The 57,671-nt window shown below is 42.1% G+C and carries 56 protein-coding genes and 1 riboswitch (2 of these 57 cut by a window edge); of the genes, 49 read left to right on the top strand and 7 right to left on the bottom strand.

Annotation, left to right across the window (positions count from 1 at the left end):
• The 12 genes from LFUMFP_RS06150 to holA form a co-directional block, all read left to right on the top strand.
• On the top strand, positions 1 to 191 hold the 3' portion of the coding sequence (locus tag LFUMFP_RS06150) for a DUF1507 family protein (protein WP_025082390.1). The gene continues 88 nt to the left of window position 1, outside the view; only the last 191 of its 279 coding nucleotides appear in the window; its start codon lies beyond the left edge, outside the window; it ends in the stop codon at positions 189 to 191.
• 22 nt (positions 192 to 213) lie between these two features.
• Positions 214 to 1,407 (top strand): FtsW/RodA/SpoVE family cell cycle protein, encoded by a 1,194-nt coding sequence (locus LFUMFP_RS06145; RefSeq protein WP_106483268.1) that lies wholly within the window; start codon positions 214 to 216, stop codon positions 1,405 to 1,407.
• On the top strand, positions 1,408 to 2,481 hold the full coding sequence (locus tag LFUMFP_RS06140; RefSeq protein ID WP_081779510.1) for a CAP-associated domain-containing protein: 1,074 nt from the start codon (positions 1,408 to 1,410) through the stop codon (positions 2,479 to 2,481). It abuts the gene before it with no gap.
• Between the two features lie 6 nt (positions 2,482 to 2,487).
• Entirely contained in the window at positions 2,488 to 2,901 is a 414-nt protein-coding gene (locus LFUMFP_RS06135) for a YlbF/YmcA family competence regulator (protein ID WP_025082388.1), read from the top strand.
• Between the two features lie 19 nt (positions 2,902 to 2,920).
• Positions 2,921 to 3,217: a YlbG family protein gene (locus LFUMFP_RS06130; RefSeq protein ID WP_025082387.1), complete on the top strand. Its 297-nt coding sequence runs from the start codon at positions 2,921 to 2,923 to the stop codon at positions 3,215 to 3,217.
• Positions 3,217 to 3,771 carry a 16S rRNA (guanine(966)-N(2))-methyltransferase RsmD gene (rsmD, locus tag LFUMFP_RS06125; RefSeq protein ID WP_106483267.1) on the top strand — a complete coding sequence of 185 codons (555 nt, stop codon included), beginning with the start codon at positions 3,217 to 3,219 and terminating at the stop codon, positions 3,769 to 3,771. The genes LFUMFP_RS06130 and rsmD overlap by 1 nt, the downstream gene beginning before the upstream one ends.
• A 12-nt stretch (positions 3,772 to 3,783) precedes the next feature.
• Positions 3,784 to 4,278, top strand: coding sequence for a pantetheine-phosphate adenylyltransferase (gene coaD, locus LFUMFP_RS06120; RefSeq protein WP_106483266.1), 495 nt, complete (start codon positions 3,784 to 3,786; stop codon positions 4,276 to 4,278).
• Position 4,279: 1 nt separating this feature from the next.
• On the top strand, positions 4,280 to 5,320 hold the full coding sequence (locus LFUMFP_RS06115; RefSeq protein ID WP_106483265.1) for a SepM family pheromone-processing serine protease: 1,041 nt from the start codon (positions 4,280 to 4,282) through the stop codon (positions 5,318 to 5,320).
• Positions 5,321 to 5,397: 77 nt separating this feature from the next.
• Positions 5,398 to 6,093 (top strand): helix-hairpin-helix domain-containing protein, encoded by a 696-nt coding sequence (locus LFUMFP_RS06110; RefSeq protein ID WP_106483264.1) that lies wholly within the window; start codon positions 5,398 to 5,400, stop codon positions 6,091 to 6,093.
• 57 nt (positions 6,094 to 6,150) lie between these two features.
• The gene (locus tag LFUMFP_RS06105; RefSeq protein WP_035438757.1) at positions 6,151 to 6,642 is read left to right on the top strand and encodes a ComE operon protein 2; all 492 of its coding nucleotides are present in this window, start codon (positions 6,151 to 6,153) and stop codon (positions 6,640 to 6,642) included.
• Between the two features lie 116 nt (positions 6,643 to 6,758).
• Positions 6,759 to 8,918 carry a DNA internalization-related competence protein ComEC/Rec2 gene (locus LFUMFP_RS06100; RefSeq protein ID WP_233210627.1) on the top strand — a complete coding sequence of 720 codons (2,160 nt, stop codon included), beginning with the start codon at positions 6,759 to 6,761 and terminating at the stop codon, positions 8,916 to 8,918.
• Positions 8,908 to 9,936 (top strand): DNA polymerase III subunit delta, encoded by a 1,029-nt coding sequence (gene holA, locus LFUMFP_RS06095; protein WP_106483598.1) that lies wholly within the window; start codon positions 8,908 to 8,910, stop codon positions 9,934 to 9,936. Before LFUMFP_RS06100 ends, holA begins: the two co-directional genes overlap by 11 nt.
• 59 nt (positions 9,937 to 9,995) lie before the next feature.
• Here holA and rpsT read toward each other — a convergent pair whose 3' ends face one another.
• Positions 9,996 to 10,250 (bottom strand): 30S ribosomal protein S20, encoded by a 255-nt coding sequence (rpsT, locus tag LFUMFP_RS06090; protein WP_025082379.1) that lies wholly within the window; start codon positions 10,248 to 10,250, stop codon positions 9,996 to 9,998.
• Positions 10,251 to 10,528: 278 nt separating this feature from the next.
• Here rpsT and rpsO point away from each other — a divergent pair, with 278 nt between their 5' ends.
• The 8 genes from rpsO to LFUMFP_RS06050 all read left to right on the top strand — a co-directional run bounded on the left by rpsO (position 10,529) and on the right by LFUMFP_RS06050 (position 19,153).
• Positions 10,529 to 10,798: a 30S ribosomal protein S15 gene (rpsO, locus tag LFUMFP_RS06085; protein ID WP_025082378.1), complete on the top strand. Its 270-nt coding sequence runs from the start codon at positions 10,529 to 10,531 to the stop codon at positions 10,796 to 10,798.
• A 218-nt stretch (positions 10,799 to 11,016) separates the two neighbouring features.
• Positions 11,017 to 12,750: a ribonuclease J gene (locus LFUMFP_RS06080; RefSeq protein WP_025082377.1), complete on the top strand. Its 1,734-nt coding sequence runs from the start codon at positions 11,017 to 11,019 to the stop codon at positions 12,748 to 12,750.
• Positions 12,751 to 12,811: 61 nt separating this feature from the next.
• Complete coding sequence (locus LFUMFP_RS06075; protein ID WP_025082376.1) at positions 12,812 to 13,765, top strand: tetratricopeptide repeat protein; 954 nt, start codon at positions 12,812 to 12,814, stop codon at positions 13,763 to 13,765.
• A gap of 219 nt (positions 13,766 to 13,984) precedes the next feature.
• The gene (gene tuf / locus LFUMFP_RS06070; RefSeq protein ID WP_025082375.1) at positions 13,985 to 15,175 is read left to right on the top strand and encodes an elongation factor Tu; all 1,191 of its coding nucleotides are present in this window, start codon (positions 13,985 to 13,987) and stop codon (positions 15,173 to 15,175) included.
• Positions 15,176 to 15,360: 185 nt separating this feature from the next.
• The gene (gene tig, locus LFUMFP_RS06065; protein WP_025082374.1) at positions 15,361 to 16,656 is read left to right on the top strand and encodes a trigger factor; all 1,296 of its coding nucleotides are present in this window, start codon (positions 15,361 to 15,363) and stop codon (positions 16,654 to 16,656) included.
• Positions 16,657 to 16,859: 203 nt separating this feature from the next.
• Positions 16,860 to 18,113, top strand: coding sequence for an ATP-dependent Clp protease ATP-binding subunit ClpX (gene clpX / locus LFUMFP_RS06060; RefSeq protein ID WP_106483262.1), 1,254 nt, complete (start codon positions 16,860 to 16,862; stop codon positions 18,111 to 18,113).
• A 147-nt stretch (positions 18,114 to 18,260) separates the two neighbouring features.
• Positions 18,261 to 18,860 (top strand): ribosome biogenesis GTP-binding protein YihA/YsxC, encoded by a 600-nt coding sequence (yihA, locus tag LFUMFP_RS06055; RefSeq protein WP_025082372.1) that lies wholly within the window; start codon positions 18,261 to 18,263, stop codon positions 18,858 to 18,860.
• The gene (locus LFUMFP_RS06050) at positions 18,860 to 19,153 is read left to right on the top strand and encodes a nucleoside triphosphate pyrophosphohydrolase family protein (protein ID WP_025082371.1); all 294 of its coding nucleotides are present in this window, start codon (positions 18,860 to 18,862) and stop codon (positions 19,151 to 19,153) included. Before yihA ends, LFUMFP_RS06050 begins: the two co-directional genes overlap by 1 nt.
• Before the next feature lie 35 nt (positions 19,154 to 19,188).
• On the opposite strand, the gene LFUMFP_RS09885 is transcribed toward LFUMFP_RS06050, so the two are convergent.
• On the bottom strand, positions 19,189 to 19,341 hold the full coding sequence (locus tag LFUMFP_RS09885; protein WP_169788637.1) for an SPJ_0845 family protein: 153 nt from the start codon (positions 19,339 to 19,341) through the stop codon (positions 19,189 to 19,191).
• A gap of 196 nt (positions 19,342 to 19,537) precedes the next feature.
• Between LFUMFP_RS09885 and LFUMFP_RS06045 the strand changes: the two genes are divergently transcribed.
• From LFUMFP_RS06045 to LFUMFP_RS06030, 4 genes are all read left to right on the top strand, one after another.
• Entirely contained in the window at positions 19,538 to 20,941 is a 1,404-nt protein-coding gene (locus LFUMFP_RS06045) for an ABC transporter substrate-binding protein/permease (protein ID WP_408609871.1), read from the top strand.
• Entirely contained in the window at positions 20,934 to 21,665 is a 732-nt protein-coding gene (locus LFUMFP_RS06040; protein ID WP_025082369.1) for an amino acid ABC transporter ATP-binding protein, read from the top strand. The genes LFUMFP_RS06045 and LFUMFP_RS06040 overlap by 8 nt, the downstream gene beginning before the upstream one ends.
• Positions 21,666 to 21,744: 79 nt before the next feature.
• A complete protein-coding gene (uvrC, locus tag LFUMFP_RS06035; protein WP_056950751.1) occupies positions 21,745 to 23,526 on the top strand; it encodes an excinuclease ABC subunit UvrC in 1,782 nt (593 codons plus the stop codon).
• 250 nt (positions 23,527 to 23,776) lie between these two features.
• Positions 23,777 to 24,613, top strand: a complete 837-nt coding sequence (locus LFUMFP_RS06030; RefSeq protein WP_025082368.1) for a YitT family protein — start codon at positions 23,777 to 23,779, stop codon at positions 24,611 to 24,613.
• Between the two features lie 50 nt (positions 24,614 to 24,663).
• On the opposite strand, the gene LFUMFP_RS06025 is transcribed toward LFUMFP_RS06030, so the two are convergent.
• Genes LFUMFP_RS06025 through LFUMFP_RS06015 form a run of 3 tightly spaced genes read right to left on the bottom strand, consistent with a single transcriptional unit; the run spans position 24,664 to position 28,279 of the window.
• A complete protein-coding gene (locus LFUMFP_RS06025; protein WP_106483261.1) occupies positions 24,664 to 26,586 on the bottom strand; it encodes a PTS fructose transporter subunit IIABC in 1,923 nt (640 codons plus the stop codon).
• A gap of 23 nt (positions 26,587 to 26,609) precedes the next feature.
• The gene (gene pfkB, locus LFUMFP_RS06020; protein ID WP_025082366.1) at positions 26,610 to 27,527 is read right to left on the bottom strand and encodes a 1-phosphofructokinase; all 918 of its coding nucleotides are present in this window, start codon (positions 27,525 to 27,527) and stop codon (positions 26,610 to 26,612) included.
• Positions 27,524 to 28,279 (bottom strand): DeoR/GlpR family DNA-binding transcription regulator, encoded by a 756-nt coding sequence (locus LFUMFP_RS06015; protein ID WP_106483260.1) that lies wholly within the window; start codon positions 28,277 to 28,279, stop codon positions 27,524 to 27,526. The genes pfkB and LFUMFP_RS06015 overlap by 4 nt, the downstream gene beginning before the upstream one ends.
• Before the next feature lie 252 nt (positions 28,280 to 28,531).
• On the opposite strand from LFUMFP_RS06015, the gene LFUMFP_RS06010 reads away from it, so the two are divergent.
• From LFUMFP_RS06010 to LFUMFP_RS05965, 10 genes are all read left to right on the top strand, one after another.
• Positions 28,532 to 29,626, top strand: a complete 1,095-nt coding sequence (locus LFUMFP_RS06010) for a DUF871 domain-containing protein (RefSeq protein ID WP_025082364.1) — start codon at positions 28,532 to 28,534, stop codon at positions 29,624 to 29,626.
• A gap of 123 nt (positions 29,627 to 29,749) precedes the next feature.
• Positions 29,750 to 31,042 carry a GTPase ObgE gene (gene obgE / locus LFUMFP_RS06005; RefSeq protein ID WP_025082363.1) on the top strand — a complete coding sequence of 431 codons (1,293 nt, stop codon included), beginning with the start codon at positions 29,750 to 29,752 and terminating at the stop codon, positions 31,040 to 31,042.
• Between the two features lie 267 nt (positions 31,043 to 31,309).
• Positions 31,310 to 33,223 carry an acyltransferase family protein gene (locus tag LFUMFP_RS06000; protein ID WP_025082362.1) on the top strand — a complete coding sequence of 638 codons (1,914 nt, stop codon included), beginning with the start codon at positions 31,310 to 31,312 and terminating at the stop codon, positions 33,221 to 33,223.
• A gap of 35 nt (positions 33,224 to 33,258) precedes the next feature.
• Entirely contained in the window at positions 33,259 to 34,200 is a 942-nt protein-coding gene (gene rnz, locus LFUMFP_RS05995; protein WP_025082361.1) for a ribonuclease Z, read from the top strand.
• Positions 34,201 to 34,202: 2 nt separating this feature from the next.
• Positions 34,203 to 35,012 carry an SDR family NAD(P)-dependent oxidoreductase gene (locus LFUMFP_RS05990; RefSeq protein ID WP_056950748.1) on the top strand — a complete coding sequence of 270 codons (810 nt, stop codon included), beginning with the start codon at positions 34,203 to 34,205 and terminating at the stop codon, positions 35,010 to 35,012.
• A gap of 11 nt (positions 35,013 to 35,023) precedes the next feature.
• On the top strand, positions 35,024 to 35,428 hold the full coding sequence (locus LFUMFP_RS05985; RefSeq protein WP_106483259.1) for a LapA family protein: 405 nt from the start codon (positions 35,024 to 35,026) through the stop codon (positions 35,426 to 35,428).
• A 178-nt stretch (positions 35,429 to 35,606) separates the two neighbouring features.
• Complete coding sequence (clpB, locus tag LFUMFP_RS05980; RefSeq protein WP_035438752.1) at positions 35,607 to 38,189, top strand: ATP-dependent chaperone ClpB; 2,583 nt, start codon at positions 35,607 to 35,609, stop codon at positions 38,187 to 38,189.
• Between the two features lie 274 nt (positions 38,190 to 38,463).
• Positions 38,464 to 38,646, top strand: a complete 183-nt coding sequence (gene rpmF, locus LFUMFP_RS05975) for a 50S ribosomal protein L32 (RefSeq protein ID WP_004270395.1) — start codon at positions 38,464 to 38,466, stop codon at positions 38,644 to 38,646.
• Positions 38,647 to 38,915: 269 nt separating this feature from the next.
• Entirely contained in the window at positions 38,916 to 40,451 is a 1,536-nt protein-coding gene (yjeM, locus tag LFUMFP_RS05970) for a glutamate/gamma-aminobutyrate family transporter YjeM (protein ID WP_106483597.1), read from the top strand.
• 132 nt (positions 40,452 to 40,583) lie between these two features.
• Positions 40,584 to 41,456, top strand: a complete 873-nt coding sequence (locus LFUMFP_RS05965) for a hypothetical protein (RefSeq protein WP_106483258.1) — start codon at positions 40,584 to 40,586, stop codon at positions 41,454 to 41,456.
• A gap of 72 nt (positions 41,457 to 41,528) precedes the next feature.
• On the opposite strand, the gene LFUMFP_RS05960 is transcribed toward LFUMFP_RS05965, so the two are convergent.
• Entirely contained in the window at positions 41,529 to 41,702 is a 174-nt protein-coding gene (locus LFUMFP_RS05960; RefSeq protein ID WP_025082358.1) for a YjzD family protein, read from the bottom strand.
• 125 nt (positions 41,703 to 41,827) lie between these two features.
• Here LFUMFP_RS05960 and dnaE point away from each other — a divergent pair, with 125 nt between their 5' ends.
• The 12 genes from dnaE (at position 41,828) to LFUMFP_RS05900 (ending at position 54,519) form a co-directional block, all read left to right on the top strand.
• Positions 41,828 to 45,172: a DNA polymerase III subunit alpha gene (gene dnaE / locus LFUMFP_RS05955; RefSeq protein ID WP_106483257.1), complete on the top strand. Its 3,345-nt coding sequence runs from the start codon at positions 41,828 to 41,830 to the stop codon at positions 45,170 to 45,172.
• A 127-nt stretch (positions 45,173 to 45,299) separates the two neighbouring features.
• Entirely contained in the window at positions 45,300 to 46,259 is a 960-nt protein-coding gene (gene pfkA, locus LFUMFP_RS05950) for a 6-phosphofructokinase (RefSeq protein ID WP_025082356.1), read from the top strand.
• A 77-nt stretch (positions 46,260 to 46,336) separates the two neighbouring features.
• Positions 46,337 to 48,097, top strand: coding sequence for a pyruvate kinase (gene pyk / locus LFUMFP_RS05945; RefSeq protein ID WP_025082355.1), 1,761 nt, complete (start codon positions 46,337 to 46,339; stop codon positions 48,095 to 48,097).
• A 158-nt stretch (positions 48,098 to 48,255) separates the two neighbouring features.
• A complete protein-coding gene (locus LFUMFP_RS05940; RefSeq protein ID WP_106483256.1) occupies positions 48,256 to 48,717 on the top strand; it encodes a DUF441 domain-containing protein in 462 nt (153 codons plus the stop codon).
• A 20-nt stretch (positions 48,718 to 48,737) separates the two neighbouring features.
• Positions 48,738 to 49,622, top strand: a complete 885-nt coding sequence (locus LFUMFP_RS05935; protein WP_025082353.1) for a CvfB family protein — start codon at positions 48,738 to 48,740, stop codon at positions 49,620 to 49,622.
• Between the two features lie 35 nt (positions 49,623 to 49,657).
• Positions 49,658 to 50,176 carry a Fur family transcriptional regulator gene (locus LFUMFP_RS05930; RefSeq protein ID WP_025082352.1) on the top strand — a complete coding sequence of 173 codons (519 nt, stop codon included), beginning with the start codon at positions 49,658 to 49,660 and terminating at the stop codon, positions 50,174 to 50,176.
• A gap of 13 nt (positions 50,177 to 50,189) precedes the next feature.
• The gene (xerD, locus tag LFUMFP_RS05925; protein ID WP_025082351.1) at positions 50,190 to 51,074 is read left to right on the top strand and encodes a site-specific tyrosine recombinase XerD; all 885 of its coding nucleotides are present in this window, start codon (positions 50,190 to 50,192) and stop codon (positions 51,072 to 51,074) included.
• A gap of 73 nt (positions 51,075 to 51,147) precedes the next feature.
• Positions 51,148 to 51,516 carry a hypothetical protein gene (locus LFUMFP_RS05920; protein ID WP_025082350.1) on the top strand — a complete coding sequence of 123 codons (369 nt, stop codon included), beginning with the start codon at positions 51,148 to 51,150 and terminating at the stop codon, positions 51,514 to 51,516.
• Positions 51,517 to 51,523: 7 nt separating this feature from the next.
• On the top strand, positions 51,524 to 52,282 hold the full coding sequence (locus tag LFUMFP_RS05915) for a segregation and condensation protein A (protein WP_025082349.1): 759 nt from the start codon (positions 51,524 to 51,526) through the stop codon (positions 52,280 to 52,282).
• Positions 52,266 to 52,889: an SMC-Scp complex subunit ScpB gene (gene scpB, locus LFUMFP_RS05910; protein WP_025082348.1), complete on the top strand. Its 624-nt coding sequence runs from the start codon at positions 52,266 to 52,268 to the stop codon at positions 52,887 to 52,889. Before LFUMFP_RS05915 ends, scpB begins: the two co-directional genes overlap by 17 nt.
• Positions 52,890 to 53,639 (top strand): pseudouridine synthase, encoded by a 750-nt coding sequence (locus LFUMFP_RS05905; protein WP_106483255.1) that lies wholly within the window; start codon positions 52,890 to 52,892, stop codon positions 53,637 to 53,639. It abuts the gene before it with no gap.
• A gap of 55 nt (positions 53,640 to 53,694) precedes the next feature.
• A riboswitch (FMN riboswitch) is annotated at positions 53,695 to 53,820 on the top strand.
• A gap of 123 nt (positions 53,821 to 53,943) precedes the next feature.
• Positions 53,944 to 54,519, top strand: a complete 576-nt coding sequence (locus LFUMFP_RS05900; RefSeq protein WP_025082347.1) for an ECF transporter S component — start codon at positions 53,944 to 53,946, stop codon at positions 54,517 to 54,519.
• A 57-nt stretch (positions 54,520 to 54,576) separates the two neighbouring features.
• Here LFUMFP_RS05900 and LFUMFP_RS05895 read toward each other — a convergent pair whose 3' ends face one another.
• Entirely contained in the window at positions 54,577 to 54,807 is a 231-nt protein-coding gene (locus tag LFUMFP_RS05895; RefSeq protein WP_106483254.1) for a ferredoxin, read from the bottom strand.
• A gap of 33 nt (positions 54,808 to 54,840) precedes the next feature.
• On the opposite strand from LFUMFP_RS05895, the gene LFUMFP_RS05890 reads away from it, so the two are divergent.
• From LFUMFP_RS05890 to LFUMFP_RS05880, 3 genes are all read left to right on the top strand, one after another.
• Positions 54,841 to 55,863 (top strand): helix-turn-helix domain-containing protein, encoded by a 1,023-nt coding sequence (locus LFUMFP_RS05890; protein ID WP_106483253.1) that lies wholly within the window; start codon positions 54,841 to 54,843, stop codon positions 55,861 to 55,863.
• The gene (locus tag LFUMFP_RS05885) at positions 55,863 to 57,299 is read left to right on the top strand and encodes a RecQ family ATP-dependent DNA helicase (RefSeq protein ID WP_106483252.1); all 1,437 of its coding nucleotides are present in this window, start codon (positions 55,863 to 55,865) and stop codon (positions 57,297 to 57,299) included. The genes LFUMFP_RS05890 and LFUMFP_RS05885 overlap by 1 nt, the downstream gene beginning before the upstream one ends.
• A gap of 68 nt (positions 57,300 to 57,367) precedes the next feature.
• Positions 57,368 to 57,671, top strand: the start of a protein-coding gene (locus LFUMFP_RS05880; RefSeq protein ID WP_025082343.1) for a LysM peptidoglycan-binding domain-containing protein. Its footprint extends 356 nt past the window's final position; only the first 304 of its 660 coding nucleotides appear in the window; it begins with the start codon at positions 57,368 to 57,370; its stop codon lies beyond the right edge, outside the window.

The following is a 57,671-nucleotide window of genomic DNA, read 5'->3' as shown; positions in this document are numbered from 1 at the left end:
TTTGTTTGAGCCAATGTCCAATTGTCGAAGAAATTATTGACACGCAGATGTTTGGTTTTTCCAAGGAAGTTGATTTTGCCAAACGTGTTCAATTAATTACGGCAGATGAAGGCAATGATTTGGTGAGTAATCTTGAAGAACAGGTCAATCAGATTTATAACCAAATTTATCAAGCGCAAACGCTCAATTAATTAGTAGAAATTAGGTGTAACTGTGTGGCGAAAGTTTCAAAAAAGTAAAATTCAATATCTCGATTATTGGTTATTAATGCCGTATATCATTTTATGCGCCATTGGGGCCTTGATGGTTTATTCGGCCAGTTCAGATTTAATGTCGATCAATGGCTTGAAACCGGACGCCTATTTTACCAAACAATTAATCTATATCGCAATCGGGTTCATCCTATTATTGTTCACGTTTTTCTTACGATTATCAGTATTACGTAGTTCTAAACTATTAATGTGGAGTACGATTGTGGTTTTTCTAGCACTACTGTATCTTTTCGGGTTAAGTCACTTTCGACCAAGCGCAGCGGTTAATGGGGCGACAGCCTGGATTCCAATCGGGCCCTTCACGATTCAACCGTCTGAATTTGCGAAACTATTGATTGTTTTGTACCTTGCGAGCATGTTATCGCGTAAGGAAAAGGATTTGGAAGAAAAATTTTGGGATAACGTCAAGTTATTTTTACAACCGGTCGGTTTAGTCGCGGCGATTCTGGTGTTGGTCTTTTTACAACCCGATTTAGGGGGCGCTAGTATTCTAGGCATGGTGACCTTAGTCATGTTTTTTGGGACTGGGATTCCATTTAAATATGGTGCGATTGCGATTAGTGGGATTGCAGCAGTCGTCACGAGTGCTTTAACGATTCTAGGGCATTTTAATTTATCAAATAATATTTCATCGTATAAGTTAAACCGATTATTGGCCTTTTTACACCCGTTTAAGTTAGAAAACATGGGTGGCAGTCAGCTGGTTAATTCGTATTACGCGATTAACAATGGCGGTTGGTTTGGCTTAGGACTGGGGAACAGTATCCAAAAACGTGGGTATTTACCGGAACCGTATACCGATTTTATTTTATCAATCATTACTGAAGAAATCGGCGTATTGGGGGCCTTGGTGATCTTAGGACTATTAAGTGTGATGATTATCCGGATATTTATGCTGGGGATTCACGCGACTAAGATGTATCATACGTTAATTTGTTATGGCGTTGGCACGATTATTTTCGTTCAAACCTTCTTTAACGTCGGTGGGCTATTAGGAATCTTACCAATCACAGGGGTGACCTTGCCATTCATTAGTTATGGGGGCTCCAGCATGCTGGTGCTTGCAACCGGCTTGGGCATGGTATTGAATATTAGTGCCCAAGAAAAGCGGTTGGCGCACCAACGGTTACACTAAATGCAGTGGGTTAAAAAGAGTTGGCGGTGGTTGGTGGCGCTATGCATCTGGCTAGGGATTTTATTTGCTTGGCCGATCGTGTTCGATACGCAATCACCCGTGGTTAAACCGCCGGCATCGACTAAAACAAAACCGCGGTTAACGCATCCGCAAAATCAAATGTTGTCTACGGCTGGTCCGGCTAAATTGATTCAACGACCAGTCGCGGACTTAATAGAAAACTATGGGCAACCAATCAAGCAACTTGATAATGGGGCAGAGACGACCCGCTGGTTATTTCACGTCGATTCTCAGCAATATCTGGAAGCAACGATTGATCAACAAACCAATCGGGTTGAACAGCTCGTTTTATTGGGGCAAGATCAAAGTATCGCCCCGTTTAAATATCAGCAAACGCTTAATCAGGTGACACGCAAAATGACGTTAGCCGCTAATTTTGAAGTTAAACTGCACGAACAAACTTTTCAGATTGAGTTAAATGAACAACAACAAAAGCAATATCCACTGGTCGCGTTTAAGAATGGCACGTACGCCATTTTGGTGATGGCGGATGGTCACTTATCAACGGTCATTTATTTAGACGCTAATGCATTATTACAAACTGATTTATACCGGGTCATTTCAATGACCCCGATTCCTGTATCAGATAATAGCGTGACTGACGCAGCCCAGAACCAACAAGCCATCTTGCAACAATATGTTCAGATCCAACGCTTAAATCAACAGCAACCGTTGTTGACCGTTGAATCATTACCGGTTGATTCTGCTTTTATGCAACAGTTTAAAGCTAAACCGGCTCGGTGGTTAACAAAACAGGGACAGCAACGGTTTCGGCAGATTAAACAAGCAACGACGGATAACCGGTATTTGACCACGCGTGATTTTAAACGGGGATTGTGGCCAGCACTCGGTTTGACGCCAACGAGTCATCTTTTTATTTGGCCGAACCAACTCGGGACGAAGCAATTAGTGTTGAACCGACAAACCGCGCTACAATCTGTGATTAAACAGCCAGATTTGCAGCATATGCGTTTGACAAACATTAACGGTCATACAATTTTAGTATTGGAGTAGGTCAACGTGATAATTGATGATAATTTATTAGCCATTGAAACCCAATTGGCGCAACTTTTTCAAACGATTCGCCAAGGGACCGTCTACCAATGCTATCAGACCACGAAACAAATAGTGGCAGATGATCCAGCATTACAACAACAGATCGCAGATTTCACGCGGTTACGTGATCGTTATGCGGCAATTGCTGATTACGGTGAGGCTGCGCCGGGTTTCATGCAGGTTCAAACGGCTGTGTTAAAAGCGAAACGGGCGTTGGACTTGCAACCTAAAATTCAGGCTTTTAAACAAGCTAAAACTGATTTAGAAAATTTATGGGGTCAGATTAGCATCACGATTGCTGACAGCATTTCGACCGATATTCAAGTCGCAGCGGGCAATCCTTTTTTTGAGATTGACCGGCGACCACATCAACGATAGTAGATAAAGGACTGATTAGATGACATTGACAGTAACGAAACGACAAGGCGTGGTTGTATGGCTGTATTCATTACGGCAAGTGAAACAATTAAGACGATACGGTCTTGTTTATTACACGTCTAAACGCATGAAATACGTGTATTTGTATGTCGACATTGACCAAGCTGAGATGGCTGTCGAAAAATTAAAGAAATTACATTATGTTAAACGGGTTAGTCTTTCACAACGGCCCAATATTGATATGGACTTTGGGGCCCGTGTGGGTAAACCAGAGGAAATGATCACTCAAAAAACAGATTCAGAGGAGTTAGATTAATGCGGATTATTGCAGGCGAATTTGGCGGACGGCGTTTAAAGGCCGTCCCAGGAATGCAAACACGACCAACCACGGACAAAGTGAAAGAAGCCATGTTTAGTATGCTCGGTCAATTTTTTGATGGGGGCCAAGCGTTAGATCTCTATGCTGGTAGTGGCGGATTGGCCATTGAAGCCGTTTCGCGTGGGATGGATCACGCCTTTTTAGTGGACCGTCAATACGCAGCGATTCAAATGATTCAAGATAACGTCGCTGTCACAAAGATGCCGGATTGTTTTACGATTTGGAAGATGCCGGCTGAAAAAGCGTTGGTCAAATTGGCAACTGATCAGCAAAAATTCGAGTTGGTTTTATTGGATCCACCTTATAAACAGCAACAGATGTTGGCACAATTACAACAATTCGTTGAACTCGATATCTTGCAACCGGGTGCGACGATTTTATGCGAAACGGATACGACGCTGGTTTATCCAGAAGAGATACCACATTATGAACTAAAACGGCAACAAAATTACGGCATTACCGAAGTTGCCATCTTTAAATTTATTGGTTAAGGAAGTGGCAAGATGTCTAAAATTGCTTTGTTTCCAGGAAGTTTCGATCCCTTTACGAAAGGGCATTTAGATACGGTTCAACGCGCTAGTCAGCTGTTTGATCAAGTCATTATCGCGGTGATGACTAACGCGGCGAAACAGCCTTTATTTGATAGTCCCACGAAAGTAGCATTAATCGCGGAAGTCACGACTGATTTACCCAACGTACAAGTCGTCGCGCAACCCAAAACGTTGACGGCCGATTTTGCGCGCCAAGTGGGTGCTCGTTATCTAATTCGGGGGATTCGCAATGCCAATGATTTCGAATACGAAAGAGACATTGCGGCGTTAAATCAAACCCAAGATGATCAGCTAGAAACGGTTTTACTGTTGGCCAAACAGGAATATGCGTTTATCTCTTCTAGTATGGTGAAAGAAATCGCCAGTTTTGGTGGTCAAGTTAGTCAATTAGTGCCACCAGCCGTCGAACGGGCTTTAAAACAAAAATTACAGGATAAGAGAGATTAAAATGCCAAAAAAGAAGCGGGGATTCAAACGATTTATCTGGCCGCTAGTGATTCTTCTACTACTAGCATTTTGCCTAGTGCCAACCCATTACTACATAGAAGGTGCTGGAACGGCCGAACCCACTAAACAATTTGTCACAGTTGCGGGGAAACATGACCAACAACGGGGTCGCTTTTTATTGACGACAGTGGGAATTCAAGGTCCAGCAACGGGGTTACAGTTATTATTATCTAAAACCCAACCCTTTACTGAAATTATGAGTCGTGCTGAATTAATGGACGATGAAGATTCTAAAGATTATGATCAGATTCAAAAATATTATATGGACAGCTCGATTAACAGTGCGGTTGAGGCGGCTTATAAGAAAGCTGAAAAACCATACACCACCAAGTATATGGGGGTGTATGTGATGTCTGTTTTAGAGCAATCGACTTTTAAAAAGCAGTTAGCAGTCGGCGATACCATTACGGCCATCAATCAAAAGCAATTTAAGAGCGCCAATGGTTTTGTTAAATACGTGCAAGGTTTAAAAGTGGGTCAAAAGGTGACAATTGCGTACCAGCATAACGGTCACGCTAAAAAGGCGACTCAGCGGTTAATGAAGCTGCCTAAAACGCATTATGCGGGTTTAGGAATTACGTTAACCGATCATTCAGAAATTGAGACCGAAACGCCGGTTAAGATCGATGCGGGTGAAATTGGTGGGCCGTCAGCGGGCTTGATGTTTACGCTACAAATTTATAGCCAGTTAACCAATCAATCATTATTAACCGGTCGCACGATTGCTGGGACGGGAACGATTGCTCCCGATGGCACAGTTGGACCAATTGGCGGGATTGATAAGAAAGTTCTAGTCGCCAGTCAAGAAGGGGCCACGGTGTTCTTCGCCCCAGATGATCCGGTCACTAAAGCCATTTTGAAAGTCGAACCGGACTATCAAAATAACTACGCAATTGCCAAAGCAGCTGCTAAAAAGATTAAAACTAAAATGAAAATCGTCCCAGTCAAAACGTTGGACGATGCCCTCAATTATTTAAAATAACCAGTAAAAGTTCGTTGATGATTAATCAGCGGACTTTTTTGATTGTTTCGGGTAATTATAGATAGGGAGGTGATGAGATGGGGCCGATTAATTGGCAACGTTGGCGTCAGTTTTGGTGGCTACCAATCGTGGGTTTAATCTTAATTGGGGGTGGTCTCTGGGGGCGACACCAACGGACAGCGCACCAACGCGTTGAGAACCAACAATTACTAAAAGGAGCATCATCAAAAAAGCAACCGTCTGCAAAACCTAAATCGCAAACTAACCAGTCAGAGCAACCGGTAAAAGGTGGCTTTATCGATTTAAAAGGGGCGGTGAACCATCCGGGCATTTATCCGATTAAGATTGGTCAAACACGGTTATTTGATGTGCTGAAGGCTGCGGGCGAGGTGACCGAAGCGGCTGAGACGAGTCAATTAAATCTAGCGCAGAAATTGACGGATCAATTAATCATTTATGTGCCACGCAAAGGGGAGGCGATTGAGGCCGCAGAATTAATCAAAAATCCTGAGACTAGCGGTGGCCAAGAAGTAACGACAGAACAACCGACAACGGCAACGAATGAATCGACCATCAGTGCCAAAATTAACTTAAACCAAGCTGACAGTGCTCAGTTACAAACGTTGAGTGGTATTGGGCCGAAGAAGGCTGAACAAATAATTGCGTATCGTGATGAACAAGGAAAATTTGAGAAGATTGAAGAATTACAAAAAGTTGGCGGGATTGGCCCGAAAACTTTTGAACAGTTACAGTCGCAAATTTGTGTTGAATAGGTCCGATTGACGTAAAATTTGCTATAATGAGAACTAATTATATTTTTAGGGGGAATGATGGTGTCAGATAAGCGAATGCCATGGAATCAATATTTTATGTTACAGTCGGTGCTATTATCGATGCGTAGTACGTGTCCACGTTTGTTCGTCGGCGCATTAGTGGTTCGTAATCGACGCATTATTGCGGGGGGCTATAATGGCTCCGTCGCTCATGAAGATCACTGTATCGATGTCGGCTGTTTAATGCGCGACGGCCACTGTTTACGGACGATTCATGCTGAAATGAATGCTCTGACACAATGTGCTAAATTTGGGGTCCAAACAGACGGCGCTGAGATTTACGTCACTCATTTTCCTTGTTTACAATGTACTAAATTAATTATTCAAGCGGGGATTAGCCAAATTCACTATCAAAAGGATTACCATAATGATCCGTATGCCTACGAGTTATTGGAAAAATCAGGTGTGGTGGTTGAACAGGTTAATTTATCCGTGGATGATGCCAATACATTAGTTAATTTTTTGGAGAACGAACAGACTTCTGAATGAGAAATAACTGGGTTTACCCAGTTATTTGTTTAGCTTTACTCAACGCGGTTTTGCTTGGTCAGTATCGCCTGATTAGTAGTTGCTTATTATTATTGTGGTTGGTCAGAATCAGTGTTTTGCGACAACCAATGATTATTGGGATGACGATTGGCTTATTAATCTGCGGCATTGTCCGTTTTGGAGGCCAACTGCAATCGGATTTAACACGCCGACCGCCAGATCAACAGGTTTTTAAGATTCAACCGGATGACATTCAAGTGGCGGGAGACCAGGTCCGTTTTTTGGCGACCAGTCAAATCGATCACCAAGTGGTTTCTGGATTTTATCGTTGTCAGAATCGTCAAGAACAACGACGTTGGCGCACGAATTGGCAGCCAATCATATTGACTGGTGACTTTGATTTTGAACCAGTTCAACGTGCGACCAATCGCAATGAATTTGATTACGCCCGTTTTTTAGCGCAACAAAAAGATTGCCATTATCAAATTCAGGTGTCACCGGAGCAGAATTTACAACTAATTGAGCCCCAAAATTGGCGTGACCGATTACATAGCGTTCGTCAAAAGTGTGCGCTTAGACTAGCACAATTACCGCCGACGTTAAGTTTTCACGCGCAAGCGCTATTGCTTGGTATTCGGGATCAACAAGGAACGCAGTATCAAGAGACGCTGGGTCGCTTGGGGGTCATTCATCTGCTCAGTTTATCTGGTTTACACGTTTTTTACTTACTGTCATTAGTGCGCGCGGGGGCGACTTATTGTCGAATTCCCCGCGAGATTATGAATCGATTGTTGCTGGTCAGTCTGCCATTCTATGCTGTGTTTACTGGTAACGGAACGAGTGTTAGTCGTGCGATTGGGTTAATGATGGTGCAACTGCTCTGTGAAGAGTGCCACTGGCGGCAATCGCGTTTAGATAGTTGGAGTCAGGTCTTAGGACTGAATTTGTTGTGGCAGCCGTATCTTTTGCAATCAATGGGGGGCCAACTCAGTTATTTGATGGCTTTTGCACTCATCTACTTGCAAGGTCAGTCTAATTTTAAGGTGTGTTATTGGCTGAATCTAATCAGCTTACCACTTGGTCTACGGTATACTTATCGCTGGCATTTGTTAACGATTTTGGTGAATGGCGCGATGGTCCCAATTTATTTACCGGTTGTATTGAGCTTAGTCGGTTTAGCACTTATCGGACAATTTGCTTGTCCACCACTAGTTGCTGGCTGCGACTGGGTCTTGCGGAGTCTTTACCAGTTGTTAGATTGGTTGGCCACGTTGCCGTATCTAACCGTGACGTTTGGTAAAATACCATTATTGCCACTATTAGGCGTACTGGTTTTGACGTTATTGCTAATGGTCACAGTAGCGCCAGCCGTCCGCCGTCGGTTACGTCGTGGGATAATCCTGTTGTACGGTCTCAGCTTTTTGGGGATTCATTTTAACCCAATCGGTCGGGTGATTGTCTTTGATATTGGCCAAGGGGATAGTATTCTGATTCAACAGCCGTTTAATCGCCACCACCTATTAATCGATACGGGTGGTCGGTTAAAATTGCCACAGGAAAAATGGCAGAAACGCTATCAAGTGAGTCGCGTCGAAAAAATGACGATTAATTATCTGTATAGTCAAGGCATCGACCATTTGGATGCGGTCGCGGTGACGCATCAAGATGCCGATCATATTGGTGATTTGGGTCAACTCCTGCAGAAAATCAAGGTCGATCGGGTGATTTGTGCGGCGGGGTTACCGGAAAATCAACAATTTCAACGGCAAATTAAGCCCTATTTGAATCAGATTCAATTAACGCCAACTTTGGCGGATCAGTCGTTTAAAATCGGTCGGCAAGTCTATTCTGTTTTAGCACCAGTTACTGCGGGTAATGGGACTAATGCGGATTCGTTAGTGATTACGACTAATTTACAAGGGACACAGTGGCTGTTTACGGGCGATCTGGAGCAAGCTGGTGAATTAGACCTATTAAGACGTTATCCGCAGCTTACGGTCGATTATTTAAAGGTGGGCCACCACGGGAGTCAAACAGCAACTGCACCAGCTTTTGTTCAACGGTTAAAACCAAAGGGCGCCTTGATTTCGGCTGGTCGACATAACCGTTATCAACATCCGCACGAAGTCACGCTTAAAACATTAAAACAAGCGAGAGTGCCTTATTGGGTGACCGCGCAGTCAGGGATGCTTGAATGGTGTTACGGACCCTTGCTGGATAGCGACAATAGTCAAATTAAAACAACGATAAAGGATTGGGTAAATGATGATAATTGAACAATTAAAAACAGCGATTCAACACCAACAATTGGCGCCACTCTACCTTGTTTTAGGGCAAGAAGAAGCGTTAATTGAAGAGGTACGTCAATTATTTAAACAAAGTTTACCGGCTGAAGAGCTCACGATGAATTTTGCGAGCTATGATTTAGCGGCTACCGAGGTCGCTGTAGCAATTGACGATGCGGGTTCGGCACCTTTTTTTGGTGAACGCCGCTTAGTCTTTTTGCAAAATCCGTATTTTTTAACGGGTGAAAAAACTAAAAATAAACTAGATCATGATTTAGCGAGCTTACAAACTTATTTTGAAACGCCACAACCGACAACCACATTGGTCGTTTTTGCGCCGTATCCTAAGTTGGATGAACGGAAAAAATTAGTCAAGCAGCTTAAAAAGAGCGCCACAATTGTTGATGTCCAAAAAGTTAAGGATCATCAAGCACAGCAGCTGGTGGGGCAGTATTTGAAAACGCAAAATGTGACGATCGAGGCACCGGCGATGCAACTGTTAGTCAGCAAAACCGGTGGCGATTATAGTCAGATGATGGCTGAATTGCCAAAATTAATTCTCTACGCCGCTCAAACACGCGAGATTACGGTGGCGGCGGTCAATACGTTAGTCGCCAGCAGTATTGAAAATAATGTTTTTGAATTGGTACCGTTAGTCTTACAGAAAAAAGTCGGTCCGGCTTTGACGATTTATCATGAATTAGTGCTGCAAAAAGAGGAACCTTTAAAGATTAATGCGATTCTTTTAGGGCAATTCCGGCTATTGCTGCAAGTTAAAATTCTATTCGAAAAAGGGTATAGTCAGGGCAATCTCGCCAGCGTTTTAAAAATCCATCCGTATCGGATTAAGTTGGCGATGCAACAAATTAAACATTTTTCGAAGCCGACATTGGCAGCTGCTTATCTTGGGTTAGAAGACATTGAAGTTAAAATCAAAACGGGGCAGGGGCAACCAGCCTTATTATTTGAACTCTTTATGTTACAGTTTGCTGCGCAAAAAACGGCCTAAAAAAATAGGCTACCGATAATCAGAAGATTGTCGGTAGCCTATTTGAATATTGGCAAAAATTATTTAGCCATCATTTTGTTTAAACGTGACTTGTCACGGCCAGCTTTGTTGGCGTGGATTAAGCCTTTAGTTTCAGCCATATCGATTGCGCGAGTAGCAGCTTTCAATAAGTCTGCAGCTTGGTCACTACCTTCTTCAGTAGCAACTTTGAATTTTTTGATTGCTGAACGCATTGTGCTTAATTGTGAAGCGTTTCTGTTGTTTGCTTTTTCAATTGTTTTAACACGTTTCATAGCAGATTTAATTTGTGGCATGGTTTCACCTCCGATGGGTTTCACTATCTTTATAAAAAAAGATTTTTAATTTCAACAGACGTTATTATACCAAACAAATGAGACTGATTGCAATACTAAGTTGTAAAGTATTTCAACTTGACTGCATAATTTTTTTGAGAATGATGGCTTGCTTTTATCGTTTTTTTTTAGTAAAGTGATGTAGTGCAATTCGCACGGAACCTGTTACATCGTTTAGCGACGTTCACCCGACGCTTTACGCTGTTTCGGGCTATCATAATTGAAGGGTGGAAATTAGCATGGCTATTTCACAAATTACTAAGAACGATGTTATCAAACAATATGCACGTCACGAAGGGGACACTGGTTCACCAGAAGTTCAAATCGCTGTTTTGACTGCAGAAATCAACGCCTTAAACGAACATTTATCTGTTCATAAGAAAGATCACCATTCATATGTTGGTCAAATGAAGAAGATTGGTCACCGTCGTAACCTTTTACGTTACCTACGTGATTCAGATGTTCAACGTTACCGTGAATTAATCAAGAGCCTTGGCTTACGTCGTTAATTTACTTAAGAAGTCGCCCAATCGGGTGGCTTTTTTTTTGCCTTTTTTAAAGTGTGGGCCTCATTGAGTGGGTCTTTAGTAATCAAAAGCTGTTTGTTTGTTTAAATTGTGATAAAATATGAATTAGAATTTAAAGCGGATGAGTTTTAAACGAAAAATTTAAAAAAATAGATGAATAGTTTGAAAGGCGTGCCTTTCAATTTCATAGAGGTGAAAGAATGAGTAACATTAAGATTATGCCGCTTGGCGGCGTCCGTGAAAACGGTAAAAATTTAAACGTGGTTGAAGTCAATGATGAGATTTATATTTTAGATTGTGGTTTGAAATACCCAGAAACTGAATTATTAGGGATTGATATTGTCATTCCGGATATGACTTATTTGGAAGAAAATGCAGAGCGGGTTGTCGGGATTTTCTTAACGCATGGTCATGTCGATGCAATTGGCGCCCTACCTTATTTCTTAAAAGAACACGATGTGCCCGTCTTTGGGTCAGAATTAACGATTGAACTAGCGAAGATTACGGTCAGCAGCGAACCTAAGTTGCGTCGTTTCCAGAATTTCCACGTGATTAATGCCAATACGGCGATTGATTTTGACAGTACGACGGTGTCATTCTTTAAGACGACCCATTCAATTCCCGGTTCACTCGGGATCGTTATTAAGACGGATGAAGGTCAAATCGTTTATACGGGTGATTTTAAATTCGATCAATCCGCACAACCGATGTATCAAACCGATTATGCGCGTTTAGCTGAAATCGGCAAGCAAGGGGTCTTAGCGTTGCTGAGCGATTCAGCTAATGCCGAATCACCTTATGCGATGGCTAGCGAACTTGATATTGAGGAATCCATTTTTGAAACCTTCAAATATCAAACGGGCCGGATTATTGTGGCGTCAGTCGCTTCAAACATTGTCCGGATTCAACAAGTCATCGATGCAGCTTATAAAACAGGGCGTAAAGTCGTTTTAACCGGTCGCGATTTAGAAAAAATTGTGCGGACGGCGATGAAACTCGAAATGATTATTTTGCCAGATGAAGCCATTTTAGTGCAACCGAAAGACCTAGAAACGTTGGCCCCCGAACAAACGGTGATTTTAGAAACCGGTCGAATGGGCGAACCGATTAAAGCCTTACAAAAGATGGCGACAAGTCATCATCGTTTAATTCACATTGAAGAGGGCGATTTGGTCTACTTAACGACGTCACCTTCACACGCCATGGAAACTATTTTGGCCAAGACTAAGGACATGATTTATCGTGCTGGCGGTGAAGTCAAAGCCGTTGGTGATGATTTACATGCGTCCGGTCATGCGAACAAGGGCGATTTACAATTGATGCTCAATTTATTACACCCACAATTTTTAATTCCAGTGCAAGGCGAATACCGTTTATTAGCGGCGCATGCCGATATTGCGCATGAAACAGGAATGGATTATAAGGACATCTTTATCGTCGGTAAGGGCGATATCTTGAGCTACGACAACGGTAAGATGCACGTTGGTGGTCAAGTAGACGCAACGGATATTATGATCGATGGTAGTGGTATTGGCGATATCGGTAATATCGTCTTGCGTGATCGTAAATTGCTATCAGAAGATGGGATTTTTATTGCGGTCGTCACCATTGATCGTAAAAATAAAAAAATCATTGCTGATCCTAAAGTGACTGCTCGCGGATTTGTCTACGTTAAAACCAGCAAAGATTTGATGGCTGAAAGTTCAGAAATCATTAAACAAGCGGTTCAGAATAATTTGGATAACAAAGAGTTTGACTGGAGTCATTTGAAACAGGATGTCCGGGAAAATTTAAGCCATTATTTGTATGAACAAACAAAACGGCGGCCCGTGATTTTACCAGTGATTATGGAAATCAATCAAAATCATCGTCGTCAAAAAAAGGACGTTAAAAAAGCGCCCGTAAAAGAAGTACCTGCTAAATCAGCGGAATAAACGTAAAAAGTCGAATATTAATTCGGCTTTTTTTCTAATAATAAAAGTGGGGAGTGAGTCGATGGGTGAGACAGTGGAACTGCCGGGTAATTATGAACGGCATATTCAACTCGGGAAGCAGGCGGCCAATCAACAAAATTGGGCGACTGCGATTGACCATTTTGAAGCCGCGTACGCTTTAGAACAACGTTTTAGTTTAAATATTTTATTGGCAAGTGTGTTGGTTGAAAATCGCCAGCTAGCGGCAGCTTTGCAATTAATGCAAGAGAAGGTCGCCGACTATTTGGCTGAACCAGATCTGATTGGCTTCTACATTGCCGTTTTATTGGCGAACAAGGAGTTTGTTGAGGCTAACGAGCTCTGGCAAGGGGTATGGCCCCAAATGCAACAGGACGCCAAACAACGCGTATTTTGGCAAACCGTAAAACGGAGCATTGAACGCGCGCAGAATCGGTACCGAGAACAACAGGTGCCGGCAATCGATAAAATCCAACAAAAACTTTATAGTATTGCGGGATTACCGTTGACGGAACAGATGCAACTGCTGAAATTGGCTAAACAGTTACCACAAGCCGAATATCTAAAGGGGATTCAACCGGTATTGGTTAATCCGTACGTGCATCCATTCGTGCGCAGTACTATTTTTGAAGAATTGGTCACGTTAAAAATAGCGCAGCCGATTGCTGTATTTTGGTTTGATCAGGTGAAGACCGCTATTCCCAATGAAATCCCGTTGATGGAGACGAGTCCGAAAATCCAGGCAGTTCAACAGGCGATTCAGCAAACGTTAGCGGATGATCCGATCTTTGCTGAACAGGTCTTGGTGACAAGTCAACTCTATTTAGCTTGCTTATACCCGTTTGAAAATGAGGTTCTGGTCGATTCAGATGAATGGACAACGCTTTTTTTACAAGAGTTGGGGTTAGTTCCAGAAAATCAGGCCACGATAGTTTCAGAAAATTCGCAAGCTTGGTTTTCGAAATTGCAAGAATTAGTGGCTAAACTAATGTTTTAAATGAGAAAATGCACCTTAAAATTAGAAATATCGCTTTTTTTAAGCGCTAAGTGTTTACAAACGTGCAAATAGCAGATATAATCATTTTTGAATTCTTTTTGTGTCAAAAAAACACTTTGTCTTTTGGCGCTCGAAGTATTATAATATTATGTAAAGGATTATCAGTATTGGAATTTATCCGCTGATTTTTTCTTGCGAAAATACAGGAGGTTCGTTTTAATGGCAGAAAAAGCACATTACGAAAGAACAAAACCCCATGTTAACATTGGTACTATTGGACATGTCGATCATGGGAAGACAACTTTAACAGCAGCTATCACAAAGATGTTAGCAGGTAAAGGCTTGGCAGAAGCTCAAGACTATGCAAACATCGATGCTGCACCAGAAGAAAGAGAACGTGGTATCACTATCAACACTGCCCACGTTGAATACGAAACAGAAAAACGTCATTATGCACATATTGACGCCCCAGGACATGCTGATTATGTTAAAAACATGATCACAGGTGCTGCACAAATGGATGGTGCTATCTTAGTTGTTGCCGCAACTGATGGTCCTATGCCACAAACACGTGAACATATCTTACTTGCTCGCCAAGTCGGTGTTGATTACATCATCGTCTTCTTGAACAAAACTGATTTAGTTGATGATGAAGAATTAACTGACTTAGTTGAAATGGAAGTTCGCGAATTATTAGACGAATATGACTTTGATGGTGATAACACACCTGTTATCCGTGGATCAGCACTTGGTGCTTTAAACGATAACCCTGATGATGTTAAAGCTGTTGAAGAATTAATGGATATCGTTGACGAATACGTACCAACTCCAGAACGTGAAACTGACAAGCCTTTCTTAATGCCTGTTGAAGATGTTTTCACTATCACTGGTCGTGGTACTGTTGCTTCTGGTCGTATCGATCGTGGTACAATCAACGTCGGCGACGAAGTTGAAATTGTCGGCTTGAAAGAAGAAGCTGCTAAGACAACTGTTACTGGTTTGGAAATGTTCCGTAAGACATTGGATCAAGGCCAAGCTGGCGATAACATCGGCGCATTGTTACGTGGTATCGACCGCGAAAACATCGAACGTGGCCAAGTTTTAGCTAAGCCAGGTTCAATCCAAACTCATAAAAACTTCAAAGGCGAAGTTTATATCTTGAGCAAGGATGAAGGTGGTCGTCATACACCATTCTTCTCAAACTATCGTCCTCAATTCTATTTCCATACAACTGACGTTACTGGTGTTATCGAATTACCAGAAGGCGTTGAAATGGTTATGCCTGGTGATAACGTTACATTTACTGTAGACTTAATTTCACCAGTTGCTATTGAAAAGGGTCTTAAGTTTACTGTCCGTGAAGGTGGCCGTACTGTCGGTGCCGGTGTCGTAAGCGAAATCCTTGACTAATATTTAATTAGTTAAATATTAAAACTCGAAGTCTAGTACTTCGGGTTTTTTTGTGTCTAAAATTCGAGATAAATTCACTAAAATAGGGATTTTATGAGGATAAATATTTACAATTCCAAGCAAATAGTTTATGCTAATTAAGTATGCAATTGATAAATTGTGAATATAACTGTCGGAGGAAAATTATGTCAGCAAAATGGGAAAAAAAGGGCACCAATGATGGTGTTCTAACCTTTGAAATTGATTTAGATAAAATTAGTGAAGGTTTGGACGTTGCGTTCAAACGTGTCCGTAAAAACATCAACACACCTGGTTTCCGTAAAGGTAAGATGCCTCGCCAAATCTTTAACAAGATGTATGGTGAAGAAGCCCTTTATGAAGATGCTTTAAACGCTGTTTTACCAGAAGCTTATGATGCTGCTGTTAAAGAAGCCGCAATTCAACCAGTTGATCAACCAGAAATTAATGTTGAAAAAATGGAAAAAGGCGCTGCTTGGGTGATTTCTGCTAAAGTAATCGTTAAACCAGAAGTTAAATTGGGCGATTACAAAGGTTTAGAAGTGCCAAAACAAAGCCGTCGGATTACAATCAAAGACGTTGAACAAGAACTTGAAACACGTCGCGAACGTCAAGCTGAATTAGTGCTTAAAGAAGACGCTGCTGCTGAAAATGGCGATACAGTTGTCATAGACTATGAAGGTTCAGTTGATGGTGAATTATTTGACGGTGGCAAAGCCGACAACTATTCATTAGAATTAGGCTCAAACTCATTCATCCCTGGTTTTGAAGATCAATTAGTTGGTCATAAAGCTGGTGAAGAAGTTGAAGTTAAAGTCACATTCCCTAAAGACTATCAAGCTGAAGAATTAGCTGATAAAGAAGCAATCTTTAAAGTGACAATGCACGAAGTTAAAGCAAAGGAATTACCTGAATTAGATGATGAATTTGCTAAAGACGTTGATGAAGATGTTGATTCATTAGACGAATTAAAAGAAAAAATTCGTGAAGAATTAAAACAACAAAAAAATGATGCTGCTGATACGGCCATCCAAGATGCTGCCGTTGCTGCTGCAACTGAAAATGCAACAATCGAAGATTTACCTCAAGCAATGTTGGACGAAGAAGTTAATACTCAACTACAACAATACTTAGGTAACATGCAACAACAAGGTATCCAACCTGAAATGTACTACCAAATCACTGGGACAACAGAAGATGATTTGAAGAAACAATTCGAAGGCGATGCTGACAAACACGTTAAAACAAATCTTGTTTTAGAAGCAATTGTGGCTGCTGAAAAAATCGAAGCAACTGACGAAGAAGTCGCTGCTGAAATTAAAGAATTAGCAACACAATATAAGATGGAAGAATCAGCTGTTCGTGGCGTTCTTTCAGACGATATGTTGAAACATGATATCGGTGTTAAAAAAGTAATTGACATGATTACTGATTCAGCTGTCGAAGTTAAAGACGCTAAATAATAACGATGTGAGCTTTAATCGGTTCTAAAAGCGGGTTCAAGGTGCTTACTTTGGACCCGCTTTTGCGTTATTTTAAGCAAAAGGCGTTATGCTGTGACTTCTGAATAAACTATGTTATAGTCTTAATTACGATTTCAAGTCGTTGTAGCTGACAGTTTTTTTAAACCTGCTATGATGAAGATAGGAAAGGGGATCATTTTACGATGTTAGATGATACAGAAACAACAACTGGCCCAGTCACTTGTTCGTTTTGTGGTAAATCACAAGACCAAGTTAAAAAGATTGTCGCTGGCCCTGGCGTTTACATTTGTAATGAATGTATTGATTTATGTAAAGAAATTATTGATGAAGAATTCAAAGATGAAGCCGTTAATGATTTATTAGAAGTGCCAAAACCAAGAGAAATTCTAGCGATCCTTAATGATTACGTTATTGGTCAAACTGAAGCGAAAAAAGCATTATCAGTGGCCGTTTATAACCATTACAAACGGGTTAACCAAATGACCGTTGCTGAAAAAGGCGATACTGAACTTCAAAAGAGTAATATCGCTTTAATCGGACCAACTGGTTCAGGTAAAACATTCTTAGCTCAGACCTTAGCGCGGATTTTAAACGTGCCATTCGCGATTGCGGATGCCACGACGTTAACTGAAGCGGGGTACGTGGGTGAAGATGTTGAAAATATCTTGTTGAAGTTATTGCAAAATGCTGACTTCGATGTCGATCGTGCTGAACGGGGCATTATTTATATCGATGAAATCGATAAGATTGCCAAGAAGAGTGAAAACGTCTCAATCACCCGTGATGTTTCAGGTGAAGGGGTTCAACAAGCACTCTTGAAGATTCTTGAAGGGACCATTGCGAGCGTTCCCCCTCAGGGTGGGCGTAAGCATCCACAACAAGAGTTAATTCAAATTGATACCACTAATATCTTATTCATCATTGGTGGGGCTTTTGACGGCATTGAAACCATTGTTAAGAACCGTCTAGGGGAAAAGACAATCGGTTTTGGTAGTAAAGCTGGCAAAGTCATCGATGAAAAACAAAGTTTAATGCAACAAATTGGCACGGAAGATTTAATGAAATTCGGGATTATTCCTGAATTCATCGGTCGAATCCCGATTACAGCTGCTTTGGAGAAATTAACGGAAGATGATTTGGTTCGAATTTTAACGGAACCTAAGAATGCACTCGTTAAACAATATGGTAAGCTGATGGCATTAGATGATGTTGAACTTGATTTCACGGAAAACGCCCTCCACGCGATTGCACATTTAGCGATTGAACGTGATACGGGTGCCCGTGGATTACGGTCAATCATTGAAGAAGTCATGATGGATATGATGTTTGATATCCCAAGTCGCGAGGACATCGCGAAGGTCTTAGTGACGAAAGAAGCCGTTGAAGGTACTGGTCAACCGCAACTTTTCTTAGCTGATGGTCAAGAAGCGTCATAAAATAATTCGATAAAGGTTGTTGGCGGGTTAAGCGTCAGCAACCTTTTTGATTTGTGACCCTAAACATGGATATTCAGAGAAGTCAACGGCGCAATAAAATTTTATTTATGCTAAACTAGCTATCGAAGCAAACAATCGGAGGTCATTATGAAAGTACAAGAAGTCGAAATGGTTATGAGTGCGGTCTCAGAGGCCCAATATCCAACTGATCAGTTACCTGAAATTGCCTTATCTGGTCGGTCAAACGTTGGTAAATCATCATTGATTAATAAATTAATCAATCGGAAAAGTTATGCGCGGACCTCAAGTAAACCCGGTAAAACGCAGACGTTGAATTTTTACAAAGTTGAAAGTCAACTCTACTTCGTCGACGTACCTGGTTACGGCTATGCGAAGGTTTCTAAGAAGCAACGGGAGAAGTTCGGTCAGATTATCGAAACTTACCTCACAACGCGTCAAAACGTGCGAGGATTGATTTCATTGATTGATGGTCGCCATGAACCCACCGAAGATGACGTCGCGATGTACGTCTTTGCTAAATATTATGATTTGCCCGTTTTGGTTGTTGCAACGAAGATGGATAAAATTTCTAAGAGCAAGTGGAATCGTCAAGAAAAAATTATTAAAGAAAAACTCGATTTTAACCCAGTTGATAAATTTGTTAGCTTTAGTGCGTTAACCGGTGCGGGTAAGGAACAAGTTTGGGAATGGATTGAACGTCAATGTGAAATTGGAGGTCAACAGTAATGGAATTTAATGAATATCAAAAACTAGCCAACCGAACGCTATACGGTAATGAACAGGTTCTGACGAATCTAGCGTTAGGGTTATCCAGTGAAAGTGGTGAGGTCGTCGATATTGTTAAGAAGTACACCTTCCAAGGTCACGAACTAGATGAAAAAATCTTAACTAAAAAGATTGGTGATGTTCTTTGGTATTTATCACAAATCGCCGAGTGGAACAATGTTGATTTCGAACAAGTCGCTCAAGATAACATTGAACAATTAAAAAAGCGTTACCCAGAACGGCACGCTAAATAAAATATTCGGTATTAAAAAAGTAGACCAAGTGAGGTCTACTTTTTTTGTGCGGTTTGATCGTCATCGGATTTACTTTTAGTTTCTGTTTCGTCTTCTTTTTTAACGACTGGTTGTTCTTTCTTAGGAACGGAAGCAAATTTATCGAATAGACCGGTTAAATCATTTTGGCGGTGGACTGTTAAACTCATTGAAATTCCTCTTTTCTCATTTGCATCTATCATACCAGATTATCATTAATTCGCAAATTTTAAACATTTATATAAATAAATGTTGCATAAATATTCATATTAATGTATTATAGGAAACATCGAAGGAGGAGTTAGGATGAATATTAAGAAGAAGTTAATGATATTAATGTTACCTTTAATGTTATTGTTGGGGGTAATGATTAGCAATAATCAACCAGTTTCAGCGGCAGGTCAGACCGTGAGCCAAGTTCAGGCCAAGAAAACGTTAGTCCTAGGAACGAGTCCTGATTATGCACCATATGAATTTTTAGTGAATAAAAACGGCAAAAATAAGACTGTCGGCATGGACATTCAAGTGGCCCAAAAGCTGGCCGATGATTTAAACGTCAAATTAGTCGTTAAATCCATGGATTTCGATGCATTGTTGGTCGGGCTTGAAACTGGGAAAGTCGACATGGTCATCTCGGCAATGTCACCAACGGATGAACGGTCAAAGAGTGTTGATTTCTCCGACGTGTACTATCTCGGTGGACAATCGATCTTAGTCAATAAGGCCGATGCGAAAATCTATAAATCTAAAAACAGTTTCATCGGTAAAAAAGTGGGGGTTCAAACGGGGAGTTTACAACAAACACTTGCTAAAAAACAAATTAAAAATGCCCAAATTACGGGTTTAACCAAGGTTCCAGATTTAGTACTCGCACTCAAGAGCCATAAAATTGAAGGGATTGTCGCCGAAACACCAGTGGCAACCGCTTATGCCAGTAATGATCCAGAATTGGTTAGAATTGATGGGAAATTCGATTTAGGGGCGGATATGCAAGGTTCTGCAATTGCTTTCCCTAAAAATTCGCCAACCTTAGTTTCAGCAGCTAATCAAAGTATTGCGCAAATCAAGAAACAAAAATTAATTCCGCAATATCTTAAAAATGCGGGTAAATTAATGAAAACAAACACGCATAATACGAGCATGTGGCATTATTGGTCTTATTTCGCTAAAGGGATTGGCTATACCTTATTCATTACGATTGTGTCAATCGCAATCGGGATTTTAATCGGTGTGATTCTCGCCTTTGCTCGGATTTCGAAGAATAAATTCATGCATGGTTTAGCGGTGATGTACATTGAATTCGTACGGGGCACACCATTGATGATTCAAATTATGTTTGTCTATTTCGGAATTGGCTTATGGATTAATATCCCAGCGTTATTAGCCGGTGTGATTGCCGTTTCCTTGAATAGTGCTGCGTACGTCGCTGAAATTATCCGTTCTGGGATTAATGCGATTGATCCAGGCCAAACGGAAGCGTCGAGAAGTTTAGGACTTTCACAACATGATACAATGCGGTATATTATCTTGCCACAAGCCTTGAAGAATATTTGGCCAGCATTAGGCAACGAATTTATTTCATTAATTAAGGAAAGTTCAATCGTTTCAATTATTGGGGTCACTGATTTAATCTATCAATTGAAAGTGGTTCAATCAGCGACGTATAAAGGGGTCGCACCGATTTTTGTTGCGATGCTGATCTATTTCGTCCTAACCTTTAGTCTTTCAAAATTATTGAATTATATCGAAAGGAAGATGCAACATGCTTAAAATCAATCAACTCGTTAAAAAATATGATGATAATTTAGTTCTAAACGGGGTTAGTGGCGACGTTGAAGCGGGCCAAGTAATCGTGGTGATTGGCCCCTCTGGTGGTGGTAAGAGTACGCTACTTCGGTGTTTGAACCGCTTAGAAGAACCAACTGGTGGTCAGATTCTATTTGAAGGCACCGACTTAATGACGTTGTCTGAAAAAGAATTGGATCAGATTAGAACCAAAATGGGCATGGTCTTCCAAAATTTCAATCTTTTTCCGAATTTAACGGTGATGGATAACTTACGATTGGCGCCCCAAAAGGTCAAAAAAGAAAGTGCTGCCGAAGCGACGAAACAGGCTGAAGCATTACTTGAACGGGTTGGCTTATCCGAAAAGGCGGATGCTTATGTCAATCAACTATCTGGTGGTCAAAAACAACGGATCGCAATTGCCCGCGCTTTGGCAATGTCGCCAGACGTTCTGTTATTTGATGAACCGACTTCAGCATTGGATCCCGAAATGGTCGGTGAAGTGTTGAAAGTCATGCAAGATTTAGCGCAAGAGGGCATGACGATGGTCGTGGTGACCCATGAAATGGGCTTCGCACGTGAAGTGGCTGATGAGGTCTGGTTCATGGCCGATAGCCAAATTGTTGAAAAAGGGACACCAGAAGAATTGTTTGATCACCCGCAAGAACCAAGAACCCAACAGTTCTTAGCACAAGTCCTAGCACAATAGTCGTTAAAGTTGCTTTTTAGCCGAAAACACGTAAAATGAAAGAACGAACACTTGTTTTGGATTAAGGAGTGGTGTGTTTTTGGCAAGTGAACATCTTGAACATAAATTAGCATTATTACCAGCTTTGCCCGGTTGTTATTTAATGAAGGATATCAACGCCCAAATTATCTATGTCGGGAAAGCTAAAAATTTAAAAAATCGGGTTCGGTCATACTTCAAGAGTAGTCATGAAGGGAAGACCGCCAAATTAGTTTCTGAAATCGTTGACTTTGAAACCATCATTACGTCGACGAATAAGGAAGCTTTTTTGCTGGAAATTACGTTAATTCAAAAACACCAGCCGTATTATAATATTAAACTAAAGCGGGGCACCGGTTATCCGTATATTAAGATTACCAATGAACGTGATCCGCAACTGTTGATTACGGGGGAAGTCAAGAAAGATGGTGGCTTTTATTTTGGCCCGTATCCCGATGTCTATGCTGCCCAAGAAACGTTGCGCTTCTTACAACGAGTTTATCCCTTGAGACGTTGTCAGGGGCATCAAGGCCGTCCTTGCCTGTACTACCACATGGGCCAGTGCCTAGGTGCTTGTTTTAAAGAAGTTCCGGAGAGTCTGTACGCAATGCAAATCAAAGCGATTAAACGCTTCTTAAACGGCCAGGTCGATCCGGTTAAAAAGAATTTAACGGCGAAGATGACAACGGCGGCTAGCGAGATGCAATTTGAACGGGCGGCTGAATTACGCGATCAACTGCATTACATCGAAGCGACGGTTGAAAAGCAAAAAATTATTTCGAACGATAATACGCCCCGCGATTTATTTGCGTTTTATGTCGATAAAGGTTGGATTTCGATTCAAATCTTCTTTATTCGGCAGGCGCGGTTAATTCGTCGTGAAAAACGCTTATTCCCGTGTGTTAGTACGCCGGAAGAAGAGCTAGCAACCTTTATCTTACAATGGTATAACCGTAAGAATAACGTTTTACCGCGTGAAATATTGGTGCCGACTGGCGTTGAAAAGGCGGTCTTATCTGATATTCTAAAGGTGCCCATTCGGACGCCGCAACGTGGTGAAAAAAAGGCGTTACTCGAATTAGCGCAGAAGAATAGTCGGTTAGTACTAGAAGAGAAGTTCCGATTACTTGAACTCGATAATCGGCAAACGATTGGCGCCCAGAACGAAATTATGGCAGCGCTAGGGTTACCGAATGGCCACGTGATTGAAGCGTTTGATCATTCCCATATCCAAGGGGCTGATCCGGTTTCGGCGCTGGTAACTTTTGTGGATGGTCGCGCTGAAAAGAAGTTATACCGTAAATATAAATTGACGGAAACGCCGGAGCGTGCCGGGGCCAATGAAGATGCCAATACGCGTGAAGTCATTCGCCGGCGTTATTCGCGGTTATTGAAGGAAGGTAAACCGCTGCCCGATTTAATTTTGATGGATGGTGGGATTGTTGAACTCAACGCCGCTAAAGACGTCTTGATCAACGAATTGGATTTAGCCATTCCGATTGCCGGAATGGTTAAGAATAATCATCATCGAACGGCCTCGTTGTTATACGGCGAAACGGCGGATCAATTGATTGATCTGGATCCGAAGAGCCAAGGTTTCTATTTATTGACCCGGATTCAAGATGAAGTCCATCGATTTGCGATTACTTTCCACCGTCAATTACGCGGTAAAAATTCGTTAAGTTCTAAGTTGGATGATATCCAAGGGGTCGGACCAAAAACCCGGACGAAGTTATTAAAACAATTTGGTTCCTTAAAACACATTAAAGCGGCGACGGTCGACGAGATTGAAGCGTTAGGCATTTCAAAGACGGTTGCACAAACGATTAAACTGTCACTATAAATGCAAAAAACAAGCTGTGACAGAACTTGATTATCAATTGAGTATCAAGTTGAAATAACTGATTATCCAGAACTAAGGATAATCAGTTATTTTGATTTGAACGGAAATTGATGAGTTCTGGCGCGCGTCGAAGAAGCATGTTCACTTAATATTAGAATACTAAGACTTATGTCACAGTTTCTTTTTGGGTTGTGATTGTCGTGCCAATTATGATAATCTAAAGGTAATTTAGGAGCGGGATGTGACGTTGATGAAAAAACAAGTGGTGAAGAATAGTTTGGGAATTATTCTAGGGGCGTTTATTTACGCTGTGGCAATTAATGATTTCTTAATTCCCCATCAAATTGGGGAAGGTGGCGTCACCGGGTTAACTGCGCTTGGCTACTATGCATTAGCGATTCCACCGGCTTTGACCAACTTTGTCTTGAACGGGATTTTGATTATCATTGGGATTCGTTTCTTAGATAAAATCACGATTGGCTATTCAGTCTGGGCGGTCTTTTGGATCTCCATCTTTTTGAAATTACCGCGGCTGATTCATTATCATACGACGCAGACCTTAATTCCAACAATCATCGGCGGGGTTTTAATGGGGATCGCGATGGCAATCATCATTGATTGTCAGGGCACCATTGCGGGCAGTACGATTCTCGCTAAAATCGTCAACCGTTATTTAGGTATTCCGACCGGTAGTGCGATGTTGTTCTTTGATTTGATTGTCGCGATTCCGTCCGGTTTCATTATTGGATTTCAGAATATGTTATTGACGATTATTGAATTGTATCTATCAGCGGTGATTTTAAATCAATTGTTAGCCCGATTTGGGGCCAAACGGGCGGTCACCATTATTTCAGAACAATACGCCCAAATTGCCGCGACGTTATCGAAAGAGTATCATCAAGGGATTACGGTGATTGAGGCCAAAGGTTATTACAGTCAAAATCAACGGCCGATGTTATACGTGATTTGCACGGCGAAACAACTGGCAACAATCGTGCCAACGATTTCGCAGATTGATGCACAGGCTTTAGTGGTGGTTGATGAGGTTCGCAGTGTGCAGGCCGAACAGTTACAACGACTATTATAGAAAGCAAAAAAAGAAGCATTCAGGCGAATGCTTCTTTTTTAGTTGGGCCATTAAATTTCTTTAGCAACTGGTCGCCAGAGGCCTAGGATTAAAGCACTGACGAAGGTCCCGATGAGAACGGCTAAGACGAATAATAAACCGTGATTAGCGAGCGGTGCGACGAAAATGCCACCATGGGGTGCTGGAACGGTAATGCCCCAGAGTTGGGTTAAACCACCGCCAATCGCTGAACCAATCACACTTGAGATAATGACGTGCAAGGGATCAGTTGCGGCGAATGGAATCGCGCCTTCAGTGATGAATGATAGTCCTAAGACATAGTTGGCAAAGGCTTGTTTGCGTTCGCTACCGGTAAATTTATTTTTGAATAATGTAGCAGCAACGGCAATGGCCAATGGTGGCACCATCCCACCAGCCATGACAGCGGCCATTAATGAACCGTCTTTAGTGGTCGTGAAGACCCCAATGGCAAAGGTATAAGCAGCTTTATTGAAAGGACCACCCATATCGACGGACATCATCCCACCGAGGAGGGCGCCTAACAGCAAGGCGTTACCGGCTCCTAAATGGGTTAGGAAAGTACTTAACCAGAGATTGATTTGTGCGAAGATTGGGTTGACCATGAAGAACATGATGAAGCCAACAATTAGTAACCCGAGGACGGGGAAAATCAAAATTGGTTTTAAACCGTCTAACGTTTGAGGCAGATTTTTGAAGGCTTTCTTTAAACCAACAATCACCCAACCAGCGATGAAACCAGCCGCTAAACCACCTAAGAAACCAGCAGGACTCTTAGACGATAAGACGCTGGCAGTGGCTTGACTGGCCATATAACCGCCGACAAACCCGGGCATTAAAGCGGGGCGATCACCAATTGAAATCGCGATATAAGCGGCTAAAACTGGAATTAGGAAGTTAAAGGCGTTATTGCCCAACGAGTTTAAGAAGATAAAGGTTGTTGAGTGGGCGCCGACCGTTTGTTCCAATAGGAACGAGATGGCCATTAAAATCCCACCACCAACGACGAAAGGTAACATATTTGAAACACCATTCATTAAATCCTGATAAACGCGACTCCACAATGATTTCTTGTCGGCATCGGCTTCTTGGCCAGTAGCCGCTTCAGTGGCGTGGAAGATAGTGCCTTCTGAATCCAATGTTTTTTGAATCAATTCTTGTGGTTTCTTAATGCCATCGATGACGGGCCGATTTAAGAGATGTTTGCCATCAAAACGAGGCATTTCCACTTTTTTATCAGCGGCGATAATCACCCCAGTCGCTCGGTTGATATCGTCGGCGGTTAAGCGGTGTTTGACGCCTTCAGAACCGTTCGTTTCAACTTTGATGTCGATGCCCATCTTAGCGGCGGTTTCCTTCAATGCGGCTTCGGCCATGTAAGTATGCGCAATCCCAGTTGGGCAAGCGGTGACCGCAACGATGAAGGGTTTCGTGTCATCAGTGGCAACGGCAGTTTGTGCGGCTTCTTTTGCAGCTTCTTGAGCGTCTTCGGCGTCTTTAGCCGCTTGGGCTTTAGCAAAGAGTGCTTGGACGTCGTCAGGTGTTTGGGCTTGTTTTAAATCGGCGACGAGTTGCGGTTTAATCAATAATGATGAAAGACCGGCCAACGCTTGTAAATGGGTATTATTAGCGCCTTCTGGAGCGGCAATCATGAAGAATAAGTAAACGGGTTGGCCATCGAGTGCGTCGTATTCAACGCCATTTTGACTCTTAGCGAATAAGACGGTCGCACGTTGAACGGCGCTATCTTTCGCGTGGGGCATGGCAATCCCTTCACCAATCCCGGTTGAAGATTGGGCTTCGCGAGCCAGGATGTCTTTGCGATAGAGGGTAGCATCCGTAATGACGCCGGCCGCTTGATATTTAGCAATCATTTCATCAACCGCGCCTTCTTTAGTCGTGGCTTGTAAATCCATGATCATGACGTCTTTTAAAAGTAAGTCTTGGATATTCATAATTGGTCTCCTTTGATGGTTAATTAATCAATTTGTGTGATTTCGATGTGGGGTAATAAGTCGTTGATTTTAGCGGTCGTCGCTAAATCTTCTGAAAAGGCCGTGGCACTGCCACAAGCTAAACTGGTTTTAAAAGCGGCCAAGGCATCGTGGTGTTGCGAGAATGTGCCAACGAAGCCGGCAATCATTGAATCGCCTGCTCCGACCGAATTAATGACTGTCCCTTTTGGTGTGCCGCCTAAGTAGGCGTGTTCTGGTGTGATCAGTAAGGCGCCAGCGCCAGCCATTGAGACTAAAACATGTTGGGCCCCTTTGGTCAGTAATTGACGGCCAGCGGCGATGATTGCTTGATGGTCCGCGAAAGTTGTGTTAAACAATTCCGCTAATTCGTGGTGGTTAGGTTTAATCACGAGGGGCCGATCGGCTAAGGTATCCAGTAACGCTTGACCGGTCGTATCAATCACGAATTCGGCTTGGCGTTCGTGAATTAAAGGCACTAGGTCTTTATAGAATGAAGCGGGGAGATTAGGGGGCAAGCTACCCGACATAAAGACGATATCGCCGGGCTTTAATTGATTGAGCTGTGCTTTGAGCACGTCAACTGCTGCAGTCGGAATAGCTGGCCCTTGACCGTTAATTTCAGTTTCTTCAACCGCGTCTTTGATTTTAACGTTGATGCGGGTATCAGCGGGGACCTGCGTAAACTGACAATCAACGAGCTCGTTATTGAGTTGTTGTTGAATGAAGTCACCGGTAAAACCGCCGATAAAACCGAGCGCCGTACTAGGTAGGTCTAAGGCTGCTAAAATACGAGAGACATTAATGCCTTTACCACCGGGAAGTTTGACGTCTGATTTGACGCGGTTCACTTGGCCGGTGGTTAATTGGTTGAGTTGGATGACGTAATCGATTGATGGATTCGCCGTAATGGTATAAATCACGATAAAACCTCCTGAATATTGGCTTGTTGTTGATAGCGTTGTCGAATGGTTGCCGGTAGTTGATCGGTAATCAGTTGGACTTGTTCTAATTGGGCAAATTTGCTAAAAGAAACGGCTTCAAACTTAGTGTGGTCCGCTAAGACCAGTGTTTGGTTCGCCTGTTGAATCGCAAAGCGTTTGAGCGTGGCTTCTTCGAGATCGGGGGTGGTGAGACCAGCAGCTAAATCAATGCCGTTCGTCCCGAGAATCGCTTGATTAAATTGGAACTGGAGTAAGGCTTCGAGTGCAGCCGCGCCGACCATGGCTTTGGTTTTATTTTTAACCCGACCACCGAGTAAGAAAGTTTGAATCTGATGGTCAGCTAGTAATGAAGCTGTATCAACCCCATTGGTGACCACAGTTAGATTCATTGCGGGGGTCAAATAGGGGATGATGGCCTGAGTTGTCGTGCCGGCATCGAGATAGATGACACAACCTGTTTTAATTTTAGAAGCGGCCAATTGCGCAATTCCAGTTTTCTCATGAACGTTTTTGCTGGTTTTTTCAATTTGTCCTAGTTCTTCTTGCAAGGTATTGATGCGTTTGGCACCGCCATGAATGCGAATCAGTAGTCCTTGTTCTTCTAAAAGTTGAAGATCTCGACGGACAGTTGATTCGGATGTTTTTAATAATTGGCAGAGCGCTTTCATCTTAACGACTTCTTGTTGCTTTAAAAGTTCGATAATTAATTGTTGTCTTTCTTCGGTTAGCATAATGATCTCCTCCGTAAAATCATTATGACATCGTTTTCAAATTAAATCAATCAAAATATTCCAAAAACGTTCAAAAACAATCATTTTTAGAATTAGACCGAAATATTAAATAACAATCGGAAGATGCCATTCGCCTGATTTAACGGGCTAGACCAGTTGTTTAAACAATGTAAGAGCTTTCAAAAGCGCTAGTGATATGCTAAAATAATAGTTAACAGGGTGGTATAGCCCAATTATTAGGAGGTTCTATTCATGGGGAAATTAGGCATTTCGATTTATCCAGAACGGTCAACATTTGACAAGGATGCGGCCTATTTAGCGTTAGCACATCAATACGGGTTCCAACGGGTGTTTACTTCTTTATTAGAAGTGACCGGTGATCAATCAGCGGTTTTGGCCAATTTTAAAAAAGTCGTTGAATATGCGAATCAATTAGGGATGCAAGTTATGATCGATATTAATCCCGGTTTATTCAAACAACTCAATATTTCATATGATGATTTAAGTTTTTTCCACGACTTAGGGGCTTGGGGCATTCGGCTAGATAACGGCTTTACGGGTGCTGAAGAAGCTAAGATGACGCGTAATCCATATGATTTAAAAATTGAAATTAATATGAGCCAAGGAACGAGTTACGTTGATAATATTATGAGTTACTCGCCTAAACGGGCCAACTTATTAGGCTGTCATAATTTTTATCCGCATCGTTATTCAGGTTTAGGGGAAGATTTCTTTAAACAATGCACGGCCCAATTTGCCCAATACAACCTTAATACGGCGGCGTTTGTAAATTCACACGAAGCGACTTTCGGACCATGGCCAACGCAAGATGGGTTACCAACGATGGAAGCTGATCGTGATTTGCCAATCGCAACGCAGATGAAACATTATCTATTAATGGATAACATCGACGACATCATTGTCGGGAATGCCTATGCCTCCGAAGCGGAATTAAAGACGATGCAAACGATTTTCAATGCGGAATATCCAGCGATTCAAATCGAAGTTGCGGCCGATATTACGGCTGATGAACGCCAAGTCTTATTTGAAAGTCTCCATAGCTACCGGGGTGATCGTTCAGAATATCTATTGCGGTCGACCATGACTCGCGTGATTTATAAGGATTTACCATTTGCAGCGCACAATACGATTGATATTCAACGCGGCGATATTTTGATTGATAATGTCGGTTATGGTCAATATAAAGGCGAAACCCAAATTGCCTTACAAGCGATGCACAATGATGGCCGGGTCAACGTGGTTGGCCACATTGCACCAGAAGAACAATTCCTATTAAGTTATTTAAAACCATGGAGTAACTTTAAATTGGTACCGGTTAATCAATAAGTTTTAGGAAAGAATGTGGCAAAATGCCCATTCTTTTTTGCGTTCTGACGGTTGTCTGTTTACTTTTGGTCTAAATTTCGGTAGTATATAAGGTACTGTTTAGAACAAGAAGGAGTCAAAATAATGTTTGTAGATCAAGTCAAAATTGATGTGAAAGCTGGTAAAGGCGGCGATGGTGCGGTTGCATTTCGTCGTGAAAAGTTTGTGCCACTTGGCGGACCAGCCGGTGGTGATGGTGGTCGTGGCGGTAGTGTCATTTTAGTCGTAGACGAAGGTTTACGAACATTAATGGACTTCCGTTACAAACACCATTTCAAGGCCAATAGCGGTGGTAACGGCCAAAATAAACAAATGTACGGTCACGGGGCAGAGGATACCTTTGTTCAAGTGCCGCCTGGTACAATTGTGCGCGATGCCGATACCCATGAACTATTGGGCGATTTAACTGAGAATGGTCAAAAATTAGTCATCGGTCGTGGTGGCCGTGGCGGTCGTGGCAATATGCGTTTTGCGAATGCTAAAAATAGCGCGCCAGAAGTTGCCGAAAATGGTGAACCTGGTGAAGAGCGTAGTATTCAATTAGAATTGAAAGTGTTAGCGGATGTTGGCTTAGTTGGATTCCCATCAGTTGGGAAGTCAACGTTATTGTCAGTCGTAACGAGTGCTAAACCCAAGATTGCCAGCTACCAATTTACAACCTTGGTCCCTAACTTAGGGATGGTGCAATTGGATGATGGCCGCGATTTCGTGCTTGCCGATTTACCCGGTTTAATCGAAGGCGCTTCAGACGGTATTGGTTTAGGAATTCAATTCTTACGCCACGTTGAACGGACGCGCGTTGTCCTTCATTTAGTTGAAATGGACGAACAAACGGGCCGTGATCCTTATGAAGATTACGAACAAATTAATCATGAATTAGAAACCTATGATCCTAAAATTTTAGAACGTCCACAAGTAATTGTCGCGACTAAAATGGATCTACCCGGTTCTGCCGAATTATTAGCTGATTTTAAAGCTAAATTAGCAGCTGCTGGTAATACTCATGAAATTTTTGAAATTTCTAGTATTACCCATCAAGGGGTTCAACCTTTGATGAACAAAACGGCTGATTTATTAGCGGACACTGCTGAATTCCCAATGGGGGATGAAGAAGCAACCGAAGCCCAAAAACTATATCAATATCAACCAGAAGGCCCTGCTTTTGAAATTGAACAAGACGAAGAAGGGACCTTTATTATTACGGGTGCTAAGGTTGAAAGACTCTTTAAGATGAGTAATTTAACCCATCAAGATGGCGTCATGCGTTTTGCACGTCAATTGCGTTCAATGGGGATTGATGAAGCCTTACGCGAGGCCGGTGCTCACGATGGTGACTTAGTAGCACTTGATAACTTTACGTTTGAATTTGTTGAATAATAAATAAGTGTGTTGGCACGTTATCGATTGCCTATCAAGTTGAAAGAGCTGATTATCCAGAAACTAAGGATAATCAGCTCTTTTGATTTGAACGGCCATTGATGCCTTCTGGTGCGCGATAAAGAAAAACCGCGTTAAATGTGAGCCTGTTAAGACTTCGATCACAGACTTTTTGCGACACACTGACAAAAAAATTATTGAAAATGTAGGCAGTTAACTAAAACATTGCTATAATAAGGCTTATCAGAATACAGAGTGGGTAGAGAAATGGTTGGAAAGAAACGTTTGAAAAACAGCCGGTATATCAGCGGCTTTGATGGGTTACGGGCAATTGGCTTAATCGGGGTCATCTTGTATCATTTGATGCCCTATACCTTTACAGGTGGTTATTTAGGCGTGCCGATTTTTATGGTTGTCTCTGGTTACTTGATTACTGATTTATTGGTCCAAGAGTGGCAGCAGAATAATTGGGTCAATTTGAAGAGCTTTTATGTGCGGCGGATTAAGCGCCTTTATCCGGGATTACTAACGATGTTACTGGCGACTAGTGCGTACATTACGTTGTTTCAAAGGCAATTGTTATACCAGTTACATGAAATGGTCATCACCAATATTTTATACGTTTATAATTGGTGGCAAATTGGGCATGGTCAATCCTATTTTGACCGGTTTGCCAATAATGAATCACCCTTTACGCATTTATGGACGTTATCAATTGAAGGTCAATTTTACTTAGTTTGGCCGTTTGTCGTGGTTGCTTTAATCGTTGGGATTAAAAAGAAAAACCGAATTGCCCAGATTTTGTTAGGCTTAAGTGTAGTGTCCGCCGTTTGGATGGCGATTTTGTATCAGCCCGGCGCTGACCCGAGTCGCTTATATTACGGAACGGATACCCGTGTCTTTTCAATCCTATTAGGCGCAGCCACCGCTTTTGCTTGGCCTTCAACGGCGCTTAAGCAAAAAGTCGTCGCACAACAACGACTATTATTAGACGGCGTCGGGTTAATCAGTGCGGCACTATTATTGGTTTTAATGTTTAATCTCGATGCCGAAAATGTCTGGGTTTACCGCGGTGGCATGTGGTTATTTAGTGTAATCGTTTGTTTACTAGTGGCCGTGGTGGCCCATCCGGGTTCGGATTGGAATCGCGTATTGACCAATCCGGTTTTTAATTGGTTGGGGAAACGCAGTTATGGGATTTATCTCTATCAATTTCCGGTCATGATTTTTTTTGAAAGTTATTTTAAGAACATCGCCGATCATCCCATTTTGTATCCGGTGATTGAAGTCGCAATTATTTTCGGGATTACCGAATTATCATACCGGTTGATTGAACAACCACTCGCGCATTATCAATACGCTAAGTTATGGGGTCAATTCCGTCAATTCTGGGCGCATCCAAAATGGAATCGCAAGGTGGGCTTCATGACCGGTCTATCATTGATTGGTTTAATCGCACTAGTGGGGTTAATGCAAGCCCCTAGCCAAGCGGCGCCGAATACTCATAAATCAGCGTTGGCGGTCAATATTCAGAAAAATAAAAAAGCCAACGCTAAAAAGAAGGCCGCGTTAATCGCGAAAGCTAAAAAGGCCAAAGGCAAAACGCAGACACCAACAGATCAAGCAGCTGAAGCGGCCGCAAAAAAGAATCCGGTCAATCAGGAATTTGAAAAATATGGGGTCACCCAAGTGGCTTTGCAAAAAGCCCAAAAATTACCGGTCACGGCAATTGGTGATTCGGTCTTGTTAGATGCAAGTGAGTCGTTACAACAAGTCTTCCCCAATATGATTGTGGACGCCGCTGTCGGGCGGCAATTGTACAAGAGTACGCCGATTATTAAGGATTACGTCCAAAAAGGGGCGATGAGCAGTACTGTTTTAATTAGTTTAGGGACGAATGGTTCCTTTACTGCAGAACAGTTAAATCAATTCATGACGGCGATTGGTAGCCAACGCCAAGTCTATTGGTTAAACACCTTCGTACCAACCCGGCCTTGGCAAAATGATGTCAATGAAATGTTAAAAGGGGCGGTTAAAAAGTATCCGAACTTAACGGTGATTGATTGGTACGGCCAAGCCAGCAAACATGGCGATTGGTTCTACCAAGATCAAGTGCACCCCAACCCAACTGGTGTGAAAGAATACACGGCGATTGTCGCCAAAGCACTGGTTCAAAAATAAATAGTTTGTTATGTAGACAAGGATGGAAGAGTTTAATGGAATTAGAATTTTTAGGAACTGGCGCTGGTGTCCCCGCACGACAACGAAACGTCACGAGTGTTGCATTGAAATTATTGGATGAACGCAATGAAATCTGGCTGTTTGATGTCGGGGAAGCAACGCAACATCAAATTTTAAAGACAACCTTGAAACCACGAAAAGTCAAAAAAATCTTTTTAACGCATTTACACGGTGACCATTTGTTTGGGTTACCGGGCTTCTTATCAAGCCGTTCGTTTCAAGGTGGCGATGAACCTTTAATAATCTACGGCCCAAAAGGTATTGAAGAATACGTCCGAACCAGTTTGAAAATTTCTGAGAGTCATTTAACGTATCCGTTGAATTTCGTCGTATTGCCGAATAAAGGCATCTTGTTAGACGATGAAACTTTTCGGGTTGAATGTGCCAAATTAGACCATCGGATTGCTAGTTATGGGTTCCGGATTATTGAAAAGGACCATCCAGGTGAGTTGCAGGTCGCTAAATTACAGGCAGATAGTGTGCCGGCGGGACCGGTTTATGCCAAGATAAAGAAAGGCGAAACCGTTACGCTAGCTGATGGCCGTCAAATTAACGGTCAAGATTATATCGGGCACGCTCAAAAAGGCCGGATTGTGACCATTATCGGGGATACCCGCAATTGCGAAGCGATTGTGCCATTAGCGGCTAACGCGGATGTGTTAGTCCATGAAAGTACCTTTGGCAAACAAGAACAAAAAATTGCACATCAATATTATCATTCAACGAATATTAACGCAGCTAAAGTCGCTAAAAAAGCGCAAGTCAATCGTTTATTGTTGACCCATATTTCAGCTCGGTATCTGGGCCAAGCCGTCCGAGAATTACAAAACGATGCGCGGGCGATTTTTAAGAATACAAAGGTTGTTAGCGATTTAGATATTTATGATATCCCATTTCACGGTCGAAAGGATGAATAAACATGGTTAAATTAGCAGATCTACAGGATTTAAAACAAAATGTAATTGTGATTACAGGCGGTTCATCAGGTTTGGGCAAGGCCATTGCCTATGAAGCAGCGAGCCAAGGAGCGGTGATTGTGGTCTTAGCCCGGCGTCAAGCCGAGTTGCAAATCGTGCGCGATCAATGCCAAGCGTTATCAGGGCAACCCGCTTATGCTTACCAATTGGATGTCAGCAATCCAGAAATGATTGAACAAGTCGTTGGCCAAATTGAAAATGATATTGGTCGCGTAGATGTGCTAGTCAATGCCGCTGGTTTTGGTCATTTTGAAACGGCGCTTGAAACACCGATGGCAACCGTTGAACAAATGTTTCGAGTCAACGTGTTAGGGTTGATGTATTTAACGCGGGCACTCGGATCGTTAATGGTTGATCAAGGCGTTGGCCAAATTATTAATATTGCTTCAATGGCGGGTAAAATGGCGACTCAAAAGTCAGCGATTTATTCAGCGACTAAATTTGCCGTGATTGGTTATTCGAATGGGTTGCGCTTAGAATTGAAACCATTAGGCGTCCAAGTCACCACGGTCAATCCGGGTCCGATTGATACGGACTTTTTCAAGATTGCCGATCAAACCGGTCAGTATTTAGAAACGGTTGATTGGATTGTGCTTGATCCTGAACGATTAGCGAAACGGATTGTCAGAGCGATTGGTCATCCAAAACGTGAAATTAACGCGCCGTTCTTAATGAGTGCCGCTGCCCAATTATATGATTTAGCCCCTAGTGTGGGTGATTATCTAGCCAGTACGATATTCAATCAAAAGTGAGGAGCATTTAAATGAAAAAACAAGGTCGTTTAATTACTGTTTTAGGATTAGCGTTGATTGTTGTGATTTTTGCCGTATTAAATGTGGCGCCAGTCGCGGTCAACTTTGGGTTTGCCCACGTCCAATGGCCGTTGATTATTGTCATCATCGTCTCGTTGTTAATTGGGGCGATCATTACGTTCTTGGCTGCCACGGGGAGTACGTTGAGTCAAAAGAAAATGCATAAACAATTGACCCAAGAATTAGCGAAAGTGCAAGCAGAACAAGCCGAAACGGTTCAAAAAGCGGTTGATGCAGCGACTGCAAAGGCGCAAAAGCAGTTTGATCAAGCGTTAGCCGATAAAGAAGCTGAAGTGCATGAATTACACGCCAAGATTAATCAAATTTCGCAAACGAGCGATCATCATAACGCTTAGTTTTAAACAAGTAGCGAGTGCCATCCGATAATCGGGTGTGTGCTCGCTTTTTTAATTGGACTAAAGTCTGATTTAGAAGCAAATCACTTGAATGTTTGACCTATTTTGACTATTATAATAATAGTTAGTCAAACAACTAACGTTAATTCAAAAATAAACTTAAAAAGGAATGACGTTTATGAATCCAGAACAAATGACTCAGGCAGTTCAAGATGCCATTGCCGAAGCACAAAAAATTGCAATGACACGGCACCAAACAGAAATCGATATTCCCCATCTTTTTAAATTTTTGATTCAACCGCAACAATTAGGCCAACAGATTTATCAAGAAGCCGGCGTTGATTTAGCTGGTTTAGAAGCCGAAATTGATCGCGAAATCGATGCGATTCCAACGGTTGAAGGTCAAAGTCAATATGGGCAGAATGTTTCGAAAAATCTATACCAAGTTTTAACGGAAGCCGAGAAATACAAAAAAGAATTTCAAGATGAATATCTATCAACCGAAACGCTCATTTTGGGCTTAATGGCGCTTAAATATCAACCAATGGTCCAATATTTAAACCAACAACAAGTAACACTCAAAACGTTGAAAGCAGTCGTGACTAAATTAAGAGGAGGGCAACGAGTGACATCTAAAAACCAAGAAGATAATTATCAAGCATTAGCGAAATACGGGACGGACTTAGTCAAAGCGGTTCGTTCTGGTAAAATGGATCCAGTCATCGGTCGGGATGAAGAAATTCGCGATGTGATTCGGATTTTATCGCGTAAAACGAAAAATAACCCGGTTCTAATCGGTGAACCAGGGGTTGGTAAAACGGCAATCGTCGAAGGCTTAGCGCAACGAATTGTCCGAAAAGACGTGCCCGAAAACCTTAAGAACAAGACGATTATTTCGTTAGATATGGGGAGTCTGATTGCCGGCGCTAAATATCGTGGTGAATTTGAAGAACGGCTAAAAGCTGTTTTAGCTGAAGTTAAGAAGAGTGAAGGCCAAGTCTTGCTCTTTATTGATGAAATTCATACGATTGTTGGTGCGGGTAAAACTGAAGGCAGCATGGACGCTGGTAATCTATTGAAGCCGATGCTAGCCCGGGGGGAACTCCACATGATTGGGGCGACAACGCTCGATGAATATCGTCAAAATATTGAAAAAGACAAAGCGCTTGAACGGCGCTTCCAAAAAGTCTTAATTCAAGAACCAACCGTTGAGGATACGATTAGTATTTTGCGGGGGTTAAAAGAACGCTTCGAAATTTTCCACGGCGTCCGAATTCATGACAACGCCTTAGTCGCCGCTGCAACGTTGTCGAACCGTTACATTACCGATCGTTTCTTACCAGATAAGGCGATTGATTTGGTCGATGAAGCCAGTGCGAATATCAATGTCGAAATGAATTCACAACCAACTGAATTAGACCAAGCAACGCGCCAATTGATGCAATTAGAAATTGAAGAGGCGGCCTTGAAGAAGGAAACGGATGCCGCTTCCCAAAAACGGTTGGCTGAAACCCAAAAACAATTAGCCGATTTACGTGAAACCACGAATAGTTTGAAGATGCGTTGGGAAACCGAAAAGGCTGATTTGAATTTAATCAACGATAAAAAAGCAGAAATTGATGCGGCTAAACATGAATTAGAGGACGCGCAAAGTAATTACGATCTTGAAAAGGCCGCGAAATTACAACACGGGACCATTCCGCAACTCGAACAAGCGTTAGCCAAGCTTGAACAGGATGAAAAACCAGAGGACTGGATGGTTCAAGAATCAGTCACTGAAAATGAAATTGCCGCAGTGCTCAGTTCACAAACGGGTATTCCAGTCGCTAAATTAGTGGCCGGCGATCGGCAAAAACTTTTAAAACTAGCGGATCATTTGCATGAACGCGTGGTTGGGCAAGACCAAGCAGTCAATGCGGTCACAGATGCCGTTTTACGGGCGCGTGCTGGCTTGCAGAACCCTAGCCGGCCATTGGGCTCATTCTTGTTCCTAGGCCCAACTGGGGTTGGTAAAACGGAATTGGCGAAGGCACTCGCCGAGGACCTATTTGATTCTGAAAAACACATGGTTCGAATTGATATGAGTGAATATATGGAAAAATATTCCGTTTCACGCTTAGTCGGGGCGGCACCAGGTTATGTAGGTTATGAAGAAGGCGGCCAACTGACTGAAGCGGTGCGCCGTAATCCATATACGATTGTCTTGTTAGATGAGATTGAAAAGGCCCATCCGGATGTCTTTAATATCTTGTTGCAAGTTTTAGATGACGGCCGTTTAACGGATTCACAAGGTCGCACGGTTGATTTTAAGAATACGATTATCATCATGACGTCTAACCTTGGTTCAGAATTATTATTAGACGGTGTCGATGAACAAGGTCAAATTTCAGAAGTAACGCAAAATCAAGTGCACGCGTTGATTCAAACGAAATTCAAACCAGAATTTTTAAACCGGATTGATGATACAATTATGTTTACACCGTTGAGCTTACTTGATATTCAACAAATTGTGGTCAAAATGGTCGCTGAATTATCAGAACGATTGGCGGATCAAGATATTACGTTGACGATGTCGGACGCCGCTAAAAGTTGGGTTGCCCAAGAAGGGTATGATCCCGCTTTTGGGGCCCGGCCATTACGCCGTTACATCACGAATTATGTTGAAACGCCGTTAGCCAAGAAACTAATTGGTGGCGATATTTTGCCCGATACAACGGTTGAAATTGATTTAAAGGACAATCAATTAGTTTTTAAAGTGTAAATTAACGGTCATTCTCCTTTAGTTCTATGGTATACTGAAAAGAATGGCTATGCTGATGCGATTATCGGATGATTGACTCTGAGGTAAATGATTTGATTTTCATGAAATCACTTGCTCTTATGAGTTAAACATAGTATTATAGAAGTCGCGGACAAAAGTAGTGGGACGGCTGATTAATTTCAACGTCAATTTGGTTAGTTAGGAAAAAGCTTGCTAAATTCCCTGAGTTCGGTATATCATTAATGAATCTAAGATACAAAGGAGTCTGAAAATAATGGCAGTTCCAGCAAGAAGAACATCAAAGACGAAGAAACGTATGCGTCGTGGACATATCAAATTGAACACACCTAACGTACAATTCGATGCAACAAATGGCGAATACCGTGTAAGTCACCGTGTTTCACCAAAAGGCTTTTACAAAGGCGAACAAGTTGTTACACCAAAAGCTAACGACTAATTTCCTTTAGAAGAACGATTATCCCTCGTGGATGATCGTTCTTTTTTTGTGGACTCTAAGCAAATCATTAGAAAACGACTAAAAATGTTTATTAAGATTAGAAAATGATTATAAAACAAAATAATTAGATTAGAAAAGCACTGTATCCGTTTACCCCTAGCCCAATACCCATTAAAATGAAGGGGAGTAATTAGTATTAATGCATCGAGTACGACCACCTTGGTTAATGTTTTAATTAAGGTGGATTAGAAATGGAAGAGGTGTTTTGGATGGCAGAAAAGAAAAAGACGAGTAAGTTGACGTTAGGCGCACTTATTCTAATGATTTTCACGTCAGTCTTTGGCTTTACGAATATCCCGCGTGCATTTTACTTAATGGGATATGCATCAATTTTCTGGTATGTTTTAGCAGCAGTAACCTTCTTCATCCCTTATGCATTTATGTTAGGGGAAATGGGAGCCGCTTTTGGGGAAGCCAAAGGTGGGATTTACTCATGGATGGAGAAATCAGTTAATGCGAAGTTTGCCTTCATCGGCACCTTCATGTGGTTTGCTTCTTACATTATCTGGATGGTCAACGTTGGTAACGGGATTTGGATTCCATTATCAAATGCGATTTTCGGGGTTGATAAGACGCAGAGCTGGTCAATCTTTGGTTTGACTAACGGGGTTCAAACGTTAGGTATTTTAGCAATTATTTGGATTATCGTAATTACCTTTGTCACTTCTAAAGGGTTGGACAAAATCAAAAAAGTAACAAGTATCGGTGGGACTGCGATTACGTTAATTAACGTCATTTTATTCTTAGGCGGGATGTTAATCCTAGTACTTAATAAAGGCGTTATGGCACAACCAATCACGGCTCACGCCTTTTTCCAATCACCAAACGAAAGTTATACGTCGATGATTCAAGTCTTTAGTTTCGTCGTCTTCGCAATCTTCGCTTATGGTGGTTTAGAAGTTGTTGGTGGGTTAGTTGATGAAACTGAAAATGCGAAAGTCAACTTCCCTAAAGGTTTGGCAATTTCAGCAATTATCATTGCCATCGGTTACGCCATCGGGATCTTTATGATGGGGACTTTTACTAACTGGGACTTCACTTTTGCTGCTAATAGCGGTTTTGCGAAAGCAACCGGTTCAACAGCGCAAGTCACATTAGGTAACGTGGCTTACATCGCTATGAATAACATGGGTTACCAATTAGGATTAGCCTTAAACCTAAGCCAACACGCTGCAATTCAAGTTGGGATTTGGTTAAGCCGTTACATGGGCTTGTCAATGTTCTTAGCGCTTTCTGGTGCGTTCTTCACGTTGATCTTCTCACCATTGAAGACATTGATTGAAGGGACACCTGCTGAATTATGGCCTAAGTCATTCACTAAGAAGAACGAACACAATATGCCAGTTAACGCGATGAAAGCTCAAGCAGCAATCGTGATTGTCATTATTGCTTTCGTTGCCTTTGGTGGTAAAAACGCTGCTATATTCTTTGAAATTTTAACAGCGATGACTAACGTTTCAATGACGTTACCATACATGTTTGTCGCTTTTGCTTTCTTCGGTTTCAAGAAGGACGATTCAATCGAAAAACCATTTACAATTTATAAAGGTAAGACCTTCTATAAATTCTGTGTCATTATGGTCATGTTTACGGTTGGGTTTGCGAACGTCTTTACGATTATTCAACCCGCAATTGATGGCAATATTAAACAAACATTGTGGTCAATCGCTGGACCGGTCTTCTTTACGGTTGTTGCATGGTTCATGTTCAGTCGTTACGAGAAGAAAATGAAATTGAAAGCTTAATTCTAAAAGGTTGTCCAGTGGGCAACCTTTTTTAATACTAAAAACATGACAACTCGTCATTAATCCTTGAAAAAATCAGTTAAAAAGGGTACGCTGAACAAGCTAATCTATAAGATGAAAAGGTGACGAGAAATGAAAAAGACAATGCTAGCAATCGCTAGTTTAGGGTTACTGGGTGTACTAGCGGGTTGTGGTCAAGCCCAATTAACGACTAGTAAAACCAATTATCAACAAAATGGAATGGTCGCTGTGGTCAAAGGGACCGCGGCTAAAAAGGCAACGTTAACGTACCAAATTGATCAAGCCAAAGCTAAAAAAGTAACGGTTAAAAGTGGCACCTATGTCATTCAAGTGCCTGCAACCACTCAAAAACAAACGGTGACGATCAAGGCGAAGACGGCTCAAAAAACAACGACCAAAAAAGTAACGGTCGCGGCGGGTAAAACGTTAGGCGATTACCGAACAGTTGTTGGCACTTATAATCAAGCGTTAGTTGGCATGGCACTTTCTAAGGACGACCAAGCTAAAGCGCAATCGCTCCAAAAACAAACACAAGCGCTTAAAGACGGTCAAGCTACGGCCGATCAGTTGACCGAGTTGCAAACGACGCAACAGGCCGTTCAAGCTGCCATGATTAAAGCGCAGCAAACGCAAGCTAAACAATTGTTGCCAACTAAGGTGGACGATGGCGTGCAACAGTTGCTTAAGACTAAAAATACAACGATTCGGGCCAACGTTCAAGATGATCAGATTCTAGGATTGACCTTGATTGCACCGGTTAAGGCGTTGAAAAATAAAGCGGCCCTTAAAGAATTTGGGATTAGCTTTACGTTGTTGGCTAAAGCAACCGGGGCTGACGCGACTAAAGTGATGCATGAATTTGAACAATTCACCAAGAAAAGTCAAAAAGATAATCAAACGACAATGAAGACGATTCATTCAAACGGGGTTAATTTTAATACTGGTTTTTCAGCCAGTGATTTATACATCTACATTACGAAATAAATAAAAATAAAGCGCCCAATCAGCCAGCATTTCGGTTGATTGGGCGCTTTATTGATATAACTTAATCAATGATTAAGCGATTTTTTTAGGTAAAACAAGTGGTAATAGGTTCAAGATTAATCCGAACAAGACGGAAACAATCAGCGTTGTTTGTACACTAAAGTCTGTTTTGTCTAATTTAGAACCGATAAAACCAAGGACGAATCCAAAAATGAGTGTCCAGATGAGGTTCATAACGTATTTCATGGTTGGCCTTCTTTCTTTGATCCAATTCTATGATATTGTAACACGTTTTGGAAAGAGATTCATTCGAAATAATTTGGTATACTAGAATTATTCAAAAAAGACTCCGGAGAAAGAAGGCGCGTTTGATGACGTTTGTTCAGTTGCAAGTTAAAAGTACGTATACGCTTTTAGAAAGTACGACTAAAGTAGCTGATTTGGTTCAAACGGCCAAAGAGCAAGGCTATCAAAGTTTAGCGTTGACCGATACGAACGTGGTTTACGGCCTAGTTGATTTTTATAAGGCAGCTCAAGCGGCCGACATCCAACCAATACTCGGTTTAACGATTGAAGTTGGTGGACTGCAACAACTCGAGGAACGTTTTCCGCTTATTTTGTTAGCGAAAGATCAAGTGGGTTATCAACATCTTTTACAAATTTCATCGCAAATTATGTGTCAAACTGAAATGGTTAGTTTTGAAGCCATTCAAAAATTATTGAGCCATTTAATTGTCATCACCCCAGCCCAAAAAAGTGAAGTTGTCCGTTTGTTATTGCAAGATGCTGACCAACAAGCACAAGCCTATTTAGCCCAATTAAAGGCGGCGGTTGATGCCGACAGTCTTTATTTAGGAATCAGTGATAAACAGGCCGCTAGTCCACAACGGACGGGTTTAATCGCGTTGAGCCAAGCCAGTCAAGTGCCGTTAGTGGCGCTAGGTGATGTTCGTTACTTGCAACCAACAGACGCTTTTTCAGTTCAAGTATTGCAACACATTAAAGCGGGGACCCAAATTAATTTACAAACGACTGATCAGGAGCAACCAGGGGGCTATTATCTGCAGAGTGCAACGCAGATTACCGCTGAATTTGAAGCGTTGGCATTAGCTGAAGCAGTCCAAAATACGCAAACCATCGCGGCGGCTTGTCAGGTCGAATTAACCTTCAAACGGGCTCAACTTCCTCGATTTGAAACGCCGCAGCAAGAATCCGCGAATGATTATTTAGAAACGCAAAGTCAAAGTGGTTTAGAGGCGCGATTTGCAGGGGCGTCAGTGCCGGCTGAATATCAATCGCGGTTACAATACGAACTCAAGGTCATTTTCGAGATGGGTTTTGCCGATTATTTCTTGATTGTTGCCGATGTTATGGCACACGCACATCAACAACAGATTATGACCGGACCAGGTCGGGGATCGGCTGCGGGTTCATTAGTGGCTTACGCATTAGCGATTACCGATGTCGATCCCATTCAGTACCAACTGCTGTTTGAACGATTCTTAAACCCGAACCGCGCGAATATGCCGGATATTGATTTAGATATTCCGGATAATCGCCGTGATGAAGTCTTGGATTACGTTTATCAGAAATACGGCTATAATCATATGGCCCAGATTATTACTTTTGGGACCTTGGCGGCGAAGATGGCCTTGCGCGACGTCGGCCGAGTTTTTGGGCTCAGTCAATTTGAAATGAGTAGTTGGTCTAAGGCAATTCCGAATGTCTTAAAAATCAGTCTACAAGAAGCCTATCAACAGTCGCAAGTCTTACAAAATTTGGTCGCCGATAGTCAGCAAAATCGGTTGTTATTTGAAACCGCTCAGCGAATTGAAGGCCTACCCCGGCATTATTCAACGCATGCGGCTGGGATTGTGTTAAGTCAGGCACCGTTGACCGATACTGTAGCGCTTCAAAGTGGTGGGGACGCGATTGAACTTACCCAATTTCCGATGGGCAACGTTGAAGAATTGGGTCTGTTGAAAATCGATTTCTTAGGCTTACGTAACTTGGGTATTTTAGCCAATATCGTTAAATTAGTCGGTCAACAAACCGGCCAATCATTTGATCCACATCAGATACCGTTGGACGATCAAGCAACCTTGGCGCTCTTTCAACAGGGGGATACTAACGGGATTTTTCAATTTGAATCGGCCGGGATTAAAAATGTGTTACGCCGGTTGAAACCGACTTCGTTTGAAGATATCGTTGCGACCGATGCGTTGTACCGACCAGGGCCAATGGAGAACATCGACACGTTTATTGCGCGTAAAAATGGTCAAGAACCAGTGACCTATCCTGATGATTCACTAGCGACGATTCTAGCGCCAACCTATGGCATTATTGTCTATCAAGAACAAGTCATGCAAGTGGCTTCTGAGATGGGCGGATTTACGTTAGGGGAAGCCGATTTACTCCGGCGGGCGATGAGTAAAAAGAAAAAAGCGGTGATTGACGCTAACCGGACTAAATTCATTCAAGGCGCGCTTGAACGGGGGCATAGCGAAGCCGTTGCGACGAAGGTCTACGACTATATCGAACGGTTTGCTAATTACGGCTTTAACCGGTCACACGCGGTCGCTTACAGTAAGATTGCGTATTGGTTAGCCTATTTAAAAGTCCATTATCCAGCAGCCTTTTTTGCGGCCTTGTTGAATGCGGTGTTGAACCAATCGACTAAGACTAAAACCTATCTCACCGAAGCGAAGAAACGGCAGATTACGGTTCGGCCACCGGATATCAACCGGAGTCAACGGTATTTTAAGTTGGATGATGATGGCATTATATTCGGTTTGTATAGTATCAAAGGGCTACGTCGCGATTTTGTTGTATCGATGCTGACGGAACGCCAAACCAACGGTCCGTATCAATCGTTGTTACAATTTTTACAACGAATCGATCGTAAATTTTTAAAGTCGGATAATTTGACGGCACTGATTTACAGTGGCGCGTTTGACGGGTTTAACGCGAATCGGAATCAATTGTTGACGAATTTGCCAGACTTATTAGACAGTATCCAATTGGCGGGCGATAGCTTGGATTTATTCGAAGTTCTCGCGCCCAAACCTAAAGATGTACCGAATTTAACGTTGACTGAACGACTCGATAAAGAAGCAGAGTATTTAGGCGCCTATCTATCGGGTCACCCAGTCGAAAAATACGAACGGACGCGGCGGTATTACCATATTCCGGCAATCAGCGAACTCCACGCCGGACAAAATGTGCGCTTGGTCCTCTTCATTCGGCGCATTAAAGTGATTCGGACTAAAAAAGGCGATCAGATGGCGTTTGTCACCGGGCAAGATGCGACGGGGGAAATCAGTATCACGATCTTTGCGAATCTCTATCAACAAGTCGCAAGTTGGTTAGCAACGGAACAAGTGTTGCTGGTGACCGGGAAGATTGAAGAACGGCGCGAGTTGCAAATCGTTGCGAATCAGATTCAATTAGCGGATGACGTTCAAAAGGGCTTGCCAAAAGCCACGCTGTATTTGCGGGTCCAAACCGCGTTGACGATTGACCAGGAACGCCAGCTATATCGGTTGTTGGAACAGCAGCCCGGTCAGGTGCCTGTTATCTTGTATAATGCTGCGACGAAACAATCAATTTTGTTGAAAGAACATTATTGGGTGAATGGTCAGTCGACATTAACGACGGCGCTTACAAGCCTGTTAGGAACGGGAAACGCCATTTTAAAAGGCTTTTTAGAATCATAAAATGAAAACATCTTTCGGAAAAAGTTCGCAAAATACAAGACTTCTTTTCTGAAAAGTGATACTATATTAGTGACTTTGAAATGACCAAATGGTTTTTTCAAGTAAAATATTTGCCTGGGGTGAAAAGATGAAACGCATAGGTATTTTGACAAGTGGTGGGGATGCACCTGGTATGAACGCTGCAATCCGTGCCGTTGCAAGAAAAGCAATGCATGAAGGCCTTGAAGTCTATGGTATCAATTACGGTTTCGCTGGTTTAGTGGCCGGTGATATCTTCAAGATGGATCCAATTACAGTTGGTGACAAGGTTCAACGTGGCGGTACTTTCTTGTATTCAGCTCGTTATCCAGAATTTGCACAAGTCGAAGGACAACTAAAAGGGATCGAACAACTCAACAAGTTTGGGATTGAAGCCTTGGTTGTTATCGGCGGTGACGGTTCTTATCACGGTGCACTTCGTTTGACAGAACATGGTTATAACACAATTGGACTACCAGGAACAATTGATAATGATATTCCATTTACTGACCAAACAATCGGTTTTGATACAGCGGTTAACACGGTGCTTGAATCAATCGATAGAATCCGCGATACAGCTGCCAGTCACGAAAGAACTTTCGTGGTAGAAGTGATGGGTCGTGGTGCTGGTGATATCGCATTGTGGGCCGGCGTTGCCGGTGGCGCACAAGATATTATTATTCCAGAACATGATTTTGATGTAAAAGCAGTGGCTGACAAATTACGTGCTTCACGTGAACATGGTCAAAAACATGCCATCATCGTATTAGCTGAAGGCGTGATGCATGCTGATGAATTTTCAGAAAAATTATCTGAATACGGCGATTTCCACTTACGTTCAACTGTCTTAGGACACGTTGTCCGTGGTGGTTCACCAACAGCTAGCGATCGTGTTTTAGCAAGTCGTTTGGGCTCAAAAGCAGTTGAATTATTGCTTGAAGGCAAAGGCGGTTTGGCGTTAGGGATTGAAAAGAATGAAATTATTGCACATGATATTACAGACTTGTTCAATCACAAGCATCACGCTCAATTAGGGTTGTACGATTTAAACGCTGATTTAGCATACTAGTAACGTTTCACAATAAATTTGTTAAAATGACTGCAAAGTCTTTTAAAAAAAGAGACATAAAAGGAGAGACTCCACTTATGAAAAAAACCAAGATCGTAAGTACACTTGGTCCCGCAAGTAATAGTGTAGAAATCATCACAAAATTAATCGAAGCAGGCGCTAACGTATTCCGCTTTAACTTCTCACATGGTGATCATGAAGAACATTTAAGCCGAATGACAATGGTTCACGAAGCTGAAAAATTAACTGGTAAAACAGTTGGTATCATGTTAGATACAAAGGGTGCTGAAATTCGGACAACTGTTCAAGTTGGTAAGAAATTTGAATTACACACTGGCGAAACAGTGCGCATTTCAATGGACGATACACTTGAAGGAACGCCTGAAAAGATTGCTGTTACTTACCCAGGTTTATTCGCTGATACACACGTTGGTGGCCACGTTTTAATCGATGATGGTTTAGTGGATCTTAAGATTATTGAAAAAGACGAAGTTGCTAACGAACTTGTTACTGAAGTTCAAAATGATGGTATGGTCGGCTCACGTAAGGGTGTTAACGCACCTGGTGTTTCAATCAACTTACCTGGTATCACAGAAAAAGATGCTAGTGACATCCGTTTTGGTTTAGATAACGAAATTAACTTTATCGCTGCAAGTTTTGTTCGTAAACCTCAAGATGTTTTAGACATTCGTCAATTATTAGAAGAAAAACACATGGAACATGTGCAAATCTTCCCTAAAATCGAATCACAAGAAGGTATCGACAATATTGACGATATCATGAAAGTTTCTGATGGTTTAATGATTGCTCGTGGTGACATGGGTGTTGAAATTCCATTCGAAAACGTACCTTTCGTACAAAAGAGCTTAATCAAGAAGTGTAATGCAATTGGTAAACCAGTTATCACTGCAACACAAATGTTAGACTCAATGCAAGAAAACCCACGTCCTACACGTGCCGAAGTTAATGACGTTGCTAACGCTGTTATGGACGGTACTGATGCAACAATGCTTTCAGGTGAAAGTGCTAACGGTGACTACCCAGTAGAAGCTGTTGCAACTATGGCTCGTATCGACGAACGTACTGAAAAAGCATTAACAGACCGTGATGCTTATGCTTTAAAAGCATACAGCAAAACAAACTTGACTGAATCAATCGGCCAAGCTGTTGCTCATACTGCTCATAACTTAGGCATCAAGACAATCGTTGCTGCAACTGAATCAGGTTCAACAGCACGTATGATTTCTAAATATCGGCCACAAGCTGACATCTTAGCCGTTACATTTGACGAACGTACTCGTCGTAGCTTAACAGTTAGCTACGGTGTTTACCCAGTTGTTGCTAAGAAACCAGCTAACACTGACGATATGTTCAACTTGGCAACACAAACAGCTCAAGAATATGGTTTTGCTAAAGAAGGCGACCTAATCTTGATCACTGCCGGTGTACCAGTTGGCGAACGTGGCACAACTAACGTTATGAAGATCCAATTAATTGGTTCTAAATTAACACAAGGCCAAGGCGTTGGCGATGAAACAATCGTTGGCAAGGCTGTTGTTGCCTCAAACGCTAAAGAAGCTGCTGATAAAGCAGTTGATGGTGGTATCTTAGTTGTTAAATCAACTGATAAAGATTACTTACCAGCAATCGAAAAATCAAGTGCTATCGTTGTTGAAAACGGTGGTTTAACATCACACGCTGCTGTTGTTGGTATCGCTATGGGTATCCCAGTTGTTGTTGGTGCTAAAGATGCAACTGATGCTATCAAAGATGGCGAAGTCATCACAGTTGATTCACGTCGTGGTATCGTTTATCGCGGTGCTACAAACGCGCTTTAATCAACAGGTTCATTAGAACCGATATTTGAAGAAACGTCTGACAAAATGCTTATTTTGTCAGACGTTTTTTTGTGAGTTTCTGAAAATAGTTTTGATAATTTGCTGACAAGGTCCGCGTTTATCGTTACAATAGTAGAGAGACTTTATTGGAGGTCACTATGGAGAGCTGGCTATTTTTAGCGGCGATTTTAATCGTCGCCTTATTAGGTAAAAACCAATCATTAATCATCGCGTCGGCAGTTGTTTTAGCGTTAAAACTATTGCCATTTTCAAACAAACTTTTCCCGATTATTCAGGCGAAAGGGATTAATTGGGGCGTGACCGTCATTTCGGTCGCCATCTTAATTCCGATTGCGACCGGTCAAATCGGCTTTAAGGATTTGTTGAACGCCTTTAAAACGCCGGCCGGGTTTATCGCAGTCGGCTGTGGGGTCTTAGTTGCCGTTCTTTCAGCCAAAGGGGTTGGCTTATTGGCGGCGAGTCCTGAAATGACCGTTGCGTTAGTTTTTGGGACCATTATGGGCGTTGTCTTCTTAAAAGGCATTGCGGCCGGTCCGGTGATTGCCGCTGGTTTGACGTATACAATTTTAACAGTCTTTAATTTAATACCGTTCCACTAAATAAAAAAACGAGGTAAACTATGAACAACTTAATCGGACAAATTATTACCGCCCTAGTCACAGATGAAAACGAAGATGCTTTCTTCGTTCAAAAAGATGGCGTGACGTTAAAGCTTAACAAAGAAGGGCTTGAAACAGTGCCTGAAATCGGTGATACGGTTGAAGGTTTTGCTTATGAGAACTCAAGTCGTGAATTAATCTTGACGACGTTTATTCCAAAATCAAGAGTGGGCCATTACGCCTTTGGTGAAGTCGTTGAAACGCGCCGTGATCTAGGTGTCTTCGTCAATATCGGTTTACCCGATAAGGACATGGTCGTTTCGTTAGATGAATTGCCAACCATCAATAAATTATGGCCCAAACCTGGTGATCGTTTGATGATCGCACTTGAAGTCGATGAAAAAGGTCGGACTTGGGGTAAGATTGCCGATGAAGCCATATTTAGATCAATTTCAAAAGCGGCTAAACCAGAAATGAAGAATGAAAATGTTGAAGGGACCGTTTACCGCTTAAAATTAGTCGGCACGTTCCTATTAACGGATGATTTCTATATTGGTTTCATTCATCCTTCCGAACGCGAAGCAGAACCCCGTTTGGGCCAAATGGTTCAAGGTCGGGTGATTGGTGTCCGACCAGAAGGTAGCTTAAACGTCAGCTTGAAACCACGGGCCTATGAAGAAATCGGTGACGATGCCGAAATGATCATTGCCGTTTTAAAACGCCAACCAGATGGCACGATGCCTTACACCGATAAGAGTGACCCAGACGATATCAAAGGTTATTTTGGGATTAGTAAGGGGAGTTTCAAACGGGCGTTAGGTCGTTTGATGAAGAGCGGTTTAATCGAACAAAAAGACGGTCAAACGCGCTTAACGGATAAAGGTCAAGCTGATTTAACGGACTAATCATTTTGAGTGTAATGGAGTGAAGGAAGTCGATTATGGATAAAACAGCGCAATTAGAAAAAATACGACATCAATTACAACAGGCCGGCTTTAAATTAACCTCACAACGTGAAGCGACCGTTGCCATTATTTTAGATCATTATCAGGACCATCTAAGTGCTGAACAAGTGTTTATGTTGACCAAGTCAGTGGCACCAGAAATTGGTTTAGCGACGGTTTATCGAACGCTGGAAATTTTGACGGAATTGCACATTTTAAATAAAATTAGTTTTATTGAAGATGGGATTACCCATTATGATTTATGTGAACCCAATCAAAATAGCCATTTTCATCATCATTTATTGTGCCTGCAATGTGGTCAAATTCAAGAAATTCATGAAGATTTATTGACAGACGTTGAAGCCGAAGTGTTGGCTAAATTTCAATTTGCGGTGTTGGATCATCGGTTAACCTTACAAGGCGTTTGTGACCATTGTCAAACCGTGAACGTGGCCAACGGGCTGCCCGCTAATAAAGTCGACGTGACGCGCCAAATTGACTTAAGTCAGCTATAGTCCGGAGAAAAATATGCAAACGTTAATTGAAGACTATTTACACTATTTAAAGATTGAACGTGGCCTATCGGATAATACCCGGAGTAGTTATCGCCAAGATTTATTCCAATTTACGGCCTATTTAGAACAACAGCAGTTAACCGGATTTACGCAGGATCATTTTGTGATTATCAATTATTTACAAGTTCAAACGGATGCGCATAAAGCGCAGAGCAGTATCACGCGGAGTATTTCGACGTTACGTAAGTTTTATCAGTATTTATTGCGTGAAAAACAAATCGAGATTAATCCGATGTTACAAATTGATTCCCCGAAACAAGGTCGGCATTTGCCGGCCGTTTTATCTTCTAGCGAGATCGAACGACTGTTGCAGACACCGGATACCGCAAAACCATTAGGCTTACGCGATCGGGCAATATTGGAAGTGTTATACGCAACCGGGCTACGGGTTAGTGAGTTGATTCATTTGAAATTAGCCGATTTACATTTATCGTTGGGCTTAATTCAAACGATTGGTAAAGGAAACAAGGAACGGATTATTCCGATTGGCGATGTCGCGGTTGATTGGGTCAATCAATATTTAGACCGCAGTCGCCCGAAGTTAACCAAGGGGCAGTCAAACCCTTACTTGTTCGTTAACTTTCATGGTAATGGGTTAACGCGCCAAGGCATCTGGAAGAATCTCAAGATGTACGTTAAGTTAGCCGGGATTGAAAAGGATGTCACCCCCCATACACTACGACATTCGTTCGCGACTGTTTTACTTGAAAATGGGGCTGATTTACGGATTGTCCAAGAGCTATTGGGGCATTCTGATATTTCAACCACTCAAATTTATACGCATATCAGTAAAAAACATCTGACAGAGGTTTATCAAAGAAGCCACCCCAGAGACTGAGCGTATTTGTTGTTGGTTAGCATCTGTGGTAGAGTTATGCTATTAGAACTTTGCTTGATCATTGGAGGTCAACATGTTATTTAAGTACAAAAATGATTATGAGAAGATTGCGATGGGCTTTTTATCGTTTATCCCTGATCTAAAAGAAGTGTCGCATGTTCAATCAGAACTTGCTTTTTACAATAACGATGACCAACATATTTTATACCTTTGGCAAAATGAAGCAGGTGATTTTGCTGGAATTGTTGGGATTGAATTGGGGACTGATTATATATTAGTGCGGCACATTTCACTGAATCCGTCTGAGCGCAGTGACCACCGGTTTTATGAAGTGTTAGACGAATTAGCGGCGATGTATCCTAAGAGTCGGGTGATGGGTTCTTTAGACACAGCGGCTTTAATTGCTAAGTGGGAACAGCACCAGACTAAAGAAATGGATTAGTTGCGAGATGACTGAACAGTTGACGTTGGTCCTTTCTGATTTTGAAGGACCCTTGGATTTATTATTACATTTAATTAAACAAACAAAGATTGATATTTATGATATCCCCATTGCTGAAATCACCGCGCAATACCTGGATTACTTGCATCAAATGCAAGAACTAGCCCTCGATATTGCGGGTGATTATTTAGTGATGGCGGCAACGTTAATGAAGATTAAAAGCAAATTATTGTTGCCAAAGCCACCGGTGTTGGAAGAAGAAGAGGCCATCGACTATGTTGATCCGCGTCAAGAACTGGTCGATCAGTTATTGGCTTACCAGGCTTTTCAAAAGATTGCCGGTGTTTTGCAAGAACGTGAAATGGAACGCCAACAACTTTTTGCGAAACCGGCTAGTACCAATCCCGCTGAAAAAGTGGTGCCACTTGCGCGCGGTGTGATTAAACCCCGTGATTTAGCAGCGGCGGTTTCCAAGATGTTAGCGGAGGCCAAAGCTAGTCAACCGGTTTTTAAAACCGTCCAGAATGACGAAATTTCGATTACTGAAAAAATGAATTGGATTACAAACCAGTTAAGTCGCCAAGCCAATGCGGTGACGTTTGAATCGTTGGTTGTGAATCCCAATGATTGTGATGAAATTGTCACCACCTTCTTAGCGATATTAGAATTAATGAAAGATCGTCGCATTGTCTGTGATCAGCTAACTTATCAGACCCAGATTTTTGTGATGTTGAAAGAGGAATCGACTAGTGAAGCATCTCGCTGAAATTGAAAGTTTATTATACGTTGCCGGTGATGAAGGGGTGACCCTAACCCAAATTGCACAATTAGTGTTATTGGATGAGGCCGCGGTTCGCCAGTTATTGGAAAAACTAGGTCAGCGCTATCAAACTGATGACCATTCAGGTATTTGCCTGATTCAAGCCGCTGATTGTTATAAGTTAGTCACCAAAAAAGAAATGGCACCATTGATTAAACGTTACTTTGCGGGTCCGGTTTCGACGAGTATTAGCCAAGCCGCTTTAGAAGTATTGGCGATTGTCGTCTACCGACAACCGCTAACGCGAATTGAGATCGATGAAGTTCGTGGCGTGCAAAGCAGCGGGGCCATTCAGACGTTATTAGCGCGGCAATTGGTGCTTGAAAAAGGGCGCAAAGATGCCCCTGGTCGACCGATTTTATACGGAACGAGCGATTATTTTTTAGATTATTTTGGTTTAACAACGCTTAAAGAATTACCAGAGTTGGAACAATTAGAATTAACGGTGGATGAAAACCAACCAGTAGCGGATACGGCTGATTTATATTTCCGTCAATTTGAACAAACATTAAATGAAGTTAGTCCACAAACGGACGATAAAGGAGAACAATAAATGGAACGACTACAAAAAGTCATCGCTAACGCTGGGGTTGCTTCTCGGCGAAAGGCTGAAACACTGATTCAAACGGGACACGTCACCATTAATGGTAAAGTCGTGACCGAAATGGGTATCAAGGTTGAAGGTTCAGAACATATCGAAGTGGATGGTGTCCCGTTAACACGGGAACGTAAAGTTTATTACATGTTATACAAACCACGCCAAGTCATTTCTGCAGTGACTGATGATAAGAAACGGCCCGTCGTGACTGAATATCTTGAAGATATTCCAGAACGGGTTTATCCAGTTGGTCGGCTTGATTACGATACATCAGGGTTATTGTTATTAACCAACGATGGGGACTTTGCCAACATGTTAATGCATCCTAAATATAAGGTTGATAAGACCTATGTGGCTAAGGTCTCAGGGATTCCAACGCCTGATATGTTACGTCAATTACGTAAAGGGATTGTGTTAGAAAAACGTAAAACAGCGCCAGCTAAAACGAAAATTATTTCAACTGATCGTCGGAAAAATACGGCCATCATCAGCATTACGATTCACGAAGGGATGAATCATCAAGTTAAAAATATGTTAGCGGCTGTCGGGCTACCTGTTTCTAAATTGAAACGGGAAACCTATAGTTTCTTAACCCTTGATGGTTTAGTGTCGGGTGAATACCGGGCGTTGAAACCAATCGAAGTCGCAGAATTCAAAAAGATGGCAGAACTCAGTGAAAAACCACGGCATAAAAACCGAAAGTAAATCGTTGCTTTTAGGATTATTTTTTGGTATGCTTTCCGTGAAGTAAATATTAATGGTTTGTCTTCAGGGCAGGGTGTAATTCCCGACCGGCGGTAATAGTCCGCGACCTGCTGCATCTGCAGTGGCTGAACCGGTGTGACTCCGGTACCGATAGTGAAAGTCTAGATGGAAGAAGATAGAGCTTATTTGGGTATGAATGTATTCATTTAAGGTCTATTAATCACCCTGGTTAATAGACCTTTTTTAATGCAATCAAACACTTTGAGTTCGCAAATGAAGACAACCTCATTTGGAGGGTGTTACGATGCATGCATCAAAAGTACGGACAATGGTTGGCGTCGCCATGTTAGGCGCAATTTCATTTATTGTGATGTTTTTCGAGTTTCCCATCATTTTGGCTTTTCCTTTTTTGAAGGTCGATTTTAGTGATGTGATTGTTTTACTCGGAACCTTTATTTACGGGCCACTTGGTGGTATCGGGGTGGCGGTGATTCGCTCGGTACTCCATTTCATCATGACGGGTGCTAGTCTGCCAAGTTTGGTGGGCGATTTTGCCGGAGTGTTAGCGTCTATTTTTTATCTTTTACCGTTTTATTATTTATTCAAACGGCAAAAAAGCGTTGTGAAAGGTCAAATTTTTGCTGGGGTCGTCAGTTCAATCAGTATGACGATTGTGATGGTCTTGGCCAATTGGCTCTTTATTTTACCACTCTATATTCGATTAATGGGGCTCAATTTAGGCATGTCAACCCTCCAGTACGTCTTGATCGGGTTAGTACCGTTCAACTTGATTAAAGGTGGTTTGGTCACGGTCGTCTTTGGTATTTTATATTTACGAATCTTACCATGGTTAAAACAACATATGAAAACAGCCATCTGAGGCTGAATAAAAAGACACTAACCGCGACTGGTTAGTGTCTTTTTACGTGGGGATATGCTAGGATGAAAATGGGGTTGATTGACGAACAATTGCGCCCGTTGGACAAGCTGTATAGGCTGATTTGAACGCAATTTGATCACGTGGATTGTCGATGGGGACCTGACCTTGATTCTGATCAGGTTTAAAGAAGGCAACACCATCGGCATCATAATCAAAGAGGGTTGGCGCCTTCAATTGGCAGAGGCCACAGGCAATACAACGTTCAGGAATAACACGACTATATAACAATGAATTCACACTTTCTAGGATAAGGAATTTAAGATGTTAATTGATTATCTTTTATGTTTATTGAGTACCGACAAGCGCCGCTACCAAGTGGTCTATTACACCTTGGTCGGTAAGCGTACGACGTCTAATTTATACGCAGCGTTAGATTACGATATTATAAAATGGCTTCAAATTTATCCTAATCTATCATTGACGCAATTTCAAGCGATATTAAATAAAATGGTTGAGGCGGGTTGGTTAGTCTGTGATGACCATTTTGCTTGGTTGACGCCAGCCGGTGATCAACAAAAACAAGCAATCCGACCAACCTTATTTTGGCCGAAGCATTATGATGGGCCACAGATGGGCAAATTGACGGCGTTTCAAAGTCGCTTATTACTGGCACTCCAAATTACATCTGAATACGCCCACCATAACCAGCGTTATTTTCCTGTGACCATCAGTTTACATGAACGCAACCAAGTCGTCTATTGGTTTAAACAACATAAACAACAAACTTATTTCCCGCAACAGGTTCAAACTGAGCTCAGGCTGCTGTTACAGGAACTCACAACCGAACAGGCTAACCTATTGGCCAATCGCTTAGTCGGCCATCAAGTCACCGGTAGTAGCCAGCAACAGCTCGTGCAACTGTTGGGACAATCACCGTTGGCCATTGAATTACAAACGCTTGATGGGTTTGCGCAGCTCTTAACACGGTTGCGCCAATCACCAGCTCAATTTCCGATTTTAGGGGGATTAGTGTTGGATAAGCCAAGCCGGTTAAGTCAGAGTACCGCTCAAACCTGGCAAGCCATCCAATCGGGGCAGACGGTTGATCAAATCAGCCAGCAACGGCACATTAAACGTGGTACGATTCTGGAACATCTACTCGAAATCGCCATATTAGTGCCGCAGTTTCCGTTTGTTGATTATTTAACGCATCAGAGCGAGTTAGCCACGTTATTCGCGCAGGATACGGCGGTCAGTTTTCAAACCGTTCAAGCGACGGTTCCGGCGATTGATTTTTTTGAATACCGGTTATATCAAATTAAATTAAAGGTGGCGGGCCAATAATGTGGGACATTCAACAGGTTTTAAAACAGCGCTTTGGCTACGACACCTTTAAACCGGGACAAGCGGCCGTTATTGAGGCTGTCTTGGCTGGTCGGGATACACTGGCCGTTTTACCGACCGGCACGGGTAAGTCGTTGTGTTACCAGTTACCGGCCTATTGTTTGGGCCATACAACCATGATTGTGTCGCCATTGATTGCGTTAATGCAAGATCAAGTGGCACAACTGAATTATCAAGGTGAAAAGCGCGCAGTCGCGATTAATTCCAATTTGGAGTATGGGCAACGCCAACAGTTGCTACGCCATTTGCCAGATTTTCGGTTTATCTTTATGGCGCCAGAAACGTTAAGCAATCCGGAAACACTAGTCGCTTTACAACAATGTCAGATTGATCTGTTCGTGGTCGATGAAGCGCACTGTATCTCACAATGGGGGATTGATTTTCGGCCAGATTATTTAGCACTAGCTGGCATTAAAAAGCAGCTAAAGCCGACTGCAACGTTGGCGTTGACGGCTACCGCAAATGCCCAGGTTCGATTAGATATCATCGATAAATTAGGCTTAAACGCCGTTGAGCAAGTCCTAACGTCGGTCGACCGACCTAATATTTATCTGGGGGTTAGTCCGCAACCAGACGAACAATCTAAGGATGCCTATTTAGTTCAATTGGTTAAAAATAGTCAAGGTCCCGGAATTATATATTTCTCGAGTCGTCAAAAGACCGTTGAGATTGCGAATTTATTGCAACAACAGACGAATCAACGGGTGGCTTACTATCACGCCGCACTATCGACACAGGAACGCTACGTGATTCAGCAACAATATATGGACGGAACGATTGATGTGATTTGTGCGACCAATGCGTTTGGGATGGGAATCAACAAGGCCGATATTCGCTACGTCATTCATTACCATGTGCCACAGAACATCGAAAGTTATCTGCAAGAAATTGGGCGTGCGGGCCGTGATGGACAACCGGCGTATGCGATGGTGCTGACCACGCCGCAAGATCTGTATTTACAACAGGCATTGGTTGATTTTGGGATTCCAACCAACAGTTTGATTCAGCAATTTTTTAAGCAACCGGATTTGTTTAAAAAAAGTGAGGGCAACGAATTTGAATTATTACGCCGCTACCAACAACTCGGTTTATCGGCTAATGCGGTCGAACAATTATTGACGAATCGTCAAAAAGAAAAACAGTTCGCCTTGCAGACAATGCTTGATTATTTGGCTTTTAAAGATTGTCGCCGCCAATTTATCATTAATTATTTCGATGAAACGATTCACCAAGTTAACCATAATGACACTTGTTGTGGAAATCAAACGAATTTAGAATTTTTAGAAAAAATTAATTTAGCATACGCAATTAATGATAAAGCCCCTAAAATAAACAGTTTAACGCCATGGGATAGGATTTTGACCCAATTGTTTTAGCGTTTTTTAAAGTTTTTTTGAAAAGTCTATGGTACAATATCAAAGAATACCGAGAGGGAGGGCCGTCAATGCTCAAAGATGACAAGAAAAAAACAGATAATCAGACGGAAGATAAACCCTGGGAAACACAATTTGATGATGATCGTGATGCCAAAGGTAATTTATCCCGTGTTGCTTCCAAGAGTAAAGAAAAGGGTAATACTTATTTTGCCATTATTTTAGGTGTTTTATTAGTGTTAATGATTGCTTTTCCAATTATTGCCTACACCGTCCATTCTAGTCGGGCCAACAAACCGGTTGAAGAATCTTCCAAGATTGTTGTCGATAATACTGACAGTAGTAGTGCTAAGAAAGCGGCTAAGAAGTCGCAAT

The sequence above is a fragment of the Latilactobacillus fuchuensis genome (genome assembly GCF_900258455.1).
In the GTDB taxonomy this organism is placed as follows: Bacteria; Bacillota; Bacilli; order Lactobacillales; family Lactobacillaceae; genus Latilactobacillus; species Latilactobacillus fuchuensis.
The sequence above is the reverse complement of the archived record's forward strand: the minus strand, read 5'-3'. Positions and strand labels throughout refer to the sequence as shown.

Excerpts from the sequence above, each read along its gene's own strand:
- LFUMFP_RS06140 (WP_081779510.1), top strand. The coding sequence starts at position 1,408 with ATGCAGTGGGTTAAAAAGAGTTGGCGGTGGTTGGTGGCGCTATGCATC.
- LFUMFP_RS06130 (WP_025082387.1), top strand. The coding sequence starts at position 2,921 with ATGACATTGACAGTAACGAAACGACAAGGCGTGGTTGTATGGCTGTAT.
- rsmD (WP_106483267.1), top strand. The coding sequence starts at position 3,217 with ATGCGGATTATTGCAGGCGAATTTGGCGGACGGCGTTTAAAGGCCGTC.
- coaD (WP_106483266.1), top strand. The coding sequence starts at position 3,784 with ATGTCTAAAATTGCTTTGTTTCCAGGAAGTTTCGATCCCTTTACGAAA.
- LFUMFP_RS06115 (WP_106483265.1), top strand. The coding sequence starts at position 4,280 with ATGCCAAAAAAGAAGCGGGGATTCAAACGATTTATCTGGCCGCTAGTG.
- LFUMFP_RS06110 (WP_106483264.1), top strand. The coding sequence starts at position 5,398 with ATGGGGCCGATTAATTGGCAACGTTGGCGTCAGTTTTGGTGGCTACCA.
- LFUMFP_RS06105 (WP_035438757.1), top strand. The coding sequence starts at position 6,151 with ATGGTGTCAGATAAGCGAATGCCATGGAATCAATATTTTATGTTACAG.
- holA (WP_106483598.1), top strand. The coding sequence starts at position 8,908 with ATGATAATTGAACAATTAAAAACAGCGATTCAACACCAACAATTGGCG.
- rpsT (WP_025082379.1), bottom strand. The coding sequence starts at position 10,250 with ATGCCACAAATTAAATCTGCTATGAAACGTGTTAAAACAATTGAAAAA.
- rpsO (WP_025082378.1), top strand. The coding sequence starts at position 10,529 with ATGGCTATTTCACAAATTACTAAGAACGATGTTATCAAACAATATGCA.
- LFUMFP_RS06080 (WP_025082377.1), top strand. The coding sequence starts at position 11,017 with ATGAGTAACATTAAGATTATGCCGCTTGGCGGCGTCCGTGAAAACGGT.
- LFUMFP_RS06075 (WP_025082376.1), top strand. The coding sequence starts at position 12,812 with ATGGGTGAGACAGTGGAACTGCCGGGTAATTATGAACGGCATATTCAA.
- tuf (WP_025082375.1), top strand. The coding sequence starts at position 13,985 with ATGGCAGAAAAAGCACATTACGAAAGAACAAAACCCCATGTTAACATT.
- tig (WP_025082374.1), top strand. The coding sequence starts at position 15,361 with ATGTCAGCAAAATGGGAAAAAAAGGGCACCAATGATGGTGTTCTAACC.
- clpX (WP_106483262.1), top strand. The coding sequence starts at position 16,860 with ATGTTAGATGATACAGAAACAACAACTGGCCCAGTCACTTGTTCGTTT.
- yihA (WP_025082372.1), top strand. The coding sequence starts at position 18,261 with ATGAAAGTACAAGAAGTCGAAATGGTTATGAGTGCGGTCTCAGAGGCC.
- LFUMFP_RS06050 (WP_025082371.1), top strand. The coding sequence starts at position 18,860 with ATGGAATTTAATGAATATCAAAAACTAGCCAACCGAACGCTATACGGT.
- LFUMFP_RS09885 (WP_169788637.1), bottom strand. The coding sequence starts at position 19,341 with ATGAGTTTAACAGTCCACCGCCAAAATGATTTAACCGGTCTATTCGAT.
- LFUMFP_RS06045 (WP_408609871.1), top strand. The coding sequence starts at position 19,538 with ATGATTAGCAATAATCAACCAGTTTCAGCGGCAGGTCAGACCGTGAGC.
- LFUMFP_RS06040 (WP_025082369.1), top strand. The coding sequence starts at position 20,934 with ATGCTTAAAATCAATCAACTCGTTAAAAAATATGATGATAATTTAGTT.
- LFUMFP_RS06030 (WP_025082368.1), top strand. The coding sequence starts at position 23,777 with ATGAAAAAACAAGTGGTGAAGAATAGTTTGGGAATTATTCTAGGGGCG.
- LFUMFP_RS06025 (WP_106483261.1), bottom strand. The coding sequence starts at position 26,586 with ATGAATATCCAAGACTTACTTTTAAAAGACGTCATGATCATGGATTTA.
- LFUMFP_RS06015 (WP_106483260.1), bottom strand. The coding sequence starts at position 28,279 with ATGCTAACCGAAGAAAGACAACAATTAATTATCGAACTTTTAAAGCAA.
- LFUMFP_RS06010 (WP_025082364.1), top strand. The coding sequence starts at position 28,532 with ATGGGGAAATTAGGCATTTCGATTTATCCAGAACGGTCAACATTTGAC.
- obgE (WP_025082363.1), top strand. The coding sequence starts at position 29,750 with ATGTTTGTAGATCAAGTCAAAATTGATGTGAAAGCTGGTAAAGGCGGC.
- LFUMFP_RS06000 (WP_025082362.1), top strand. The coding sequence starts at position 31,310 with ATGGTTGGAAAGAAACGTTTGAAAAACAGCCGGTATATCAGCGGCTTT.
- rnz (WP_025082361.1), top strand. The coding sequence starts at position 33,259 with ATGGAATTAGAATTTTTAGGAACTGGCGCTGGTGTCCCCGCACGACAA.
- LFUMFP_RS05990 (WP_056950748.1), top strand. The coding sequence starts at position 34,203 with ATGGTTAAATTAGCAGATCTACAGGATTTAAAACAAAATGTAATTGTG.
- LFUMFP_RS05985 (WP_106483259.1), top strand. The coding sequence starts at position 35,024 with ATGAAAAAACAAGGTCGTTTAATTACTGTTTTAGGATTAGCGTTGATT.
- clpB (WP_035438752.1), top strand. The coding sequence starts at position 35,607 with ATGAATCCAGAACAAATGACTCAGGCAGTTCAAGATGCCATTGCCGAA.
- rpmF (WP_004270395.1), top strand. The coding sequence starts at position 38,464 with ATGGCAGTTCCAGCAAGAAGAACATCAAAGACGAAGAAACGTATGCGT.
- yjeM (WP_106483597.1), top strand. The coding sequence starts at position 38,916 with ATGGCAGAAAAGAAAAAGACGAGTAAGTTGACGTTAGGCGCACTTATT.
- LFUMFP_RS05965 (WP_106483258.1), top strand. The coding sequence starts at position 40,584 with ATGAAAAAGACAATGCTAGCAATCGCTAGTTTAGGGTTACTGGGTGTA.
- LFUMFP_RS05960 (WP_025082358.1), bottom strand. The coding sequence starts at position 41,702 with ATGAAATACGTTATGAACCTCATCTGGACACTCATTTTTGGATTCGTC.
- dnaE (WP_106483257.1), top strand. The coding sequence starts at position 41,828 with ATGACGTTTGTTCAGTTGCAAGTTAAAAGTACGTATACGCTTTTAGAA.
- pfkA (WP_025082356.1), top strand. The coding sequence starts at position 45,300 with ATGAAACGCATAGGTATTTTGACAAGTGGTGGGGATGCACCTGGTATG.
- pyk (WP_025082355.1), top strand. The coding sequence starts at position 46,337 with ATGAAAAAAACCAAGATCGTAAGTACACTTGGTCCCGCAAGTAATAGT.
- LFUMFP_RS05940 (WP_106483256.1), top strand. The coding sequence starts at position 48,256 with ATGGAGAGCTGGCTATTTTTAGCGGCGATTTTAATCGTCGCCTTATTA.
- LFUMFP_RS05935 (WP_025082353.1), top strand. The coding sequence starts at position 48,738 with ATGAACAACTTAATCGGACAAATTATTACCGCCCTAGTCACAGATGAA.
- LFUMFP_RS05930 (WP_025082352.1), top strand. The coding sequence starts at position 49,658 with ATGGATAAAACAGCGCAATTAGAAAAAATACGACATCAATTACAACAG.
- xerD (WP_025082351.1), top strand. The coding sequence starts at position 50,190 with ATGCAAACGTTAATTGAAGACTATTTACACTATTTAAAGATTGAACGT.
- LFUMFP_RS05920 (WP_025082350.1), top strand. The coding sequence starts at position 51,148 with ATGTTATTTAAGTACAAAAATGATTATGAGAAGATTGCGATGGGCTTT.
- LFUMFP_RS05915 (WP_025082349.1), top strand. The coding sequence starts at position 51,524 with ATGACTGAACAGTTGACGTTGGTCCTTTCTGATTTTGAAGGACCCTTG.
- LFUMFP_RS05905 (WP_106483255.1), top strand. The coding sequence starts at position 52,890 with ATGGAACGACTACAAAAAGTCATCGCTAACGCTGGGGTTGCTTCTCGG.
- LFUMFP_RS05900 (WP_025082347.1), top strand. The coding sequence starts at position 53,944 with ATGCATGCATCAAAAGTACGGACAATGGTTGGCGTCGCCATGTTAGGC.
- LFUMFP_RS05890 (WP_106483253.1), top strand. The coding sequence starts at position 54,841 with ATGTTAATTGATTATCTTTTATGTTTATTGAGTACCGACAAGCGCCGC.
- LFUMFP_RS05885 (WP_106483252.1), top strand. The coding sequence starts at position 55,863 with ATGTGGGACATTCAACAGGTTTTAAAACAGCGCTTTGGCTACGACACC.